We start from the raw sequence: 57,671 nt of genomic DNA on the forward strand, positions 1-57,671 counted from the left end.
TTTGAAAAGCTGACAAAAAAAGCTGCACAGAATTTCTGTGCGTATCTCAACAAACACCGAGAACGAATCGTTAATTACCACTATTACCAGTCACAGAATATCTGTTCGATTGGTTCTGGGGCAGTGGAATCAGCCATCAAACAAATTGGTCGTCGCATAAAAATTTCTGGCGCACAGTGGAATCCGCGAAATGTCCCGCAAGTTTTGGCACATCGAGTAGCTTACTTAAATGGAATGATTGGTGTCAATCCCCATGCAGCAACTTAAATAATCGCAAGTATAAATACTGATTACATAACTGTTATGCTCCCGTTAGTTCTTGCAGAACTGCCTCCTTACGATCCTGAAAATGTTGAGCAGCGAGTTCAATCCGCAATTCTAAAATTTAGACGTTCTCGCTCATCTCTAGATGGAAAGCGTGATGCAGTTCGAGACTTAGCTGATGTTCTTGAGTTTCTGGAGCCTCAAATTAAGGGAGTAGTATTAAAGAAAGACGAGAGCAACTTATTTCAGATAGCTAATCAATTTGGAATACGACACCACAAGGACGCTCAACAGCAGGATTATGACAAAGCCATTTTTTATAGTTGGATTTTCTATTACTATCTGGCATCGATACACGCTTGGGTAAAGCTAATTAAAAAGGCTAAAAGCCAGTCACCATAAGCGATAGGGGTAACAGTTTATGGCAGCGGACGAGCAAAAACCACTGGTGATGAATTCGAGGTTATTTGTCGCCGCTTCATTTTACGGCTGATTGTCTCAATCCGTTATGACATCGGCATTATTTTTATCCGCTTTATAGGCACTCATGCCGAGTATGACAAGGTAGATGCAGAAACAATCTAAACACAAATTGATATATGGAAATACGTCCAATTAGAACCCAAACTGACTATCAGGATGCCCTTCGAGAGATTGAGTTGCTGTTTAATGCAGCTTCTAATACACCTGAGTCCGATCGCCTAGATGTGCTCAGTACCCTAGTAGAAGCTTACGAGAAGGCACACTTTCCGATCGCAATACCCGATCCCATTGCAGCCATTCAATACTACATGGAGGCTCGCGGATGGTCTGGTAGCGATTTGGAACAATGTATTGGCAGTCGAGTTAAAGTTTCTGAGATATTATCTCGCAAACGCTCCTTGACTCTGGAAATGATTCGGAAGCTGAATCAAGAGTTAGGAATTCCCGCTGAGATTCTCATCCAGCCCTATGAGTCGCTACAAACCTCCGCCTAACAATAGAACACCATATTTTGGTTGGTTGGTAATTTTCCATTGCACAGAAAATGCACCCCAACTGTCACAAAGCCGGATTTTGGATAAAAGATTAACTATCTTGAATTGTCGGAGACATTGCCATATTTTGTGCTTGTTGCTGCATAAATTCAATGTCCGATCGCGACCAAGTGCGGGGCCCGCTGCACTGATGAGCAATTAACAGCCCCCACAGTCCTTTGTTCGTTAAAATTGGCACGACTAAATTGGCGCGAACTTTCAGGCTACGCAGAAAATCTCGGTGGCATGGGTTAATTGCTTCTACTTCAATATCTGCAATTGCTTTAACTCTGCCGGCTTCGTACAAAGCAGCGTATTCGCCATTAAAACAATCATCTGGCCCCGTTGAACCCAAGATTGAGAGTTCGATCGCACTCAACATCTCGTAAGTCACTCGACCTTGCCACTGTCTGTAAAAATAGTACAGTAAGGCGCGATCGCTCTGCAAAATTTCTCGAATGTCGTAGAGGGATTTTTCAACTAATACATCGCGCCTTAGACGATCTGTTAAGCGGTTAACAATGTTTTGCAGGCGATCGCCCGACATAGTATTAACTCCTTTAATTCCTAGTACACTCGCCCGATCTTAATTATTGAACTGGCGCTATCAACAAAACTCAATTTCTTGCGCTTCTAGATTTTCGCGCGGTCGAAAATGAGTAATTTTTGGCTTAACAGTTGTCTGGATGCCAGCAACATTATACTATTATTTTGACAGAGATAGCAATCTTTTTGGGAAACGGGCGATCGCGTCGGCCCCAGCAAGCTACAGCTTTTTTTGCCCGAAGAACCACCGGCGGGACGCCTGTTCCACAAATGAAGAGAAAAGGAAGAGTTTACAAGTGCTGGGAGAATTGCTAGATATGCCTAAAGTTGGTTCCTCTTAAAGAGAGGAACTGCTAGGAGATCTCGATAGCTAGAGGAAGCATCAAATATGTCTGTGCTACAAGCTGCTTGGAAACACGAATTTATCGCTACGAACGGCATTAAACTGCACTATGTCACTCAAGGTTCTGGGCCGCTGATGCTGATGCTGCATGGATTTCCTGAATTTTGGTATTCTTGGCGACATCAAATCCCGGAATTTGCATCAGATTATAAAGTCGTCGCTGTAGATCTCAGGGGTTACAACGACAGCGACAAACCTCACGATCGATCTGCTTACGTGATGACCGAATTTGTGCAAGATGTCAAGGGCATTATTCAGGGTTTGGGATACGAAAGTTGCGTATTAGTTGGTCACGACTGGGGAGGTGCGATCTGCTCACCTGAGTTTAGGGTGTAAAATAGATCAATCAATACAATTAATGTGATGAGCTTTCATTTAGATTATTTATTAGACTTGCCGGGAGTCCAGGTTGAAACTTGTACTCAAATTGAGGGACAAATTTACTTTCAACGCTCGTTTTGTAGCGTCAGGAATCATTTGTCCTCACTGTAATAATTATACAGAAGAACTCCATCAGAATCGATCTATGTTAGCCAGAGATTTGTCAGTTTTCGGTCGTTCTGTGTATTTACAAGTGCCTCGTCTGCAGTTTTACTGCCATACTTGTCAACGTTACAGTACAGAAAAATTAGAATTTTTGGAAAAAAAAAGACGACATACTCAACGATACGAACAAAATATTTATGCACGTGTTCAAAAGTCGAGCATATCACAAATTGGGCGAGAAGAAGGATTGAGTTATGACGAAATTAAAAGTATTTTTACTCATGTCCATTCCTCTCAACAAAAAACTGTTGGGATTCAGCACTCGCGAGTGAGTATAGATGAGATAAGTATGAGAAAAGTCAAAGGAAGTTTAGTAACTGTTGTTAGTGACATAGATGGGGGTAATTTGATTGACTCTCACCGTCAACCAGACATATTTGAAGCCCGTATAAAACAACCGTTTTAGGTTCGAGAACAAGTTGAGCAAGTGAGTATTGATATGTGGGGAGGAGTTCCAAAACTTATAGAACAACTATTCCCAAATGCCAAAATTGTCATCGACTGTTTTCACGTGATGAAAGCAGTTAATAAAGACTTGAATAAGTTGCGTCGAGCAGTAGGAATTTCAGATATAGGCAGCAAATACTTATTTTTTAGTAATCGAAGCAACCTTAATGTCGAGCAAATTCAAAGGTTGGCTGTTACCTTAAAAAAATCAGAATGGTTAAGAATTGCCTATGAGATGAAAGAAGAGTTTCGGGAAATATACGAAACCCATATGACCGTCAATCGATTTTAGATTTTAGATTTTAGATTTTAGAGGCGACCCCACGGATAAATGCTCTTTCTTGAGGATTTTCGATTTGAGATTTGGGATTGATTCCACGGATAAATCACGTGGCGGGTACCACCTTTGAAATTCGTGGTCAAAATAGCCCCGGTAAAGTTTAAGGATTGGCTGAATCATGCACAGATATTCTTTAAATAATCTACCGGGACAATTGTTAATCATTTGGAGGGAATTTGTAACTACTTTGTTAATCGTACAACAAGTGGAGTCATGTCAGGGATAAACAATCGAGTCAAGTTGATTATGGGACGGTAGTCCTGCATAGCAATGAAAACCCCTGGTTTTAATTGATAGATAAACTGGCGTTATACTCATGAATAAAATACCAAATATCCCCACTCTGATTAGATATTTTTTTGGAGAATGAAAGAATTTTTTCACCAATAGAGAGATTGTTTGTCTCATCGTATTATTAAATTTTTCTATAGAGTTTGTCAGACCAGTCTCCTTTCCTACGGCCTTGTGTCTTTTTTGAGGAAAAACTGTGACCTAGGCGCTCCAAAAGTCTGTATAACTTACGGCACATTGACTCTGGAACAGGTCGCACGTGAATCTCATAATCCTTGAGCGCCAGCTTGATCTCTTTTGCCAATATACACTCCTACAATTTATGAAAGTTGATACATCAATTGCCAGCTCTTTCCACTGCTTGTTATCCTTATTGCCTACAAATGACCACATTTCATCACATTGAATTGTGAGCTTCCCTTTCTTTTTTGACTTCACTTCTACTTCTCTTTTAACAGCTCCTAATTTTTGATTAACATAGTATTGCAACCACCGTTGCGAAACCCCAGTCGCCATCACAATCCCAGCCAGAGATATCTTTTATAATAAAAGTCTATATATCAACTCTTTTGTTGCTGATGAAATCGGTTGATGTCTGGGAGTCATGACGAATTTTTTTCCACAATATCGACATTTAAAATTTTGCTTCTGAGAGCGAGTGCAACCATTTTTCAATATGTATTCAGAGTTACACTTGGGACAGTTCATAAGCTAAAATTTAAGGTAGGTTAAAAAAAGAATAAAATTATAACACATTTTCCTTGCTATGCAGGACTAGCTATGCGACAAGGATATGGCTTTTTTAACGCAAGAAAATTTTCGAGAGCGCGTATTAGCTTGTTTTTCTGATTAGGTAAAAATATCACCGTAAGTCCTAGAGATCCGCGCGATCGCCTGGAATTTTGCTTATGCTTATCCCCAAATGGTGGATAAATTAATTGTGATGAATGTACCGCATCCGGCCAAGTTTGCTGAAGGGCTATACATAGGTTTACATAGGTCTTATGGAGCGGGTAGGATAAAAGTATGGCAACAATCGACATCCTAGGGGTTCGGCACGCTTACGATTTGACGGCTCCGACTGCAACTTCCCCGGTTCTGGTATTTGTCCACGGCTGGCTCTTAAGCCGCCACTACTGGCAACCTTTGACCGATCGCTTGGCATCAAACTATCAGTGCCTTACCTACGATTTGCGGGGGTTTGGCGATTCTCAATCGGACTCCGGCGACGATCGCCTATGTTCCGAACCGCTAAATTCCTGCTACACTCCCGTAGCTTACGCTCGCGATTTGGAAATTTTACTCGAAAAACTCGATATATCTTCTGCTTGGCTGGTGGGACACTCTCTGGGCGGTACGATCGCTCTCTGGGGAGCCAGCAAATTCTCCGATCGCATTAAAGGCGTGGTCTGCATCAATGCAGGGGGCGGCATCTATCTTAAGGAAGAATTCGAGCGGTTTCGAGCGGTCGGCAAGCAGCTAGTGACCATGCGCCCCGGCTGGCTGCCTCGCTTGCCCTTAGCAGATTACGTGTTTGCCCGCGATTCTGTAGCCCGCTCGATCGGCAGAGCTTGGGGACGGCAGCGCTTAATAGATTTCGTGGGAGCTCATCCAGAGGCAGCTTTGGGGGCTTTATTGGACTCCACCACAGAAGCCGAGATTCACCTATTGCCACAAATTGTGTCCCAACTCAAGCAGCCTGTTTATTTTATTGCCGGTAGTAAAGACAAAATTATGGAACCAAAATACGTGCTGCATTTGGCTAGCTTTCACTGGATGTTCCAAGGTTGTGGCGAGAATGTCCTTCAGCTTCCCGATTGTGGCCATTTGGCAATGGTGGAACAGCCGGATGCAGTGGCTAGTTATCTGCAAAATATTCTGAAAGAACATGATTAGAGGGCATGGGGCATGGGGCATGGGGCATGGGGCATGGGGCATGGGGCATGGGGCATGGGGCATGGGGCGTTAGAACTTACAAATAACCAATAACCAATAACCAATAACCAATAACAACTGACTTCTTCCTTAACCTAAAATCTGTTATGTTTAAAGAGGTAAGTCTGCCCGATCGCCCTTTTGGTACAGACGTTTCGATTAATATAGCGACTTTCAACTCTAAATTCTAATTCTGCTTAAATATCTGTGCGCGTTAACCTCACCGATCGGCAACAACACATCCTTTGGGCAACGGTTCGCCACTACATAGCAACAGCGGAACCCGTTGGCTCAAAAGCTTTGGCTGACGAATTCAACCTCAGCGTCAGCCCAGCTACAATTCGCAATGCGATGGGGACTCTTGAAAAAGCTGGACTGCTTTATCAGCCCCACACTTCGGCAGGACGAGTCCCCTCTGACTCCGGCTACCGAATTTATGTAGACCAGTTGATTCAGCCATCTGATACGCTCGCCCGCAAGGTGGAACAGGTACTAGACCAACTCAATTGGTCGGATGGTCGCATGGACGCGGCACTCCGCGGCGCTGCTCAAATCCTGGCAACTATCAGCGGTTACATAGCAATGATCACCATTCCGCAAACCAATATGGCTTGCTTGCGCCACTTGCAACTGGTGCAGCTAGAGCCGGGAAAGGTGATGCTGATCGTGGTGACGGATGCTTACGAAACTCAGTCGGTTTTGGTGCAGTTGCCGAGGGACGCAAATGGTAACACGCCTGATGTCGAAATCGTCGATCGCCAGTTGCAGATTTTGTCGAATTTTTTGAACAGCAAGTTGCGGGGACGATCGCTTTCGGAACTCTCGGCTGTAGACTGGAGCGAGTTAGACCGGGACTTTGAGCTGTACGCTGAGTGGATGGGAACCATGTTGACTGCTTTGAGCAGCCGCCAAAGCAATCCAACCTACACGCGGATTCTGATCGGCGGTTTGGCAGAAGCGCTGCGCTTGCCTGAGTTTTCGCAGTTGCAGCAAGTTCAAACCCTGGTGCAATTGCTCGAACAAGAGCAGGAACTGCTTTGGCCTTTGATTTTTGAATCGCCTGAGTTAGACACCCCCGGCAAGCGGGTAACGGTGCGTATTGGTTCGGAAAATTCTTTAGAACCAATTCGTGGCTGTACTCTGATTTCTTCGACTTACCGCCGGGGATCGGTGCCGGTGGGTAGTGTTGGGGTTTTGGGGCCGACGCGGATGGTTTACGAAAATGCGATCGCGGTTGTGGAAGCTGCGGCCGATTATTTGTCAGAAGCTATTGGCGGAAATCGAGTTAGTTTTCCTGATGCCGATCGAGGGCGATCGGATAATCCGTTGTTAGATGCACCCTAATTTGATAGCCCCAAGCTTAACTGGCTTGGGGTTTTATTGTCTGTGGATGTACTCGCAACCTTTAAAAACCGGGTTTGGTGACAAAAAAACTAGGCTTTTATACTCTTTTTGGGGCAACAAACTAAAGCTTGGCGGTTGACAAGAGAGTTTCGTAAACAACCCGGTTTCTGCGTCCATGAGCGGCTCGGAAAGTGGCAGGAGTGGCGGGCGATCGACTTTCCAGCGATCGCGAGAAAGAGATGGCGATGGTGAGCGATCGCGCATTTACAGAAGGTGGCGGCGGAGCGTTAGTCGAACGGCGGGTTTAGCAGCCCAAATGACGAGTTTTGTTGCCAACCGGGTGAGCTGCTAAACCCGCTCTAGGGATAGCGGCTACGACCAATGAATAGATGAGGCGCTTACCCCAGGAGCGTCGATTCCCAAGGCAGCGGAATGTCAAAATATTAAGACATTTTAGAGAGTTCGTCAAAAACAACTAAAAAAGATTAGTGTTGATATGAAAGCAATATTTCTTTTGGGAATAGCCCGGGTTAGACAATTGCAAATAACTTGCAGTGCATTTGGCTTGATTGCCACTCCAAAAAAAATTTAACCGCTGAGTTAAGATCGAAACGAAATTTAGGGAATTTTCTTTTAGCATTCAATGAAATCGACTGATAAAACTAAGAATACCTTTGCGATAACAACGCCTCTGTATTATGTAAACGATTTACCTCACGTTGGCAGCGCTTATACGACTATGGCTGCGGATGCCCTAGCCCGATTTGAGCGGCTGCGGGGCAAATCTGTTTTGCTGGTGACGGGGACGGACGAACACGGGCAGAAAATTCAGCGGACAGCCGAGAGTTTGGGACGATCGCCCCAAGCTCACTGCGATTCAGTGGTTCCGGCGTTTGAGGCGCTGTGGGAGCAACTCTCTATCCAGTACGATCGCTTCATCCGCACAACTTCGCGGCGCCACGAGTACATTGTCAAAGAATTTTTCCAGCGCGTCTGGAACTCCGGCGACATCTACTTGAACCAGCAACAAGGCTGGTACTGCGTCTCCTGTGAAGAATTTAAGGATGAACGGGAATTGTTGCCGGGAAATCGGTGTTCTGTCCACACCAGCAAGGAAGTTGAGTGGCGCGACGAAGAAAATTACTTTTTCCGTCTGTCGCGGTATCAAGACCAACTGCTAGCCTTGTACGCAGAACGTCCAGACTTCATCGCGCCGGAAAGCCGCCGCAACGAAGTGCTCAGTTTCGTCAACTCTGGACTGCAAGACTTTTCCATTTCTAGAGTGAATCTCGCATGGGGTCTGCCAATGCCAATTGACCCCAGTCACAGCATCTACGTCTGGTTTGACGCTTTGCTGGGATACGTCACCGCCTTGCTAGATCCGGACAGCGACCCGATTTTGGAGAATGCTTTATCTAAATGGTGGCCGGTTGACTTGCACTTGATCGGCAAAGATATTCTTCGCTTCCACGCAGTTTACTGGCCGGCAATGCTGATGTCAGCGAATCTACTGGTGCCGGGTCGCGTTTTCGCACACGGGTTTTTGACCAAAGACGGCAAAAAAATGGGGAAAACGGAGGGTAATACTTTAAACCCTGTCGAATTGGTCAACAAATACGGTGCTGATGCAGTACGTTACTATTTCCTCAAAGAAATTGAGTTCGGAGAGGACGGCGATTTTAACGAAACTCGGTTTATCAATATATTGAATGCTGAGCTAGCAAATGATTTGGGAAATTTGCTTAACCGCACGTTAAACATGGCTCGCAAATATTGCGGTGCCTGCGTACCAAATGTGTTGGGAGAAAACATTGAGGGCGACAACCTTCTCAAGGCTATGAGCCTGGATTTGGGCGATCGAGTAGCGGGTTTTTACGAAGAGTTGGCTTTTAGCAAGGCTTGCGAAGCCGTGCTTGCATTAGTGCGAGCCGGGAACAAGTTTATTGACGTGCAAGCACCTTGGAGTTTGTACAAGCAGGGACAGATCGAAAGTGTCGAACAGGTGCTATATTCTGTTCTGGAATCTGTTAGACTAGCATCTTACCTTTTGTCGCCGATTATTCCCAATATCAGCAACGCTATCTATCAACAGCTAGGTTTTTCAATTGACTTTAACGATCGAGTTACAGTTAACAGTTTAGCGAATTTTGCAGCTCATGCTGCCTGGGGCGCTTTGCCGGCAAACCAAACTCTGGGGGAACCCCAACCTGTTTTTAAGCGGATCGAGCTGCTGTAAACAGTACCTTCATAGTTGGCAGCCACCGCTCTGGGTGTTATGACAGACTACGAATTAGCAGTTATTTCCTTACCAATCTTTCATAAAAATTGAGGCATAACAATCATGTTGAATAGAATAGAAAGCAACGACCTTTTTACGCCGGAACAGGTTCTAGAAAATCGGGGTAGAGTGGCAATTTTTATTGACGGTTCTAACCTTTTTTACGCGGCTTTGCAGTTAGGAATTGAGATTGATTACACTAAGCTGCTGTGCCGTTTAACTGCGGGATCGCGGCTGCTGCGCTCTTTCTTCTACACGGGTGTCGATCGCACTAACGAGAAACAGCAGGGGTTTTTGCTGTGGATGCGCCGCAACGGCTACCGGGTGATTTCTAAGGATTTGGTACAGTTGCCAGATGGTTCTAAGAAGGCGAATTTAGATGTAGAAATCGCTGTGGATATGATGGCTTTAGTGGGGTCTTACGACACGGCGGTTCTGGTCAGCGGTGACGGCGATTTGGCTTATGCTGTAGACGCTGTGAGCTATCGCGGTGTGCGGGTTGAGGTGGTGAGTTTGCGATCGATGACGAGCGACAGTTTGATTAATGTAGCCGATCGCTATATCGATTTGGAAATGATTAAGGACGACATCCAAAAAACATCGCGCCCTAATTATGCTTACCGCCCTTTGTCGGGTCTGAGCTTGATGGAGGAACACGACGACAGATAGGGATTTGGTAATGGGTAATGGGTAACGGGTAATGGGTGATGGTTAATGGGTTGAATCCTTGAGAATTAAAAGTTAAAAATTTAGACCAAACATGACACATTTTTAATTTTTGATTAAGTGTTTTTCAAGAGCCAATTATTAATTACCAATTACCAATTACCAATTCCCAATAACCAATGATTCATCTAAAATCCCAAATTCCCAATATGAAATCCTCAAAAATAGTGCTACTATTTTTACCAGCACTGATTTTGGGGATTGATGCTTGTGCGGTTCCGCAAGAAACTCAAAAGAACAAATTAGCGGAGGATCTCAAAACCGCTCAACAGTCAAACAGCACTTTAACTTTGAACAAAGTAACCCTAGAACAAGCAAACGAAAAGGGCGAGACGTTCTGGAAAGTAAACTCCACAAATGCCGTTTACAGCAAAGACAAAAAGATAGTTAACGTTCAGAAACCAGTGGGCAAATTGTTTCAGGACGGCAAAGAAATTTACGACATTCAGGGAGAAACCGGGCAGGTATTTCAGGAAGGAAATCAGGTTTTTCTCAAAGGTAACATCGTTGCTAAAGACCTGAAAAATGGAGTGGTATTGCGGGGAAATGAATTGGAGTGGCGGCCGAAGGAAGATGTTTTAGTTGTCCGCAATAATTTGACCGGAGAGAACAAACAGGTGACGGCTTCAGCGAAGGAAGCGCGGGTTTTCAGTAGGGCTAAGAGGATGGAGTTATTCGGTTCTGTGGTGGCGAATGTTAAAGATCCGGTTTTGCAATTGCGAACCGAGCACTTAGTGTGGTTTGTGGATCAACAAAAGGTAAACAGCGCCAAACCGACTCAAATTGACAGATACAAAGATAAAATAGTCACAGACAGCGGTTTTGCCGACCAAGTAGATGTAGACTTAAAAACCAAGATTGCGACGCTGACAAAAAACGCTCAGTTGATGCCATCAGACCCGCCGCTGCAAATAGAAAGCAGTTTGATGAGTTGGAATTTTCCGGCGCAATCTGTGATATCGCCCGGGCCTGTGAAGGTTTTTCACCGCGTGGAAAAGGTGACGATGACTGGGGATACGGGGCGGGGAGATTTAGAGAAAAAAGTTTTTTATTTGACGGGAAATGTGGTAGGAATTGGGGAAAAACGTCAAGCTCAATTAAATACCGATCGCGTAACGTGGTATTTAACTAATCAGACTTTTGATGCAGAAGGAAATGTGGTATATCGGCAGTTAAATCCGGTGTTTAATTTGACTGGGCCGAGGGCGGCGGGAGAGCTTAAAAATCAAACTGTGATTGTCAAAGGCGACGGTGGCGGTGGCCAAGTAGTTACGGAATTTGTACCGGATGAGTACAAGGGAACTTTGGGACAGTAGATGGTATTGCGATCGCAGATGTTGGCAGATGAGCGCAGAGGAACGCAGATATAATTAAGATTGAATTGAGTAAGGAGGGGTTGGGATGACGACAACTTTAGAAACAACTTTAGAAAGGCTTGATGAACCTATCTTAATTGACAGATTAAGTTGGAGAGAGTTTAAGGGTGTTGAACTGCTTCTCTCGTGTCCGGGCGTGCGGCTTTCGTTTTGAGATGGGGTGTGGGAGATTAGACCTATGCCTGGAAGAAAAAACGAAACTGCCAAACAGCGGATTTCAACGCTATCTAGCTCAGCGCCCTACGTTTCCGTAGATCGCCCATGCAGTCAAATCTTTTTCTGTTTCGCATCTGATTCTACCTGAACTCATGGCACTGTTGAGTTTAGGGTTTATTTAGCTACTATGCACGATCGACTATTAAGTTATTGTGCATCTAGGTTGCCATTTCCTCTATTTGAGAATCCTTGTGGGACGGGCCAGAGAGCCCCTTGAAAAAAAAGCGCAATTTAGCTGGCGTAAGCTTAAGAGTTACGCATAGAACCCCCAAACCCTTTTTCCAAGAGGGCTTTCAAGTTCCCCCTTTTTTAGGGCAGCACGGGGAAGCTAGGTTTCAGACCCTATAGTTCGTAAGTCCTGACTATAATTGTATGCTTAGATCAATTAGTATTGAGGTCAAGAGCTACAAGTCAATGAAGGTGTACTCAATATCCATGAAATCTGGAGGTAGGCTTACACTGCAACCCCAAGCAAAATATAGCATTTGACATTTATGGAGATTTCGTCTCAAATGGGGGATCGGTTTTTTTTCATAAATTTGCCAACTGTATCAGTATTAGCCGCTCATTTGGACCCGGTTATTCAACAATAAGATATCATTAAACGAATTGGCGTTCAAGAGAGACGGAATCAATAATTTCCCTAGAGCTGACTTTAAATGACCAAGGGTGAGCGACTGTTGTTATTGAAATAATCCAAATACTAAAATGACCACGAATTTCAAAGGTGGTACCCGCCACGTGATTTATCCGTGGAATCAATCCAAAATCTAAAATCGAAAATCCTCAAGCCCCCGCATTTATCCGTGGGGTCGCCTCTAAAATCTAAAATCTAAAATCTAAAATCGATTGACTCCGCCATGACACTAATCGCAAGTGAGAATGAACTTGCAAAAAGCCCTCAAAAAATCCCGCTGCGCCTCGTCTTAGTCGTACCATTCGTCCTGCAAATCTTTGCTGCTGTGGGGCTGACAGGTTGGCTCTCGCTACGCAACGGCAAAACTGCCGTCAACAATGTTACTAGCCAATTACGAACGGAGGTAGTCGCCCGCATCAATCAACAATTAAACACTTACTTGGAAACGCCCCATTTGATCAATGCCATCAGCGTCGATGCCATTGGCCGCTTTGGGTTGTGGAATCCAGACAATATGGGTTCTATGAGAAGCTACTTCTACTGGCAGCTCAAGCAATTTTCCACTGTTAGTTACATCAGTTTTGGAGGGGAAAAAAAAGAATACGCGGGTGCTGGATATAAGGATGATGGCAGTGTGGTTATTGAAATAACCGATCGATCTACTAATTTTCTCAATACGATCGTCAAGGTAGATAGAGAGGGCAACCCGACTCAGTTTAAGGAGACCCACCCAGACTACGATCCCCGCATTCGACCCTGGTATAAAGCCGCAAAAGTTGCCGGCAAACCCCAGTGGAATAAAATTTATCAATATTTTATTCAACCTAGCCTAGGAATCTCCGCTAGTCAGCCTGTTTACGATAAAAATGGCATTTTTAGAGGAGTTGTAAGTACCGATCTGTTTCTCTCAAAAATCGGCGACTTTCTCCAAACTTTAAAAATTGGTAAATCGGGCAAGACTTTCATCATCGAACGATCGGGCTTGCTAGTGGCTTCTTCCACCGCCGAGAAGCCATTTATCAAGAGCAAAAATCGCAAAAAAACGCAAAGATTAAAAGCGATTGAAAGCAGCGTGCCTTTGATACAGGGAACAGCGCAACATTTAATAGAACGCTTTGGTAACTTTACCGAAATTGACAGCAACCAGCAACTAGACTTCATGCTAGATGGTCAGCGGGAATTCGTGCAAGTATCCCCATTCCAAGATGGTCGAGGCCTTAATTGGCTGATTGTTGTAGTCGTTCCAGAAGCCGACTTTATGGAACAGATTAATGCCAATACCCGCAGCACTATCCTACTTTGCGTTTTAGCGTTAGTGCTAGCGACGTTGTTAGGAATCCTCGCCTCCCGCTGGATTACCCATCCTATTTTTCTTTTGAGTAAAGCGAGTAGAGCGATCGCTAGTGGTCAATTAAACCAAAAAGTAGACGTAAATGGGATAAATGAACTGGGAGTTCTCGCTCAATCTTTTAACCAAATGGCACAGCAATTGCGCGAGTCTTTTGCTGCTTTAGAAAAGACCAACTCAGAGCTAGAAAATCGAGTAGAAGAACGAACAAGTGAGCTAAAAGAGGCAAAAATTGCCGCTGATACTGCTAACCATGCCAAGAGCGAATTCCTCGCCAACATGAGCCATGAACTCCGCACACCCTTGAACGGAATTCTAGGATACTCTCAAATTATGGAACGCGATAAAACTACCACTCCTAAACAAAAAGATGCTATCCACATTATTCACCAGTGTGGTTCGCACTTACTCACTCTTATTAACGATATTTTAGATATTTCTAAAATTGAAGCCAGTAAAATGGATCTTGACTGTTCAGCTTTTAATTTTCCTTCTTTTCTGATGGGCGTTGTGGAAATGTGTCGCATTCGAGCTGAACAAAAAGAAATTACATTTAGTTATCAAGTATTAAATCAACTTCCTAATGCTGTAAATGCTGATGAAAAACGACTGCGCCAAGTTTTAATTAACCTTTTGGGCAATGCTATTAAATTTACAGAAAAAGGAGGTGTTATTTTTAAGGTAGGCGTAATAGGTACGGGGGAAGACTCTGACCAATCACAACTTACTAAAATTCGTTTCCATATCCAAGATACGGGGATTGGAATGGCACCAGAACAGTTAGAAAAAATATTTTTACCGTTTGAACAAGTCGGAAATAGCCAGCAGAAGGCAGAAGGCACTGGGTTGGGATTAGCGATCGCACAGAAAATTGTTCAACTGATGGGAGGCGAAATAAAAGTCGAAAGTATACTCGGTCAAGGTAGCATTTTTTCCTTTGATTTAGAGTTGACTCAATTATCGGAATTTATTACTCAACCTTCGCTAAATACTTCAATAATTAATTTAACTGGTTTTAAAGGAAATAAAAATAAAATTTTGTTAGTAGACGATAGATTTGAAAATCGAGGTTTTCTTAGAAGTTTTTTAGAACCACTCGGTTTTAAAATCATGGAAGCTTGTAATGGACAAGAGGGTTTAAATAAAGCCATTGATTTTCAACCAGATCTGATTATTACAGACTTAGTGATGCCAGTAATGGATGGATTTGAAATGTCGCGGCGCTTCCGAAAGTCATCAGACTTTAAGGATGTAATATTGATAGCATCCAGCGCCAGCGTGTTTGAATTTGATCGGCAAAATAGCCAAGAAGCAGGTTGTAACGAGTTCCTGTCAAAGCCTATCCAAGTAGAAGAATTGCTAGAAGTATTAAAAAAATACTTACAAATAGAATGGATTTACGACCAATCTGCGGATTTGGCGATCGCACAGCCGGAAGGTTTCACTGATTTATTAAACGTTCAGAGTGGTGAGCTTGTGATACCGCCATCAACAGAGCTGGTAGCGCTGTTTAATGCAGCTCGGATCGGCGATATTGAAGTGGTTGAGCAGGAAGCCGATAGACTCAAGCAGATAGACGGCAACTATCTACCCTTTGCTAATAAAATCTTGCAATTTGCCAAAAATTTTGAAGAAAAAGAACTACTAGCTTTTGTAAAAAAACATTTGGGGGAATAAAATGCTCAACCAAAAAGACAATGTAATTTTAATTGTTGACGATAACCCGAATAACCTAAAACTTTTGTTCGATTTTTTGAAGGAGTCAGGCTTTAAGGTTTTAGTAGCTAAGGATGGGGAAAGTGCTATTGAGAAGTTACAAGAAGTTTCGCCAAATATCATATTGTTAGATGTGATGATGCCGGGGATAGATGGCTTTGAAACCTGCTACCGCTTAAAAGCATCGGTGGCAACGAAAGATATCCCTGTGATTTTTATGACAGCTCTTACCGATCGCGTGGATAAGGTTAAAGGTTTGTCAATGGGGGCAGTAGATTATATCACCAAACCCTTTCAGCAAGAGGAAGTCCTAGCCCGCGTGCAACTACACCTGAGACTGCGAAATTTGACCAAGACGCTGGAAGAGCAAAATGTGCTTCTCAAACAGGAAATTGAAGCGCGAAAAGAGGCGGAAGCGGCCTTGCAGAAACTCACTTCTGAGTTAGAGGAACGGGTGGCTTCTCAAACGGCTGAACTTAGACAAGCCTGCAACGAGCTTCAACAGGCTCAAGTTCAGTTGTTGGAAAGAGAAGAAAAATTAGGACATGATGCTTTTCACGACGCGCTAACGGAGTTGCCTAACCGCGCTTGGTTTATGAATCGGCTGCAACAGGCGATCGACTTGTCGTACAGACGTGAAGATTATCTATATGGGGTGCTATTTATTGATCTAGATCGCTTTAAAGTAGTCAATGATAGCCTCGGACATTTGGTTGGGGATCAATTACTAAAAACCATTGCTCGTCAACTGCAAGTTTGTTTACGCCATACAGATGCAGTTGCGCGGTTTGGAGGAGATGAATTTGTGATATTGCTGGAAGATATTAAAGATATTGATGAACCAAGCAGGGTTGCTGAACGCATCCAAAATCAATTAAGGAAGCCGTTTAATTTGAATGATTATGAAGTATTTACTGATATCAGCATTGGAATTATCGTTAGCACAATGGGTTACGATCGCCCAGAAGACGTACTCAGAGATGCGGATATCGCAATGTATTATGCTAAAGCTCAAGGCAGAGGGCGTTACGAAGTTTTCGATCCAGCGATGCAAACTGTGGCGATGACGCGCTTGCAGTTGGAAAACGACTTGAGAAGGGCGATGGCGCTACAAGAATTTTGCGTTCACTACCAGCCAATTGTCTCCCTTTCTACGGGGCAACTGAGTGGCTTTGAAGCTTTGGTGCGCTGGCATCACCCATCTGGCATCATCTACCCGCCTGCTGAGTTTATCCCTGTGGCTGAAGAAACTGGTTTGATCAATGAATTGGGGTGGTTTGTTTTGCAGGAAGCTTGTCACCAGATTAGTATTTGGCAGCAACAGTTTCCCCAAACACCTCCCTTGGCGATTAATGTCAATCTTTCCCCCGTACAGCTCAAGCAAGCAAACCTACTCAATCGAATTGAGGAGATTTTGCAGCAGACTGGCTTTCCAAGCTACCGTCTCAAACTAGAGATTACTGAAAGTTGCATTTTGGAAACAGTATCCAGGGAAGAAAAGATGTTGAAGCAGCTAAAAGCTCTAGGCATTCTGTTGTGTATCGATGACTTTGGCACGGGCTACTCTTCTTTAAGCCGCTTACACGAGTTTCCCATTGATACCTTAAAGATTGACCGCTCTTTTGTGAGCCGCATTGGGTTAGACAACAGCGGCGTAGAAATTATCCAGACAATTGTGACGCTGGCTCGCAGCCGAGGTATGGATATTGTGGCAGAAGGGATAGAAACGCCAACACAGCTACAGAAACTGCGAGAGTTGGGGTGTGAGTTGGGACAAGGATATTTATTTTCTAAGCCTGTAGACAGCTTCAAGGCAACCGAACTATTAGGCATAAAAGTAGGGCTAGCAAGCTGGCCTCCCATCTAGTTTGGCTCAATAAATTTTATGAATCTCTTGTGGGACAGGCCCAAAAGCTTACTCTCCTTATACATTTCTCTCTAATCTCAAGTCGGAATTTGCCAATGCTAGGGCCTTGAATTATTCTGGGATGCCCAAGAGGCCGCTCGAATTCGGCACTTCTAGAAATATGGTTTCTGGTTGAGTAAATGTTTGTACCATAGCAATGTCTCCGTAAATTTAACCCCAAACTCGCCTTAAATTCAACACAAATCCTGGCAATACATCCTCTCCGGACAACTCGGTTGGATTAATTAATATTTCTACTTCTGGTTGTTGTCGGTAAATCTCTACGCGCCGATTTTGGGGGTCAATTAACCAGCCCAATCTCGCACCATTGTCAATATATTCTCGCATCTTTGTTTGGAGGGTGGAGAGACTGTCAGATGCCGATCGCAATTCTACTACAAAGTCTGGACACAGGGGAACAAAGCCTTTGCGTTCTTGTGCCGTTAGTGCTTCCCAGCGAGCTCGATTTATCCAAGAAGCGTCCGGTGAACGGCGAGCACCGTTAGGAAGAATGAATCCGGTAGAAGAATCAAATCCTTTTCCTAAATCCTCATTTGCTTCGCACCAGATGCCAAGTTGCGTGCTGATGCTGAGATTGCGATTGCCTGATTCTCCTCCGGTGGGTGGATTCACTATTAATTCTCCTCCTGCAGTTCTTTCTAATCTCAAGTCGGGATTTGCCAATGCTAGGGCCTCGAATTGTTCTGGGGTGACAAAGAGCCCGATCGCGTTTGGCAATTCTATAGAGATGGTTTCTGGTTCAGTAAATATTTGTACCATATTCAATTCCAGTTTTTTTTAGATTGAACTCGGCAACAAGAAAAAGTTAAAGGACTCTCGCACGGGGTGGGGCGGGTTTACGAGATTGTGTGTTTTAGGCAATTATTTTCCGTGAAACCCGCCCCTACAATTTTTTGACAATGGTGCAATATTGTTGATATTTTCTACAGTTGTCCGAAACCTTTTTTTGGCTTATCTTTTTTCTTTTTCTTCTTCTGCTGGGCTCCCATATAGCCACGCGAACCGGGCTGCATTCCGGGGCCACCCATTCCCGGCATTCCCGGCATTCCCGGCAATCCTCCCATTCCTGTAAAGTTGCCTTGACTCATTTGCTGCATCATTGTACGCATTTTCTGGAAATCGCTCACCAGCTTAGTTACGTCGTTTTCAGCGTAGCCTGCGCCTTTGCCGATGCGGCGGCGGCGGGAGGGAGAACTTGCTAAAAGTTCGGGATTGCGGCGTTCTTCCACTGTCATCGAATTAATCATGGCTTCGGTGCGTTTTAGCTGCACTTCTCCCTGCCGCATTTGTTCGTCTGAGAGTTTGTTCATCCCCGGAATCATTTTCATGATGCCGCCGAGGGAACCCATATTTTTGAGCAGTCTCGTTTGCTTGAGAAAGTCGGTAAAGTCAAACTTTGCCGTGAGCATTTTCTCTTGCATTTTTTCGGCATCGGCGATGTCGAATTCTTCTTGCGCTTTTTCTACTAGCGTCAAGACATCGCCCATGCCGAGTATTCTCGATGCCATGCGATCGGGATAAAATGGTTGCAAGGCTTCCACTTTTTCGCCGACGCCGACAAATTTAATCGGCGCGCCGGATATTTGCCGCACGGATAAGGCTGCACCCCCGCGGCTGTCGCCGTCTAATTTGGTTAAGATTGCGCCGGTAATGCCGATTTGTTCGTGAAAGGTGCGGGTTAAATTTGCTGCTTCTTGGCCCGTCATGGCATCAACAACTAACAGCGTTTCGTGGGGTTGTACTGTTTGTTTGATGCGGCCCAATTCTGCCATCATGTCTTGGTCGATTTGCAGGCGGCCTGCTGTATCGACGATGATGGTATCTATGCCGATTTGTTTGCCGTGTTCGATGCCTTGGCGGGCAATTTCTACGGGGTCAATGTCTTTGCCTAATTCAAATACGGGTACGTCGATTTGTTTGCCGAGGGTTAGCAATTGGTCGATCGCGGCTGGTCGATAAATGTCGGTTGCGACTAGCAGTGCGGTACGATTTTGCTTGCGGAGGTGCAGCGCTAGTTTGGCGGTAGCTGTGGTTTTCCCCGTTCCTTGCAAACCGGCCATCAGGATCACTGTGGGCCCGGAGTCGGCGGTGGCGAGGGGTACGTTGGTTTCCCCCATGACGCGCACGAGTTCGTCGTGGACGATTTTAATGAATTGTTGATCGGGACGGACGCCTGAAACGACTTCTGCGCCTTGTGCTTTTGCCGCTACCTCTCCGATAAAGTTTTTGACGACTTGGAGGTTGACATCGGCTTCCAGGAGGGCGCGGCGGACTTCTTTGAGCGCGTCTTGGATGTTGGACTCGGAGATTTTATTTTGTCCGCGCAGTTTTTTCCAGGTGGATTCGAGTCGATCGGCAAGGGCTTCAAACATAGGGCATTGTTGGCTAGTCAGTCTTTTTAATTTTAAGGCTAAATGCGGGTGTTTGGATTAATGTTTTGCTAATTTTTGAATAATCCTTTCAGGGCGGGCTCGCGTGCCCACCCCACAAGAAAATTCATATATTGTGGAACAGGCATCTTGCCTGTTCTTAAAACTGCTGCCACAAAATTCATCTATTGTGGAACAGGCATCTTGCCTGTTCCTAAAACTGCTGCCCTAAAATTCATCTATTGTGGAACAGGCATCTTGCCTGTTCCTAAAACTGCTATAAGATGTGAGTTTTTACGTATTCTGCGATCGCCCGTTGGAGTGTGAAGAGGGTTCGATCGCCCTTTTGGACTTTTTCGATTAATAACCTCCGTCTCAAGGATTCGACGGCTTTGAGGAATTCTGAAGGGGATAATTCCAGAAGGGCTGGTTTTTTGGAGATTTCGACTGCTTTGATTTGATTTGCCAACCAGGACATTACTTGTTTTTCGGAGTCTGACAAGCGCTGAAAATGTTGGTGCAATAAATATTCTAAGTCTCCTAAAACTAGGCTATCATAGGATAAAAAATCGGAAATATTGCCGCTAAATAAGTCTTGAATTGCAGCGGCTACTGTATTCAACCACAAGGGATTTCCTCGGTAAATGTCTATCAATTCTGACCATTTTTCAGATTCGGCTAGACCTTTTTCTGTGAATATTTCTCGCGCAGGTTCGCCTAAACCATTGAGTGGCAATGTTTGACAATTTTTCGGGTGGCTTTCTAATGCTGCAATTTCTCTGGGTTTTTCCCAAGTGAGCAAAATTAAGCAACTGTTGTGACATGATTCTGCTATTTGTTTGAAGAAAGTGCCGTAATTTTCATATCCTGGTTGATAGTTTCCTGCTAGTTGTTGGCTGCTGAAAATCGTTTGCACGTCATCGAGTACGATCAGACAGCGATGGGAACGCAAATAGTTGATTAAATATGGTAAATCGGTTTCTTGCTGCTGCGATAGGAATTTAATTAAGTCGGTTTGGAGTGTTTGGAGGGGTGGCGCGTTGCGGAGGCTTCGCCAGATTATACAGTCGAATTCATATTGAAGGTGTTGGATTAGTTGGAGGGCGATCGCACTTTTGCCACTTCCGCTTAATCCTAAGATGCTGATGAGACGGGTGCGATCGCCCAAAATCCATTGTTTGAGGGTGGAAAGTTCGGATGTGCGATCGAAAAATGTCGAGATTTCTGGTGCGTCGCCTAAGTCGATGCGGGGCTGTTTTGCTGTTGGTTCGGGGTTTTGAGGTGTTTTGGGCGATCGGGCTTTTTCAGGACAAATGTTAAGCTTATTATTAACTGTTATACTCTCGCCTGTTATATTTTCAACAATTGCTGATTGATAATTATAAACTATACCCTTTTCTAATACTGCCCTAAAATTGTTTTTAGTAATATTTTTTTTCAATGCCTTAGAAAGTGTTTTCCAAAGTTGTGAACCGACATTTCTGACATGACTTGGACTTGAGTAAACTTCTTGAGCAATTTGCGTGTAAGTTGTGTCTTGTAAAGTTCCCCGCAGAATAGCTTCTTGCACATAATCTAAATGCTTTCCCGTCTTAGCAAAAATTAGCTCATCTGCCAGTGTCAAAACTTCGGCAATATCCATAGATTCGGGAGAAGCTGGAGTTTACGCCATTCATTATACCTGACATTTCGTACAATCGTGACATTTTTGATTTTGTCATCTATCTAAAGTCAGGACTTTTCCTACACAGCTCATCCTTTATATTAATTGATTAAGGTATTAGCAGGATATTTTTATGAAGCGAGTGCGGTGGCTCAGCGGTTTGTTCTCGGCTGGGGTGTTGTCTTTTAGTTTAGCGACTGTTGGTGCACAAGTGGCCCAGGCCCAGCGGCCTATTCCTTTGATTGACCTGCAATGTGTTCAGCGATCGGGTAGCTGGAAGGCTAGCCAAAGAGATATTTCTGTCGGAAGACAAATTTACACCACTGTTTTATATATTCAAAATCGTACCGCTATAACTTGTAGGCTTCCAGGTGGCCCCGCTTCTCTCCGATTGGAGTTTGCGATTCCTGATACCGAAAACTCCCCACCAGCACGAATAGATGTTTATGTTGACGGAAATCAAGTAGCTTCTCGCACTGGCGATCGAGGTCAAGTAAATACAATGATAGTAGATATTAGCAATGGCAAAAGTCTAGCAGTAGAAGTATTTTGTGCTAGAGCCACAAATTGTCAGAGTTTTACTCCCTACTACTTTATGAAAGCTCAAATTGAGCCGGGAGCACGATCTCCAGGGAGTCGATAAATTATGAGTATTAGCCGCCGTCAATTTAATCGGATCGTCATCTGGGGTGGCGCTTCTTTTGCTGCTTCCGCCACATCCGGCATCTTTTTCCCCAAACCTGCCGAAGCTTATTCCCTAGAATTTCCGATTAGTGCCTTATCAGCCGATCGCGTTTTTAACGGTATTCAAAAATATTGTGGAGCACAGCCCATCCCCGGCGTTCTCTCACCAATCGTACAAGGCAATACTAATGTTAGCAGTAAAATAGAACCAGCGGCCGCTAACGCCATTCGCACCGCAGACAAAGAATTTGTTAACCGCAATTTTACTAGCAAAAGAACCGAATTAGCGGTAACTGGCAGCGGTTCTAATTTTGCATCAGATACCAGTCGGCTATGGGGGCGGCAAAGACAGGATCAAGTCGGCCCGAATGTTGGTTTTGGCTTCGTACAAAAGTGGGAAGATCAATATAGCGATGCCAAAATTTCCGGGCCGACAATGTGCGCTATTCATAACGCTCAACAAGTCTTAGCAGATCAAAGATTAACACCTCCAGAAATCGCCGCTTCTGTATTGCCAACGCGATCGCGATTGGATGATTGGGGTTCTTGGGGAGGAGATGCCGATGCGTCTGCTGGGAGAAATCCTGGTGCTGTTTTTGCTCAATACGATACAGCCGCCGGTACGGTGACATCTCGCTATGATTTAGTTGAACCGGGGCCGAGAGGTTTTGGGCGTGTTGAGTATACTATTGAAGCGGAAGATCAGCCTCGGCGGGTGATTTTGGTGACGGTGAGGTTTTAGGGGAATAGTAATATTAATTATCGCGTTTGTTGTCGAGTCCGACGGGGGTTTAAACCCCCGTCTCATAGCGAAAGTCCTTTGAAAAGGACTGAAATGCCGATCTACAGATCGTAATACAGATATTCGGTAGGGACACAGCAGTGCTGTGTCCTCTTTCTGTATTTATTTCGATAGTTTCCCTACGGCGGATACGGACACGGCAGTGCCGTTTCCCTACAAATATTCTGTGCAATTAATCGGATTTGATATTAGTCCTCTTTAGAGGACTTCAGCTTTGAGGCAGGGGTTTAAACCCCTGCCGGACTGTGGGACTATTGCGAATGCCGGACTGGCAAAATATTTCTAATTTTGGAGTAGCGGAATATTGCGACAGGTAGACAATATCAAATCAATTTGACTTTTGCAATTGACCAATCAAATCTAATGCTTTTTGAGCATCTGCATTCATTCCTTGAGCCCTAAATAAACGAGCCGCTTGCTGCAAATCTGCGATCGCCCCTTGTCTATCTCCCATTCTCACCAACGTAATTCCTCGGTTAGCAAAAGCCTTTGCATAATTGGGATTGAGTTGAATTGCTTGAGTGTAATCAGCTAATGCAGAGCGATCGTTATTGATGCGAAACAGCGCTAATCCTCTGTTAAAATAAGTGTTGGCGCGACCGGGATTGATTTGCAGCGCTTGATTGAAATCGTCGATCGCCCCTTTTTGATCGCCTAAGTCCGAAAGTGCTAATCCTCGGTTGTTGTAAGCCGCTGCAAAGTTTCTATCCAAGCGGATGACTTGAGTATAATCGGCGATCGCCCCCGGTTTGTCTCCCATTGCTGACAAAACCAGCCCCCGATTGTAGTAAGCGTCAACATAACCGGCATTTAGGGCGATCGCCTTGCTATAATCAGCGATACTCTTGGGCATTTGTCTCAAATCGGAATAAGCGAGGGCTCGATAGAAATAAGCTTCCGCGTAATCAGATTGAGTTTGAATTGCTTGGTTAAAATCGGCAACAGCCCCTGACAAATCTCCCTTGTCAAACCGACTTAAACCGCGAACGTAATAAGTTTTAGCATCTTGCGGATTGTTCAGTTTCAGAGGTGCATTAGCGGCGGTTGAAGTATTCACCAAAATAGCAGAACGATTTAAACCTGCCTCCGACAATTTAGCTAGAAAAGTGTTGATAGGAATCGCTGCATTAAATCCTGTTTTAGTAGTCAATTTATCTACAAGATTTCCTTGGTTATCCGTTATAAAATCGAGATCGCCTTCTCCGTGAATCCCAACAACACGCCCTTCTGTATCAAATACAGGCCCTCCACTCATGCCCCCTTTCGTAATAGCATTGTAGCGCAAAGTATAACCGCGTGGATGAGTCGGGAGACGACTCGTAACATAACCCGGTACAAACTCAAAATTACGCTTAGTTCCGTATTTTCCCTCGGCTGCATTAGCTGGATAGCCAAACACAAAAATTTCTGTTGCAACTGTCGCTTGTGCGGAATCGCCTAAAGTTACAACTGGATAAGATTCTGTGCTGTTAAAAGTTACGACTGCTAAATCTGGCTCATTCTGGCTTTTTTGTAATCGTGCAAAACGGGTTACTGGATAGTTTTTTCCCGTAGAAATGCGAATCGTATATGTAAGTTTAGTATCTGCAACAACGTGGTTAGCTGTCAGGACAGTGTAGGTTGTACCTTGTTTTGCAATAATAAATCCTGTCGCACCACGATTATCTGTTCTGTTAATTTGAACCGTGACAGATTCAGCTAATTGAGCAATTTCTTGAGGAGTTTTTGCGAGAACGGGTGCTTGTGCAAAAAAAACTATTCCTGCTACCGCTACTGTTCCTGCTAGGATGCTGGTGAGGGAATCAAAGCGCGAATAATCCCTATTCATAGGTTATTGCTGAAGAGTAAGATTTTTTATACCCTGAATAGTATAGGTGAAAATGAAGTGTCCGCAAACCACAAACGCTGGATGTTTGCAGATGATTGCAATTTTTATGACATTTCGTACATTTCGTATATTTCCGCCATTGCCGGCATTACTAGGCCATATTTTATTTGTATATCTTCTAGGTTAACCAGCTCGAACTGCATCCCGAAACACTTTCAAAGCTTCTTTTTCTTCGGACATTTGCAGGCATCTCCCCAGCAATTCTAGATCCAAATCCGGCAACAGCATACTCCGAGAAACGCGATCGTAACCCTCTGAGTTAAGTTGGTAAATCGAAAATACTCCGTCTTCCCAAAACCAAACTTCTGCTACGTTAAATCTGCGGTAGTATTCCAGCTTGTTGATAGTTCCGCTAGTAAAAACAACTTCGATCGCCAAATCGGGTGTTTCTCGCTGCCGTCTGTCTTCGCCAAAGTAGTAAGATAAATCTGGTTCCTTGCTGCTGCCTTTTGCTTCCCCTTGGAGTGTAGCGCTACCCGTCGGTCTAAAACTAATATCTTTTTCTACGAAAAAGGTCATTAACATTCCTGCCAGCAGGCATTTAATGATTTCATTCTTCGACGAACGTGTCATAATTTCTACATATCCGTCCAGGTAAGACAAGCGAACACTGCGACTGTACTCTAGCAATGAATCCAGAGCTTTGAACTGTTCCCAAGTCATTGATAGCGGCAAAATCAACCGCTGTTCCTGGAGTGCAGTTAATTTGGGGTGAGGGGCAATGGTCATATATACTTTACCCGAATTTTAATTTCTACTTTTAGATTAGCCTAAAAATATATAAAGGGAGAAATTGGAGACTTAGAGCGCTCTTGTCCCCCCCTTGTTAAGGGGGGTTAGGGGGGATCTGGCCCGTCTAATTCCCTACAAATAACTAAGCCAAAAACTGAAATTGAGAACCGTTAACTGCCAAAGCAAAAGGACTTGCCTGTTCAAATGCACCGACAAGTTCAAAGTTGTCCGTGTTTAAAACTATCCCCACAATCTGTCCGGTAATTATGTTTTCAATCACCATGTCATTGATAATGCCGTCGTTATCGTAAGCAATCAAATTGTCGTCTTCAAAGAAAAGGTCTAGTTCTGTTAAACCGTCCGTCAAACCGATGCGATCGCCCTCGTCAAAGTTAAAATCGGTAATGACATCGGCTCCATTTATACCAAATGCTTCATCGTTGCTTCTGAGCACGAATATGTCACCACCGAGGCCTCCCGTGAGCACGTCAACTCCCCGATCGCCCGCTAAGAAATCGTTGCCCTCATTGCCCTCTAAATCGTCGTCTCCTTGCCCTCCCCGCAGGATATCGTTCGCGAACCCTCCGAAGATAAGGTCATTTCCGGCGTCGCCCCTAACTACGTCGTTGCCATCATTTCCATCCAGGCGATCGTCCTCTTTCCCGCCGTAAATTATGTCATTTCCGCCACCACCACCGATAATATCATTGCCGTTATTTCCTAACAGACGTTCGTTGGAATCCGACGAACCTCCTATAGTATCGTTGCCATCGAGTCCCCAAACTCCCCAGGGAAAAGACGACAAATTTCCATTCCCTACGTTAATCTCATCGGGTGTAGCGAATGCCAAAAGACGTGGCCCGCCGCCAGCAAATACAGGAAATCCCGTCACATCGCCGATGAGATTGTTAACCGTTAAAGCCATAACTATGTCCTTTCAAAAATCATGTTATCTGTATTATATATGTTAATTCTTGTCTTGCCAAATAGCAAGTTATATGGTAATTTATATCGCAAGTTTATTGGCTAAATTAGTGGCCAGCAACCTGTTTGCAAATTATTAATTATTAATTACCAATTACCAATTACCAGGGCTGTGCCTCATTCAACCCAAAGCTGCTATATATCTCGCCTCAGAGTCAAATAGCATTAGTTGCTGACACTATCCGCTACTGTCTACCGCTTATAATGGGTGTTACCCGCCAGGTGGTAAACACGTTAATATCACCTATAACGTCGAGACTGAGAGGTTGTTTGTAAATAAAAGTAAAAGTCCCTGGGCCCATCCTCCGAGAAAACACCCAGTTTCCGATACCCACACAAAAACTTTACAAACAGGATCTAAGCTCTTTACAAAGCCATAATCGCCGATCGCTAATATTCTTTGGCAAAATCCACTGCTTTCAGGTGTTTTACTCATGTCTACTCCTAAATCGTCTGCCCATCAAAACAACAACAACTCCGTAAAATCACTGCCAGCGACAGATATCGTCCCAACAAAGCCAGATAGTAACAATCTGCCCAGCGAACCAAGTATAGAACAGCTACTGGAAGCTTTGGCGGGCCAAGTACCCAGTCAATCTTCAGAAATTGAACCCTTGAAAACGTGGAAACAAGATTTACAGCGACTGTTTCAATTTCTCGGCGATCGCCGCGTTTTAATCGCAGTAATGCAACCGGGAACTTTTGCCCTGCGTTACGCTAACGCGGCATTTTGTCGCTTGGCAGGTTGGGAGGAAACGTCCTTGGCAACTCAATCTACCAACGGTTGGTTTGCAGAAACCGACATCACTCTGCTGGAACTGTTCGAGGATTGGGGCGGCAAAACAGCAGAACAATTGTACCGCCGCCACCTTTTGCACTGGGTATTTAAGCAATATTATCAAATTGACATTGACGGTTTGCGGGTGCTAGACGAACCTGTCACGGCGAGTGTAAAAAACCCCAAACACCGAGAAGCCAGATTCATAGAATTTTGGCTGGGTTCGGAACAGTTAAAAATTACTCGAATTGACTCAAACATAGATGAATTTGCGGATGTTTCTTTAAGATTAATGCCTGTTGCAGAACGGGAAGCTTGGCTGATGCAGCCGAATCAACTGGAAAATTTAGCCGATCGATTGCAGTTGGATAATTACCGCGTAGAAGGTTTGCTGCTGCTAGAAGGTTTTGATGTCACCATGCAGGAGCAAATTCGGCGGCTGACTCAGTTATTGATCGATCAAGATTCGATGCTGCGGCCAGACAAATTTGAGAAAATCGATCGGTGTTTGCGCTCGCTTTTCAATGCTGATGGCACTTTGCTGCTGCGCCCCGACGGCGAACAGGTACAGCTATTAGTTGCAAAAGACGGCCAACATTTGCAGCCAATTCTTTATTCAATGCACTCCCTAGAAGCTTCTCACTTTTTGAATGCCACAGCAGCAAATCAAGTTTGGAACGTGCCAGACTTGCGTAGGGAGTGCGAAACCGAGTGCGATAGAACTTTGCGGAGAATGGGAACTCGATCGATGCTGCTGGTGCCCCTGGTAGTCAAATCCGTCACCCGCGAGGGGTGCGGGCAGCGGATTTTGGGCGTTGTGGGGCTGTTGTGCGATCGGCCCAACCACTTCAACGGCATTGACGCTAAACACGCCCAAGAACTCATTCCCGCCTTCATTGCAGCCCTGCGGCAAGCCATCCAGGAGCGGTTTACCCACATTCACAACATCCACCCCGCAGTCGAGTGGCGGTTCGCCCAAGAAGCAGAAAGGCGAAGTTGGGGACTACCTCCAGAAACAATCGTATTTGCTGACGTTCATCCGCTGTACGGAATTTCGGACATTCGCGGTTCTAGCGACGAAAGAAACCGAGCCATTCAAACTGATTTGCTCGAACAATTCCGCTTAGGTTTAGTCATAGCTGATGCCGTTTGCGAAACACAAACTACCCACCTCGGCGAGCAACTGCGGCTCGACTTGCTCGACTACATTCAGCATTTAAAACAAAAAGTAACAGTCGATATGGAGGTGCGAGCCGCCGAGTATTTAAACGAGCATTTAGAAGTATATTTTGACTATTTTGTGCAGTGCGGGCCCAAGGTTCAGGCAGCCGTTGAAGCTTACCAAGCAGCCTGTGAAAATGAACACAACTGCGTTTACAGCGATCGCAACCGCTACGACCAAATGCTGAACCTAATCAGCACCAAACTCCAAGAAACCTGGGCCCGCTGGCAAGAAAAAATGCAGCAAATTCTTCCCCACTACTGCGACATCGAATGCACCGACGGCATGGATCACATGATTTATGTAGGAAAATCGATCGATCCCAAATTCAGCCAGTTTCACCTACACAGTTTGCGGTACGAACAACTGCGAGCAATTTGCGATTGTGGCCGCACAGTTTTTCGCCTGCAAGCCCAGTCTCAAATCAACATGGAACTCGCACATTTAGTCTTAGTGCAGAATACCACTATCGACATTTTTCACAACGAAAACACCGAAAAAATGTTTGATGTCAAAGGCACTCGCGACATCCGCTACGAACTTGTCAAAAAGCGGATCGAAAAAGCCGTTGACAAAGACGCACAAGAACGGATTACCCAGTCGGGGATGTTGACTGTTGTTTATTCCACCGAGGAGGAGTGGGAAGAATATCAGCAATACTTGCGCTACTTGTCTCGCGAAGGTTGGGTAGAGCCAAAAGTTCAGACTGGTATGGTAGAATCACAACAAGGAGTTAGCGGTTTAAAATTCGCCCGCGTGCGTATTTTGCCTGAACCGGAATCTATTTCTACTATCTGTGAAGTTACGGTAGTCAGCGATTGATAACCCGTTCAAGGGCCTGTTTTAGGCCGAGTGCGATCGCTCTCATCTCCTCCTGTTTGAGGCCCAGTGCGATCGCTCCTATCCCCTGAAAAACGGTGCAGCGAAAGCATTCGGGACTCACACACAAGACCAATATTACATTTAAAATGTTGGTTGACACCAAAGACCCAGCGCACATTTTCACTTAGTGTATATTCCGTGTGATTGGAAATCGCCCAATACACGATCGGAATCACACAAAATCTAGATTAAGTAGTGTTAATCTAATCCTAATTAGCTCTTGTAATTTTTAACTTAAGTGATGTTAACTTTATCAGAATACCAAATAACTTCTACTCTGCACGAAGGCGTGGAAACAATAATCTATCGCGGACAAACACCGACAGACGCGCCCCCAGTAATTCTGAAAGTCCTCAAAGCTGAATATCCCACCCTCGAAGCCATTACCAGGCTCAAACACGAATATCAAATTCGCCAAAACTTAGACAGCCAACAAATCGTCAAAGCAATCAGTCTCGAAACATTTGACCACCGATTAGGAATCGTTTTAGAAGACTTTGGCGGCGAATCCCTAGCCAAACTGCTGGAAAGAGAAACCTTGAGCCTGCAAGCAAATTTAAACATCGCCATCCAAATCGTCAAAGCCTTACAATACCTGCATTTTCAGCACATTATTCACAAAGACATTAAACCCAGCAACATTATAATTAACTCGCAAACAAAACAAGTAAAACTCACAGACTTCGGCATTGCTACAAAACTCAACAAAGAAAACCCACAATTTAAGAATCCCAACTCAGTCGAAGGCACATTAGCCTATATGTCACCCGAACAAACCGGGAGAATGAACCGCACCCTCGACTACCGCACCGACTTTTATTCCCTTGGTATCACATTATATGAAATGCTGACAGGCAAATTGGCTTTCTGCAGCAACGACCCCTTAGAAGTAGTTTATAGCCACATCGCAGTTCAACCAATATATCCCCATCACATCAATTCAGAAATACCTGTCGCCATCTCCGAGATAGTGATGAAATTGATGGAAAAAAATGCCGAAGATAGATATCAAAGTGCGGCCGGATTGTTAGCCGACTTAGAAATTTGTTTGCATCAGTTAGAAGCCACCGGACAAATTGCCGACTTCATCCCCGGACGCTTAGATATTCTCAGCCAATTGTTAATCCCCCAAAAATTGTACGGTCGGGAAAATCAGGTTAATGAATTGCTAGCAGCATTTGAACGTGTAGGGGCTGGTTCACCCAAATCTTTGTCACCCAACCTAAATACAGAAAAACCCGCCCGCCCCAATGCAGAAACCCTTTCAGCCGCATTTTTTCCACCAAACCAAAATACAGAAAAATTCGCCCCTTGCCAAAGCGAATTAATGCTAGTCTCAGGCTACTCAGGCATCGGTAAATCAGCCGTAGTCAACGAAGTTAGCAAACCCATTACCAAGTCAAAAGGTTACTTCATCAGCGGCAAATTTGACCAATTAAAACGCAACATTCCTTATGCCTCATTAATCCAAGCATTTAACTCATTGCTGCGGCAATTGCTAACAGAAAGTGCAATTTCATTAGAAATATGGCGCACTAAAATTTTAACAGCAGTGGGAACAGACGGCCAAGTAATTGCCGACGTAATTCCCAAAGTTGAATTAATCATCGGCAAACAGCCAGAAGTCCCAGAACTCGCCCCCGTAGAATCCCAAAATCGATTCAATCGGGTATTCAAAGAATTTATTCGCGTTTTCGCCCAAAAAGAACACCCCCTAGTTATCTTTTTAGACGATTTGCAGTGGGCAGATTCAGCAACATTAAAGTTGATGCAAATACTGATAACTGACCCTGACCAAGAATATTTGTTGCTAATCGGTGCCTATCGAGACAATGAAGTTAGTCCCACCCACCCCTTAATTCAGACTGTAGAAGAAATTGAAAAAACTGGTACAAGAGTCAACAATATCGTGCTGCAACCGCTGGATTTAGCAAATGTGACGGAATTAGTCACTGAAACACTTAACACGGGTACAGAAAAAGTAACAAATCTAGCCGAGTTAATCTGGAATAAAACGGGCGGAAATCCTTTTTTCTTGACTCAATTACTCCAAGCACTTTATCAAGACTCTCTCTTAAAATTTGAATTTAATCACATTACAAATGAGGTAAGTCAAACGGGCTGGTATTGGAGTATTGATGAAATCCAAGCCATCGGAATTACCGATAAAAGTGTGGTGGAACTGGTAGCTTCTCGCATAGAAAAGCTGCCCGCACCAACGCAAGAAGCGTTGAAGCTAGCAGCTTGCGTGGGAGATAAATTTGCTTTAGATGTGCTGTCACTTGTTAGCGAAAAGTCAGCTAATACTACAGCCACTGAACTTTATTCAGCTTTGCAAGCAGGGTTAATTCTGCCCTTGAGCGATGCTTATCGCATTCCTTTAGTTTTCGATCGAGCCGAATCAATTAATCTCAAGTTAGACACTTCGCGGGTTAGTTACAAATTTTTGCACGATCGCGTTCAGCAAGCCGCATATTCGCTAATTCCCGAAGGTCAAAAGCAATCCACCCATTTAAAAATCGGTCAATTGTTGTTACAAAATACTCCCCCCGACAAGCTAGAAGAAAACATTTTTGATATCGTCAATCAATTAAATGTCGGAATTGACACGATTAGCCACCAGTCAGAAAAAACTCAGTTGGCACAATTAAATTTAACTGCTGGACGCAAAGCCAAAGCGGCGGCTGCGTATGAAGCTGCTGTTAGGTATTTGCGGGTTGCTATGGAATTATTGCCTGCGGATTCTTGGCAAAGCCACTATGACTTAACGTTAGCAATTTACGAGTCAACGGCAGAAGCTGAATACTTAAACATCAACTATGAAGATTCAAAAAAGATGGTTGATATTGTCCTGCAAAAAGCTAAAACGTTACTGGAAAAAGTGAATGTTTATGAACTTCAAATTCAGTCTTATAACGCTCAAAATAGAGTTGTAGAAGCACTCAATACAGGACTGGAAGTGCTGAAACTGTTAGGCATTTCTTTTCCTCAAAATCCCAACGCGCTAAATATTATGGCGGGACTGAGTAATACCAAACTGAGCTTGGGATTGAAACGAATTGAGGATTTAGCTAACTTGCCAGAAATGATCGATCCCGAAAAACAAGCAGCCATGCGGATTTTATCAGGGATTCTCAGCAGTGCTATTCAGGCAAAACCCCCACTGATACCGCTGCTGGCATTTAGGATGGTCAAGCTGTGTATTAAATACGGTAATTCGCCTTATGCAAGTATTGCCTACGTTTATTATGGCGTAGTTATGTGCAAGCTAGGAGACATTAGTTTGGCATACCAATTCGGTCAACTGGCAATTAGGATGTTAGACAAATTTCCCTCCCGTTCAATCAAAAGTAGAGTTTATGCAACATTTGGTTCTTTTATTCACCACTGGAAAGCCGATCTCAAGTCAGGATTAGACGATCTCAAAGAAGGTTTTAAAACTGGGATGGAAACTGGAGAGTTGGAATTTGCTGGTTATTCTATAGGTGCATATTGCTTAAACAAACTGTCGATAGGAGAGCCTCTTGATTTGGTGGATCAGGAGACTGGTAAATATATGAAACTAATGCAGCAATCTCAACTTGAAATGGCTGTACAGTATATAAGTATAGCTAGGCAGACAGGCCTCAATTTGCGCGGTCAAGCTGTCGAACCCTGTCATTTAGTCGGTGAGAGATTTAATGAAGTTAAAACGCTCCCCATTTTAATAGAATGTAAAAACTTTTTTTTAGTTGGGTTGGTTTATAATGCCAAAACTCAGCTTAATTTTCTCTTCAGAAACTACGCGCAAGCATTAGAAAATTCAAGGTTATTTGAGAAACATGAGGAGTCGGTAGCCGGATTTGATGTGGTTGCTCTGAATAATTTTTACTCCTCTCTCAGTATCCTCGCTTTGTATCCCCAAGCTGGCAAAGGGGAACAAAAGCAATATTTGGAAAAAGTGCTGCAAAACCAAAAGAGGATGAAAAAATGGGCAGTTCATGCTCCGATGAACTATCAACACAAATACGACTTAGTAGCAGCGGAAATAGCGCGAGTTTGGGGGCAAAATACCGAGGCAATGGAATTGTACGATCGCGCAATTGAGGGATCTGCAAAAAACGGTTACATTCAAGAGGAAGCATTAGCCTGTGAATTAGCAGGAGAATTTTATCAAGCTTTGGGTAAAGAGATAGTTTCTCAAGCATATCTGACTAAAGCCTATTATGGATATATCCATTGGGGAGCCATCGCTAAAGTTAAACACTTAGAATCAACACATCCTTTTTTAGCAGCACAGACGCGCACAATTCCAACCCCAACCCTCGATGTCACCCGCACTGCCACGGGAAATACTACCAGTAGTAGTTTAGGCGATTTATTAGACTTAGCTACTTTTATTAAGTCGGCGGAAGCCATTAACGGTGAAATTGTTCTAGAAAAATTGTTGACCAAATTAATCAAAATTATTTTAGAAAATGCGGCAGCTCAAAAAGTAGTGCTGCTGCTGCTGAAAAACGATATCCTCTGCATAGAAGCTACTGGCACTCATGGGGAGGATACAGTGACACTTTTACCCTCTATTCCCGTAGAAAATCGTCAAGATGTACCCCTGTCTGTGATTAATTACGTACACCGCAGTCAAAAGCATCTGGTTTTAGACAATGCGACTGTCGCCGAACCTTTTAATGTAGATACCTACATTCAGAAATATCAACCCAAATCAATTCTCTGTTTGCCGATTATTTATCAATCTCAGGGGCGCGGAATAATTTATCTAGAAAATGCTTTGACAGTAGGAGCTTTTACAGCAGAGAGAGTGGAAGTATTCAAAGTGTTAATTTCTCAAGTTGCTATTGCTGTAGAAAATGCTGGTTTGTACGCGCGCGAGAAAGAAAAATCTCAACAGTTAGAAAAATCTTTCAATGAACTGCAACAGGCGCAACTGCAACTCATTCAAAGCGAAAAAATGTCTGCTCTCGGCAATTTGATTGCAGGGGTTGCTCACGAAATTAACAATCCACTTGGTTTTATTGCGGGCAATCTTGATGCTGCTGCTGAGGCGAGCTTAGATTTGATTGATTGCTTACAACTTTACCAAGAAAAATTTCCTAATCCTGGAGATGAATTACAGGATAAAGCATCGGAAATTGATTTAGAATATTTGATCGAAGATTTGCCAAAAATGCTTTTATCTATGAAATCAGGTACAGAGCGCATCCGCAATATTAGCAAGTCTTTGCGGACTTTTTCCCGCGCTGACAGTGCGAATAAAGTCTCAGCAAATATTCATGAGGGCATCGACAGCACTTTGATGATTTTACAGTATCGTCTGAAAGCTAAAGATACTCGCCCCGCGATTAAAATTATCAAAGAATACGGAGATATCCCGCCAGTTAAATGTTATTTTGGGCAACTGAATCAGGTGTTTATGAATGTGCTGGCAAATGCGATCGAGTGTTTTGACGAATTCAATCAGGGTCGTACTTATGCTGAAATTGAAGCTTTACCGAATACGATCGCCATTATCACTCAAGTCTCCGAGGATAGCAACAGCGTGGTGATTAAAATCAAAGATAACGGTCAAGGGATGCCATCGGAGCTCAAGTCGAAAATATTTGACCATTTATTTACTACTAAAGGAGTAGGGAAAGGTACGGGTTTGGGGTTGTCTATCAGCAAGCAAATTGTGGAAGAAACCCACGGCGGTAAACTAACTTGTGAATCGGTGCTGGGAGAAGGTTCGGAATTTGCGATCGCCCTTCCCCTGAATTAAGATTATGGAACTATGGCGTGTTTTAAAACCCGGAGAGCCCTCCTAACCACCTTAATAAGGGGAGTAGGGGGTGGGACAAGAGCATGCTCAAAGTCAACCCCTACTCCCCTTTTTAAGGGCGATTTAGGGGGATCGAGACTCGGATAAAAACAGCACAACACATATAGGAAAATTTGTCAATACCTAATTATTTCTGAAAAAGTCTGCTGTTGGCAGTCTACATTCGGCAGTATGCAGTTACATTATTAGCTAAATGTAATAACTATATTTGATAGGAGTTTTTCGAGTGAACGCTGCCGAACAAGCCAAAAATATAGAAGTTGCCAGCAAAATTGCTGCCGTTGTTAATTTATTCAAGTCCGAATTCCCGGATACAAAAGTCGATTTGAAACCTTGGATGAATGACCAGGATACCAGAGAACTTGTAGATCCAGATTCGATCGACATTGGCTTCCATTTTCCCGGTAGAAGTCGCTTGCTGCAAAGCCGCAGCATTTTGATTCAAATCCGATTTTACCAAGATCCGGTGGAAGGATATCGGCGGGCGATCGGCGTTGAGGCAGCCGGTTACGATCATACTGGTCAGCAGTGGCGCTTTTCCACGGTGGAAAATTGGAGTTTTTTCGGTCAAACTGAACCCGCTGCGGAGTCAGGCCAAAAACTCAAAGACTTTTGCCAGCAGATATTCGATTTGTTTAATCAATCTTTTTGAGGACTTCAGTTTTCACGGCTCTTCTGTTTGTAGTAAGGACTTTAGTCTTTGCTATTATCGCAATTGTCGATCGACTTACAGCCAACTGGATAAACAGATTTGTAAGTAGTCGATCGCTTGCCAAACAAAGTATAGCGGTTATCGCGGACTTGTTCGTACACGCGATCGCCCATCCACTTCATCCCCGGCATTGCCCGATAAGCAGCCACAAACACCTCGCCAGCAGGAAGTATCCGCCCGATTTCCTCCGCCGCATCGCTGCCCTGCCAGCGCCGTTCCGGGGTGTTACCATCTATCAAAATCATCCCCATTTCGCAGTCTTCAGACGTAATCCCAAAGCGATTTAATTGCTCTAAATCTTGCATGGAAATATACTCAAAATTCTGGCCTTTATCTAAATTTTCTAGTAACTGCACCAAGGTAACGCAGAGATTGCAATTGCCGTCGTAAATTACGCTATATTTCATTAGTTGACTGTTGACTGTTGACTGTTGACTGTTGACTGTTGACTGTTGACTGTTGACTGTTGACTGTTAACTGTTGACTGTTGACTGTTGACTGTTGACTGTTAACTGTTAACTGTTGACTGTTGACTGTTGACTGTTAACTTATGACAACTGCCTACTGACAACTGACAACTGACCAATGACTTCTTAAAATCCAAAAGTCCGCTTACCATCCGGCTTAACAGTAAGCCAATTGGTCTTTGCCATTGCCAGTTGTTCGTCAGAAACTGTAGCGTTGGTAAGATTCGCCCCGCACAAATTTGCTCCCCGCAAATTCGCCTTAGTCAAATAAGCCCCCGTCAAGTCAGCACCTCGGAAATCCGCGCCTTCAAAATTGGCAGTGCTGCAATAAGCCTCAGTCAAATTAGCATCTCGCAAATTCGCCTGAATTAACCGGGCGTGACCCAAATTCGCCCCCGACAAATCCGCTGCTTGCAAATTTGCCTTCACCAACCTAGCCTGATAAAAATTACTTCCCGCTAACTGCAATTTTTGCAGTTGCAGACCAGACAGTTCGCAGTCAGCAAAATCGCGCTTGCCTTTAAAATATGCCGCTCGCAAGCTGTTCGTGTCCCACTTAGGAGCAACTTTCGATACCTTTGACGCTGCTAAATTGCCGCTAGAATGTCCAACCGTTCCGAAAGTTCTGCCTGACTCAGCCAGAGTCCGGGAAACTCTGGGCTGCATCCCCGTGTTCCCAGATTGGCTGAAGGAAGTTCTACCAGCGCGGGTGTGGTTCGATCGTAAATCTTGATTAATTTTGCTCCTCGGCCGTGACCACGAAGAACCCTCGTCATTAAATATTGTCGGTTCTTCAACTGCACGAGAAGAGCCGTTGAATTGAGTTGCCAAGCCATCGACAAGACTTGGGTCTTCAAATTCGCCAGAGAGAGCTCTGAGGACATCTGCTGCTGATTGGAAGCGGTGGCCAACCATCGGCTTCAGCATTTTTTCGAGAATCCGCGCAAAATTTGGGCTTACCTGAACGTGGGGTTGCCAAACAATTTCGCCGGTTACTCCATCAAAATCTAAATCCTTGGGCGACTTTCCTGTCAGCAAGTACAAGCAAGTCATGCCCAAGGCGTAGATGTCGCTGGCAAATATCGGCCGCAGCGCCATTTGTTCCGGTGGAGCAAAACTAAATGTGCCGACTGAAAATTTCGTGTTGGCGCTTTGGTCGGCGGGGTCTAATAATATTGTTTGGCTAACTTGGTCTTTTACCGCTCCGAAATCAATCAGAACTAAGTGGCCGTCTTGAACTCGGCGAATAATATTTGCCGGTTTGATGTCTCGGTGAATTACTCCTTGGCTGTGGATATATTGCACTACTGGCAGAATTTCTAATAGAAAATTTTTAACATCCGATTCGTTGAAACGGCCTGAGTGCTTGACTTCTTGTTTCAATGTCGAGCCTTTAACATACTCTTGAACTAAGTAAAATTGCTGTTCCGTTTCAAAATAGTCTAGCAGCCTCGGTACTTGCGGGTGGTCGCCCAGTTGGCCGAGGGTTTTCGCCTCTCGCTTGAATAATTCCCGCGCCATTTCTAAAACTCGCGGCGACGAACTACTGGGTCGCAGTTGCTTGACTACACAACTCGGTTGACCGGGCAATGAGATGTCTTTTGCCAGAAATGTAGCTCCAAAACCTCCTTGTCCTAACGGTTCAATAACTCGGTAGCGAGCGCGCAGCAATAACCGCGCACCGCACGTCTGACATTGGAGAATAGAGTCAGCAGGGTTTTGAGGATGGGGACAGCCCGGATTTACGCAGTAGCTCATATTGATTGAGTTTGCCTATGTTGTTCTGATCTTGTCAGCGTCGCTCGACTGCACAAATTGCCTGTTCCTGCTTCTGGTAGACATACTAATCTATCAGTTTTCGGCGGGCCGTGCCTTCGATTGCGAATTGGAATTGCACCTAAGTCTTTTAGGTCGATATCTTTTCCCTATTTTGATTATCTCGCTGCTGTGAGTTTTTTCCGTTGATTATCCTTGAAGATAGTTTAAAGACTTGCTAAAGTTGTGCTTTTTTGTGTAAAGTCTTTCTAAACTTAAGTGCTTTTTGCGTTGTTAGATGTTTCTAGCATACCTCATTCTCTGAATGAGAATGCTACTCATCCCCCAGTAGCCATCGACCTTTGGGCAGATCCCTAGTTTTTGCTGATGTGTACCATAAAACTATTGACAAAATTGAATGAGTATGCTATTAAAAGCTTTCCCGAATAAATTCTGGGACTCAAAAGTCGTAGCCCGTCGGCGCCGACTAATGACTAATAACTACAAAGCAGTGACAACTAACTACTGACTAAATTATGCGTATATCTCTAAAGTGGCTCCGGGAATTGGTGGATGTGGCGATATCGCCGGAAGAATTAGCCGAAACCCTAACAATGGCAGGCTTTGAAGTTGAAGAAATCGAAGACCGCCGCCCGTGGGCAAGCGGTGTAGTTTTGGGCAAAATCATCGCCTGCGAACAGCATCCGAATGCAGACAAATTGAGAGTTTGTCAAGTGGATGTCGGCTCTGGTGAAGCTTTGAATATTGTTTGTGGCGCACCCAACGCTAGGGCCGATATCTATGTGCCTGTCGCTGTTGTCGGCACTTATTTATCGACTATTGATTTAAAGATTAAACCTGCTAAATTGCGGGGCGTTCCTTCTGAAGGAATGATTTGCTCTCTGGCAGAATTGGGACTATCTAAAGAGTCAGCAGGCATTCACATTTTTGAGTTAGAAAATCCCGAATTGGGCAGCGATATTCGCCCAATTTTGGGTTTAGATGACGTGATTTTAGACTTGACAGCAACTGCCAACCGGGCTGACGCTTTGAGCATGGTGGGCGTGGCGCGGGAAGTGGCGGCGCTGACTGGGGCGAGTTTGAGAATTCCCGAAGCAAATGGTGTGGCGATTGAGGGTAAAGAAAGTCCTGCTTTGGCAGTAGAAATATCGGAATCGCAAGGATGCCCGATTTACATCGGCACGGCAATTGAAGGTGTGAAAATAGCTGCTTCTCCAGCTTGGTTGCAGCAGCGGTTGCAGGCGGCGGGAGTGCGGCCGATTAATAATGTAGTTGACGTGACTAATTACATTTTGCTGGAATGGGGACAACCGCTGCACGCTTTCGATCGCGATCGCCTACAATCTTTCACGGGTACTCAAGATATCAGCATCGGCGTCCGCTTTGCCAAAACAGGCGAATCCTTCAAAACATTGGACGGACAAAACCGCAATTTGCAAGCACAAAATTTGTTAATTACTGCTAGCGACAAACCCGTTGCCTTAGCTGGAGTAATGGGCGGCGAAGATACGGAAGTTCACGAAGGAACGCAAAATTTAGTTTTGGAAGCAGCGATTTTTGACCAGGCAACGATTCGCCGTTCTGCGCGCGCTCAAGGCCTGCGGAGCGAGGCATCTATCCGCTACGAACGGGGGGTGAATCAGGCGGCTTTGACGACTGCTTGCAACCGCGCTGTGGCCCTAATTTTGGAGTTGGCTGGAGGCACTGCGACGGTGCAGAAAACGGCTAGTTCCGGCGAGGATTTGAGTTTTTCGCGATCGCTCGAATTGCGTTTAGACCGAGTAAATCTGGTTTTGGGGCAGTTGAAAAGAGGACAAACCGGCGGTTCTAAATATCTGGAACCGGAAGAGGTGAAAAATATTTTGACAGCCTTGGGATGCGAAGTTGTTCCAACGGAAAAAGAACGGGTGTTTGGGATAACTGTTCCTCCTTACCGTTACCGGGATTTAGAAAGGGAAATTGACTTAATTGAAGAAGTTGCCAGACTCCACGGTTATGACAATTTCTGCGATACTTTGCCTAGCAAAACGGAACCCGGTTATCTGTCGGCGGAATACGCGGCAATTCGGAATGTGCGATCGGCTTTTCGGGCGGCCGGTTTGACGGAGTTGATGCACTATTCTTTGGTGAAAACTGAGGGAGACAATCAGGTTGTGCTGGCGAATCCGCTGTTTGTGGAGTATTCGGCTTTGCGGACAGAAATGCTGTCGGGTTTGATTGATGCTTTCCAGTACAATTTGGAACAGGGAAATGGCGCACTAAACGGTTTTGAAGTCGGCCGCATTTTCTGGAAAGATGGGGATGCAATGAAGGAAGCCGATGCAGTTGCGGGGATTATCGGCGGCGATCCGACTGTGTGGAAATGGCAGCAGTCCGGGCGCGATCGACCTTTGACTTGGTTTGAGGCAAAAGGTATTTTGGAAAGCGCATTTCAAGAGTTGGGTTTGTCGGTGGAATATCGACAAGATGATGGTAAACAGGATGTTTATCCTATTAGTGGCGGGCAAGATGCCCGCCCCACAAGGCTGCATCCTGGCCGCACCGCTGCGTTATCGTTAAACGGGAAACATTTAGGGGTTTTTGGACAGTTGCACCCGCAATTGCAGCAACAAAAGGATTTGCCTGAGCAGGTTTACGTGTTTCAATTAGATTTGGCGGTGCTGTTGGGTGAATTAGGGCTAACGAACAACTTAACTCGCAAGTTCGCGGGTTATTCGAGTTTCCCCGCTTCTGACAGAGACATTGCATTTTTTGCACCGATTGAAGTTCCGGTTGCTGAGATGCAGAGTGCGATGAAAAAGGCGGCCGGTAGTTTGCTGGATTCCGTGGAATTGTTCGACGAATATCGGGGCGACAACGTGCCGGCGGGACAGCGGAGTTTGGCTTTTCGGTTAGTTTACCGCGCGGGCGATCGAACTTTGAGCGAAACCGATGTCGAACCAGCCCAACAAAAAGTTCGCGATGTTTTAGTAGAGAAATTCGGCGTTAGTTTGAGAAGCTAAAGAGGCCGCTACTCAGCAATGGAAACCGCCAGGGAATTCATTCCCTGGCTCAAAGCTAAAGTCCTCTCAAGAGGACTAACAAGACTTAAGGATTACAAGGTAAATTTGCCATTTTGAGCAAAGCGAAGAATCTCAAATTCTTGCAATAAAACCGTCTCAAGTGCATAATTGGTAACTAATGAACTCTTCAGTCTTCATAGCGAGGACTTCAGCTTTGATGCGGGGGTTTCAACCCCTGCCGGACTCAATTTTTAACGTTAATTAAATTGACACCAACGGCCGCAACATATCCCCAACCATAAAATAAAAATCAGGAAATTGTAAAGGAGAAATACTCGCATCATCCTCAAGAACTACTATACTCTGATAGCCATCCTGACTCGGTTCTCTAAATACGTGAAGCTGCCGATTATTAACATCCAAAACCCAATAATCAGCAATTCCAGATTGAGCATAAATTGTCGCTTTTAGCCCCAAATCAGTTCTCAGGGTTCTATCAGCAACTTCAATAATCAGATAAATTTCAGACGGAGTTGGATGGTGGTCTTCATAGTAAAGCGGATCGGGTACGACCACAGCAATATCGGGTTCAGGTTCCGAGAAATCATTTAACCGAACAGGATCTTGCAGCCGCACCAAAACTCGCTCTCCCAAACGGTTTTCCAGTAACTTCTCTGTGCGTGTCACCGCTGCACTGTGTGCTGTTCCTTTTGCTGCCATCTTTACTATCTGTCCTGCCAATAATTCTACTCGTTCGTCTTCCTCAAAAATACCAATTTCTGCCATGCGGTGATACTCTTGAACCGTCAACAAACGAATGTCTAATAAATTCATAGCAATCTACTCCTCTCTAACAATCATCTCTCTTTCCCCTCTTCCTCTGCGCCCTCTGCGCCCTCTGCGGTTCATTAATCTTCTTGTTAAAATTTTAGTTAAATCCTCTTACTCTTATTGTACAATAACTTTTAAACAAATTCATCTAAGGCTCAAAACCGTGACCAAATATGTGATGTGGGGAAGTTACTGCGAAGATGTTCTCGAAAAACGCGCTCCGTTTCGAGACGATCATTTAGCCGGATTGGCTAAGCAGAAGGAATCGGGTGTGTTAAGTACGATCGGGCCAACGAAAGATTTAACAAAAGTTTTTGCAATTTACGAAGCTGAAGATGAGGCCGCTGTGCGACAATTGGTGGAAGCCGATCCTTATTGGGTAAATGGGGTTTGGACTGAGTACGATGTGAAAGAGTGGATTCAAGCTTTTTGAAGGGGTTAACAGGGTGAACAGCTTAAGATTGGGTGACAGCGATTTAGTTCCAGTGGACTATGGCGATTTGCTGGACAAGATTTTAGAAATTTTGCAGGGAAATAATCCCTTTAGCGTTTCGGGCGATTCCCGTCGTTTGTTAATAGATATTGATGCGGTAGCAGCTCAAATAGCCACTTCGCAAGTGTTGCCGCCTTTGAGTTCTTTTGAACGTCAAGCACATTCTGCTACAGTCAATTTTCCGGCGGAAGTTGAAACTCGATTTGGCAGTCAAATCAGAAAAATTAGAGAACATTTGCGACAACATTTAGCATCTGTTGTGGGAGGGAATGATGCTATTGAAAATTTTGTAGCTAGCTTAATTGAGCCTTTAGAATCACCAGCTTTTCAGGGAAGTGGCACCGATTTAGGTTTTAAATACGATTTTGCCAAATCCTCTCCTACCTTAGCAAAAAAGAAGCTAACTTTGCAGCGCCCAAATACTGTTGGAACAACTGCAATTTTAAAGCTGCATAAATTGACGATTGCTGTGCGAGATTCAGACATCTTTCAGCAACAACTGAAGGAGGGTTTAGAGCATTATATTGATGAAAATACTGACACTGAAAGCGATAAGCAAGAACTGCATCATCGGCTGGATGAACAGGTTAAAGATGAAAATTCTGATTTCCATAAATTGCTCAAACTTGTAGACAAAGAAACTCTCGGTAAGCTGAATAAAGAAGCTAAGATTACCTACTTGGAGTATCTGCTAGAACACATCCGCACCAGCAGCACAGATAGTGTTGGTATCATTTATTTAGAAGACTTGATCCGGCGGATTAGGTTGCTCGAAGCATACATTAGCGATCGCACTAAAGAAGATGGCTATTATAATGTCAATTATGCCGGGGTCTCAGTTAATTACCGAGATATGTTTTCCAGAGCAGAAGTTTTAGATGCACTTCCCATCATTCCGATTGTAGCAGGTTATTTAGGAGAAACCACAGACACCCATCTGAGCGAACGTAAATATATTTTCGGTTTAAAACTAAAATTTGGCAACGAAGTTCAAGCCCGCGGCGGTGAACCTGTTTTTGATTATAACCTGAATTTGCTAAATCCTGAGAGTGATGAACACAAAGCAGAATTAGCCGATAGTTACAGTAGCGAAACATTCATTCGCAAGGTATTAAAGATAGCAGTATTGTACTATTTTGTATTTGCTTCTCTAAGCAATCCTTTAGCACCGGATTACAACCCTGACTCCGAACTAACTTACGATCCGAGACAAAGCTTTGAATCCGGAGTAATACCTGTATTGCAAGGTTCTGATGAACTGGCGAAAAAGCGGATATTTAGAGGTATAAAAAAAGGTTTAAATGCTTATCATATTGAAGTTAAAATAGACCGTCTCAAGCAACTATTAAAAAACTTTCTAGATAGGCAGACAATTTTGCCAACTCGCACAGAACCGCGGCATATAAGCGTCAAAAGAGGCATCCTAGAAGACCTGGATCGTGATTCAACCCAAGGTAGATTTTTCAATGATGTTCTGCAACGAAATCCTAAAGAATCACTTCAGTATATTGCCGTCGAACAATCTAGTATCAACGAAACAGCTATCTGTCAACTACCAGTCACTATCACTATCGAAGATGTCCGCTATTTTCCTACAGATCAATTCCAAAATTTCAGTCTAGAATATAATATTAAGGGCATCGATGCTTTGCCTGTAATGTGGGTTCCACAAACTATGATGAGTGTATATAGCAGCAGTTTTTGCGAACAGTATAAATTGCTGTTGTTTCGTTATAACAATAAACGTTTAGACAGCAAGGATGGTTTGAAATCGGATGCAGCGTTTGTTTACAAATTTGCTGTTTCGCTACTGTCTTATGTTTGCCTAGAAATATTGTTAAATAAAGCAAAAAAGAATTTGTTTATTCCGATGGTGAGACTTCACGAAGGCGACCACAATAACCCTTCGCCGTCGGAAAAGTTTATGGCTAACATTTCCAAAACATTGTCTCATCTTTTTAGTGAAAAATACCGATCGACTTCTCAAGGGTTTCGCATCAAGGGAAAAGTAAATGGCTACAGTATCCGCAATGGTTTGAGTTCCCTGTATTCAATTTTGCCTAAAAAGTTTAAATTTCGGAATGTTCCACTATCTCCAGAGTTGGACAATTTAGCAATTATTGTCGTCTCCAGTTGCGAAAGCGATGCAAGAAAAGGTAATAGCGATCGCTTTCAGAGAAAAACTTGTTTGTTAGGCGAAGTTGCGGGAATTAAACGCCTATCAGAAGATACAATTCAAGTTGGAATGCTGAAAACCTTGTCTGAAAACTACAGCGTTCAACACCTTTACAGTCAGCCGTCAATTCTTGAAGATACTGTCAGCCAGCTTTACAAGCATGGCTATCGCAATTTTCTGTATATTGCACAAGCACCTTATACAAGCACGCTACACATTACCCAGACTGATGAAGACGATCAATTGTTTTTTATGTCTAAAAAACTTATCCAAACTTTGAAAGGAGATCGGCAAGATATCAAGATTTATCCGGTATTTTTTGATAAATATTACGTCCGAAGTCCTTTAGGACACAAGGGAGAATCTTTCTACATTCAGGATACAACGGAACTGGAAAGTTTATCAAAAGATCCCAGTCAACAAGCTGTGATGTTCTTTAATCTGTTTAATGGTATCAAAGTAGAGCAAGGAGAAAAGAATTTTTACAACGGTGTGATTTCTTACTCGACACTTTTGAATATATATGAAGGCATTCTGGATGACCAAGATATTCGCCAAGGTTTGATGTACGATGGTGAAATTAAAGATACTTTACTGCACTATTTAACCATCTTTCACTTTTCTAGGTATGAAGCCCGTCAACACATTAGTTTGAAACTTGACCCCTACGCTCATATTATCGGCGATGAATCCGTTGGTGCTTTATCTGTGTTTAGTCATCCGGGCGGGAGTGCAGATTTTAACTCATTGGCTTTTTTGAATAAGGTAAGAGAAGTCTTAAATGTCACTAAGGGAAGTACACAATTATGATCGGTGAAGATTTTGGACGGCTGTTTGAAGTAGGATTCAATATCGGGATTCTGGCATATATTCAGCGGGAAAATTTAGCTCACAATTTTGGTAATTCCTACCGTCGGGATTTGCAGAGGCTCAAATTGCCAAAGATGACGGCGGAAATCGTCAGAGAAGCCAATCTGCTGGCTAGTTTAGATGCTGAAATCGTTGAAAAATGGAGTTTGTTTTTTGTCCAAAAAGGTTTTTTGGGTGGGTTGAATTTTTTCCGGGAGTACGTCAACTCTACTGGCTGGAATTTGCAGCGGTTGGAAATTGTGTATTGTCAGTGCAGTTTTAGTGATGCTAATAGTATCAGAACCTATAACAAGGGTGATAAAGAAGCGTTTAAAGAGCTATTGTCTCAGTTTACAACTGCCAAACTTAGTTTATCAGATGATGAGATTAACTCGTACATCCGCCGCTACTCGAAAAAGGGTGAGTTTTTGCAGGCTGATACGCTGATGCTGTTACAGTATGGAAATGAGTTTAGAATTCTCTGCGTTGATTTGTCTGTGTTTTCTCCGACGCTAGCTCCCAAACCGGAGGATATCAATGAAATAGAGGTGATACGAAAATATTTGATGAGAGAAATTAGCTATTTGCGATCGAAAAGTGTGTTTTCTAATCTGCGGATGGATACCAGCACTTTGGGTGTGGATTTCTCGGAGGATTTAAAACGCTATTTTACAGCTTTTAAGTATAAGGATAAGGAAAGCGCTAAGCTGATTCAGGCGGGTAGCTACGCTCACAGCTTCTATGGATTTTTGCAACAAACAGGTATAATTTCCAGTGATGCTGAGGTTTTGTTTAATGTGGTTGGTTATGGCGATCGCAATATTAGCGCTATTTCCCTACGCACGGACAAAATTAAATTATTAGCAACTTGTGCCCAAATTTACCAGAATGAAGCGAAAGGTAAAGAGATTAGTGATGCTCGCACCGAAGTTTTAAATGTTATTCAACTCAACGCGGCTCGCAGTTTTAAAGAAGGCAGAAAGTTTGTTGATTCTCTGTTAGAAATTGGGAAAAATGTCACTGAACCTGTACCTCATACAGAACGGATCGATAACTTTGTTAATTCCATAGATATTATATCAGATAAACTGGCAGATGACTTGCAAATTTCTCGCGGATTAGACCTGCGAAATGCTCACGCTGAATTGATTGTGAAAGCGCTTCTATCTGATGAAAATTATATCTTTTTGACGGGGAATCCGGGAATTGGGAAAACAACTGCGATCGCCAATTTCCTCAAAAGCCATATCGAGGACGGTTTCTTATTCCTGTACGTCAGTCCCCGCAAACAAGTAAACTTGGATATTATCGAAAAATTCCAAGATAAAAATACGGGTTTGCTGTGCAACGATCGATTATTTTGTATTAACACTAACGCCGATATCATCAAAAGTAATTCAGGACACTGTACCGTCAAGTACGCATCGAATAAATATCGCGAAGATTTGACAAAAAAAGCTGTTCGCTTCCTCAAGGATGATTCAGAAATTAAGAGGACGGAATATCATCAATCAGAACTTGAAAAAAAGGGAGAAACAGTAATTAAACCCATTAATCCCAAAGGAAATGGAGTGCTTAAGAGCATTTGCGAAGGTATATACGCGCTGATAAATTGCCAGGTATCTAATAATATCGTAGCTACCGTTTCTATTCAATCGGTGAAGATGAAAGAAAACCGACAAAATACCCTAGAGCATTTAGATAAAATTTTTCAAGATACTTACAATAAACGGGACAAACGGGTCATTCCCGCTAAGATGCAAGAAATATCCCGTCGCATCAAACATATTTTTATTATGATAGATGAAATTACGGGAGATGATGGTGGCGTTGAGTTTTTAGCCGGAATTGCCAAGATTGTCAAAAAACATGAGTTGCACAAGCGAGAACACGGCTTTAATACTAAAATTATTGTCGCAGATGCTTCGATTGTGGACTGCGATGTCATCAAACAACACCTTGATAACACGTCACCGGAACCGGACAAAATCTATTTTAAAAAGTTAGCGAAAGATTCGGAAGAACTTCAACCTTTACAAGTCATTCCTTTTAACTTTAACAATCTAGCTGCAAAGGTGATTAATGCGAATTCCTACCCTGCGCGCAGTTTAGAAATAACTTATAAGGTATTTGTCGAAACTGTTAAATACAGTGAAAATGCGCCTTTAAAACAGAATAGTAATTTAGTCAAGCGGGTACAATCTGAAATAATTGAGGATATCAATCAGCGATTAGCAATCCCCGGTGTGGAACAAATTATAGTATATATTCAAAACAAGCAAAGATTGGCAGAATTAATTGAAAAAATTAAAGCTAGTCGCGAAAAGTTTGAGGCTTTTACTGGTTATCTGGAAATTCACGCGAATATCTCGGAAGAGGAGAAAGAAAAAATACAGAAATACAAAAATACAGCTACAGTAATCTTTATGACTGCATCGGGAAGTCGTGGACTTTCTTTCCCAAAAACTAAGCATATTTTAGTGGATATTCCCCGCTTCCAAATTGAGAAAAATCTGATGGAAATCATACAGGTGATTTATCGGGGACGCGGGGAAGATGACAACGGTAAAACCCTTGATGGTGAAGACAAAGAATTGGTTTTTTACCTATCTGATACCGCAGTTTATTACGCTGATGATGCGGAACTTTCTCTGCAAGAAAGCAAGTTGAGTTTGTTGAATTTATTGCTAATTCTGAAGACGGCGGTGATGACGCGAATTTCGGGATACGGTTATTTAGGTAGGGAAAAGTTTTTGATCATTCCCATCGGTGGTAAGTCGGTTTCCGCAGTAGGGGATACTTTTAGCAGCAAAATGGCGGCTCTAATTAAGACATTAAAGAGCGAGAGCCAGCGAGGAAATATGTTGTTTAAGGAGGTTTATACGAGTCTGGAACAGCTTTTGGGTCGCGGGGAGTTTCTTTTGAAAAATTCTGATAAGTCTCGTCAAAAGGGCGATTCCTATCTGGAAATGCGGGAGGATTTTAATCGTAAATTTTTGGAAAAGTGCAATCCTCTTGATGGTTTGTTGAGCTATGATAATTTAGAACTCGGTCATGTTTGCGGTAGTTTGTTGCTCGTACCTCTAGCTAAGCAAAATTTGGTAGAAACATACCAGATGCGGCTTCATCGAGAAATTAAGGAATGTCTAGAGAAGAAGTTGCTGCCCAAAATGTGTCTAATTAGGGATAGCGATTCGTCCCCGGAGAATGTAATATCGGCAATTAGAGGAGGTGCGATCGAGCTTTTGCAATTTCTCAACAGCGATGTGGAGAAAACTCAGTATTTTGAAGAGCAGAGTCAGCAGTTCGATCGCTATTATGCCATACCGCTGTTTGCTTTTGTCAGCGGGGAGGAGATGCAGGAGTATTTTGCTGACAGCAAGCTAGAAGAACCGGAAGACAGGCGGTTTCGGGATATTTTGTCGGCTTATGTGCGATCGATCTACCCTGTAGATAGTGTAATGCCGATCGGGCACAAGTATCAAGACTTTCCATTTATCGTGTTTAGAAGCTACAGTTTAGAACAAAGCCGAGAAAAGATTTTTACAGATAAATATCTTTTAAGTTCCAACGAATTGAACGTGCTCAATTTAATTTTGTCGAAGCAGGTAAACTAGACCTCTTGCATTCCCAAGCTTTCAATTCCTTCAATAATCTGCGTTTATCTGCGTTTATCTGCCTTGCATCTGCGGTTTCTGTATCAATCAAAGACTTATGCAATGCCAGCCTACTGAAACTTGTAGGCTGCGTCAGCTAGCTGTCACCCCGCAGAGAAAATAAAACTCTTCCGGGGCACCATACTTGCTACTTGCTAACTTCAAACGGCGTGTATTTCCCCCCCAAAGCTTCGACGATGGCGCGAGTATTAGCCGACATCATTTTCACATAAGAATCGCCCTCGCTTCCGACGGCACCAATCGAATCCGAATAAAGTGGCTGCGCCGCCAATTTCACCCCCGCTTCCTCCGCCACTGTTCTAATCAGTTGCGGGTTAATTGTAGTCTCGGCAAAAATAGCAGGAACTCCCGCAGCTTTCACCGATTCTACTAACTTTTGCACCGTTTGAGCGCTGGGCTGTTCCTCCGTACTAATCCCGATCAAACTGCCCGCACTTCCCAATCCGTAGGCGCGGCTGTAATATTGAAAAGCATCGTGAGTTGTTACTAATTCGCGCTTATTTTCGGGGATGGTTTTAATCTCTTGTTCGATCCAAATATCCAAACGTTTTAACTCTTCAGTAAGTTTCACAGCATTCTGCGTAAACTTCTCCCTATCTTCCGGCGACAGTTCGATTAGCGCATCCCGAATTGCTTCCACCATTTGAACTACATTTTCCACATTTCCCCAAACGTGCGGATCGGGTACGGTATTGCCTTGTTTATTCATTAGCAAAGGCTTGACTACTTCCCCCACTGCTAATTTCCGCGCCTTAATTCCGGCGGCATTCATCATCCTAATTAATCCCGGTTCCAAATTGTAACCGTTATACAAAATTAAGTTAGCTTGTTCTAAGGCTTGAGAATCTTTTGGCACCGGTTCGTAAACGTGCGGATCGGTTCCCGGCTGCAAAATTCCTGTTAACTGAATTTCGTCGCCCGCTACTCGATCGGTCAAATCCTCAATAATTGTGCTCGTAGCAACTACCTTCGGTTTAGCATCTGCCTCTGGAGAGAGGCGATCGCCCTGAGTTTGAGCGCAACTAAATAAACCCAAAGTCAAAATGCCGCAGGCAATACTTCTAATCCAAAATACCTTGGACTTGTCCAATCCAGGGCGGGCTGTTTCAATCCCCGACTCACCGCTAAACTCCCCTTTATAAAGTTGCTTCACTATTGCCGTCGGTTTTAATTCACATCTGACACCATTCTCAATTACTTGCTTAGGAACAGGCAAGATGCCTGTTCCACAAGAAAACTCACTCTTTGTGGAACCGGCATCTTGCCCCTTCTTGAGAAGGGTGGAAGATATCAGTTTTAAGTCACATCTGACACCATTCTCAATAACTTGCTTAGGAACAGGCAAGATGCCTGTTCCACAAGAAAACTCACTCGTGGAACGGGCATCTTGCCCGTTCTTGACGGGCAGGATGCCCACCCCACAAGAAAACTGATTCTTTGTGGAACGGGCATCTTGCCCGTTCTTGACAATGGTGCAACATCTGAGTTTTAACCGACTTGAGATTTTCGCCGCCAAACCTATGGTTTGAGGGGTTTCGAGCTTGCACTGTCCCATTATCTACCTCTCCTGCGTTCCAGATTATTCCTATTTACCGATGATTTCATATTGTTTTCATTTTTACAGTAAACTTAATAAAAAGGAGATAGAGTCACCGCCATGAATACCGCCGCCTTGCCCAACGAGAATCCTTGGTCTAAAATGGTTTGCCACCTCAAAGACAGCGCTACCGACACTGAAATTATCGCTGTTAAGCACTTAGCAGTAAACTACCGCACGGTAGAGGCACTCAGAGATATCAATCTTTCCGTCAAACCGGGAAGGCTGACGGGTATTATTGGGCCCAACGGTGCCGGCAAAAGCACGCTAATCAAAGCAATGTTGGGCTTAATTCCCGCCGATCGCGGCACTGTTACCTGGGGCGAAGAAGCGATCGCCGATCGACTCGAAACAGTAGCCTACGTGCCCCAGCGATCGCAAATTGACTGGAACTATCCCGCCACAGTTTGGGATGTCGTGATGATGGGAAGAGTCAGAAAAGCCGGATGGTTCCGCCGCTTCTCAGCAGCTAGCCGCCGCACTGCCGCCGATGCCTTAGAAAGAGTAGGCATGAGTGCTTACAAAGACAGACCGATCGGACAACTTTCCGGCGGACAGCAACAGCGAGTATTTCTAGCTAGAGCATTAGCCCAAGAAGCTGCTATTTTCTGCTTTGACGAGCCGTTTGTCGGCGTTGACCAAAAAACTCAAAATATCATTTTCGACATCTTCCACCAGCTAGCCAATGCTGGGAAAATCGTCTTAGTAGTCAACCACGACTTAGGCGAATCAATTACCAATTTTGATGATTTAATTTTGCTCAATACAGAATTGATTGCCGCTGGTTCCCGCCAAGAAGTCCTAACAAAAGAAAACCTTTACCGCGCCTACGGCGGACAAGTAATGTTCTTTGCCGGACAAGCAGCTTAATTAGCCAGCCCTCATTAATCTAGGATTTACACTCTTGAACCAGGTTTTTTTGATAATCTTGAATTGGGCAACGATAAATCTCGGATCAAACTCACATCTTGCATCATTCTCAAGAACAGGCTTTTCGGCCTGTTCCACAAAGAGTGAATTTTCTTTCTTGTGGAACAAGCCTCAAGAACAGGCTTTTCGGCCTGTTCCACAAAGAGTGAATTTTATTTCTTGTGGAACAGGCCGAAAAGCCTGTTCATAAAAGGCTTATTGAGAATGGTGCAATATCTCAGATCAAACCGGTTTAGTTTGGTTGTTAGTCATTAGTTAGCTGTGATTTTATAATTTTATGATACAAACCTTAATTGAGCCGTTACAGTACGGATTCATGCAGCGATCGCTCATAATTGCCATTCTCGTCGGCATCGTCTGCGCGATCGTCGGCAGCTACCTAATGGTACAGCGGCTGGCCTTGCTCGGAGACGCCATTAGCCACTCGGTTTTGCCGGGATTGGCGATCGCATTTATCCTCGGAGCAAATATTTTTATCGGCGCTTTCATTGCCGGAGTTTTGAGTACAGTAATCATAGCTTGGATCAAAGCTCGATCAACAATCAAAGAAGACGCGGCAATGGGCATCGTATTTTCGGCATTCTTCGCCCTCGGCATCACCCTAATTACGATCGTCCAAAAAGACAACAAAATCGACCTCAACCACTTTCTTTTCGGCAACATCCTCGGCGTTACAGTCGAAGATGCGATCGACACAGCCGTCATAGTCGCCGTAGTCTTATTAGTTGTAGTATTCTTTTACAAAGAACTGCTATTTTACACATTCGATCCATTAGGAGCCCAAGCAACAGGTTTGCCAGTAAACCTGCTCAACTTCGGACTGATGGTACTCATCGCCCTCACAATAGTTGCCAGCCTCAAAGCCGTGGGCGTAGTGCTAGTTTTGTCCCTATTAATTACACCCGCAAGTACCGCCTATCTCCTAGTCACTCGCCTGCACCAAGTAATGATTTTAGGCGCAATAATCGGAGTTATTTCCAGCATTAGCGGAATGTATCTCAGCTACTTTTATAACTTGCCATCCGGGCCGGCAATAGTTTTAGTTGCATCTGGATTATTTGTGCTATCATTGCTGTTCAGTCCCACTCAAGGAATCCTCACCCAGCCCCGCACACACTCCGGCCAAGTTCCTCCAATATGGCGGGAATTAAAAAATTTAACTAAAGGGCGATAACAAGTAAGTTTGTAGTAACTCACATCTTGCACCATTCTCGCTTAACAGGCTTTTCGGCCTGTTCCACACAGAGTGAATTTTCTTGTGGAACAGGCCGAAAAGCCTGTTCCTAAAAAGCTTATTGAGAATGGTGCAACATCTCAGTAGTAACGCTTCAGCGCCGCCCATCCCATTGTTAATCAGAATCTGCGTTAATCTCGGTGGATGTGCGGTTCAAAAAAGCCTCTCGAATTAATCCGCGTAACTGCGAATCGTCGGCTGCATCTAGATTTGGTAAAAACGGTTTTTTTTAGAAGTGCGAGAAAGCAAAAATGGGATGATACCGAATTGGGCGATCGCAACTGCGAACTATTGGTCACAAAAAACAGTACAATAACAAAAGTTAAATTTTCACGCCAACAGATCTACTAAGTAAAAAAAACATGACCGTCAAAGTAGGAGACACCGCACCCGATTTTACCTTACCATCTCAAACTGGCACATCAGTCAGCCTCAAAGATTTTAAAGGGAAAAAAAACGTCATAGTCTACTTTTATCCCAAAGACGACACACCCGGATGCACCACCCAAGCTTGCGCTTTTCGAGATAGCTACGAAGTCTTCAAAGACGCAGGTGCAGAAGTCATAGGAATTAGCGAAGATTCGCAACAATCGCACCAGCAATTTTCTGCCAAATATCAGCTACCCTTTACACTGCTGAGCGATACTGGCAACAAAGTTCGGCAATTATATGGAGTTCCAGCTACACTGTGGATTATGCCCGGTAGAGTAACTTATGTCATTGACAAAGAAGGCGTTGTCAAGCATATTTTTGACTCCATGTTAGACTTCAAAGCACACGTTGCAGAATCACTCAAAACTTTAGAAACCATCAAAAGTTAGATGGCGCGCGGGTGGCCAGAAACCGGGTTTTTTTACGAAAATGATTTGCTGTATCTAGCAGATTAGCTAAAAAACCCGGTTTCTGCGATATTGGCGCGAAAATCGCAGTGCAGGCGGCGCGTTTCCATTCAATTAGTTTCGCCAGCGAGTGGGGAGTTGGGCCAACAAATTTGGTGCGACCCTTGCGCCGATGCAGGTCAGTTTCCATTCAATTAGTTTCCCCAGCCAGTGGGGAGCACCAACACAGATTATCAAACTTGACCCCAGAGTTAACAAACTTCCCATTCAATTAGTTTCCCCAGCCAGTGGGGAGTGTCGTGTTGTTCAATGGATTGGGCTAATCTTAAGCCGGAGTTTACCATTCGCATCAATTTCTATATCTACATGATGCCTTCCGCTTGATGTCACAACAGCAAGAGTTCCAACTATGGCTCCGATACCACCGCCAACTGCTGCTCCAACAGGGCCACCAACTATAAATCCAAGAATAGCACCTGCACCTGCACCAGCAAAAATATAGAGGGCAGAGTAGTTAATTGTAGTAACCCCAGCAGAAGAAGGGATGAATGCGCCTGTAGCTATATTTACCCACTCTCCCGATTTGTTCTTGTGTAACTCAAAAATGGTTTTTAACTTCTCTGGAAGGTCTGAATATCGCTCGTAGTCTGTAATAACTTCAACTTGCTCACTTTGCTCCAAGGCTGTCTTTAGCTCACGATAAAACATTTCTGTATCTGAGAAAACTAACTTCCGCATACATTCCATTCAATTAGTTTCACCTCCATTCTACACCCCAGACAGCGCAAGGAGTCTAGAGGGAGATCGGCGACACCCGCGACAAAAAATTAAGGAAGGGCCGAGGGACAGTTTTGGCAAGCTGCTGTATGTTAATTATCAGATAAATTTGCCCCATCCCTCCCTGAACGAATTCAGTGTGTGGGTGCAAAGATATATGGATAGCCCCCAAGTGCTTTCCCCGCCGAGTTTGGTAGAAAAACACCGACAAGCAGCGAAAGATTTAGTCGCGAGATACAGCTAGCTGGTAAAGACAGATTTTACCACTTGTTCGTAGTGAACACCTCAGTCCTGATTCTCTAAAAAAACAAGAAAGGACTAAAGTCCTTACTAAAAACTCGTAGTTCGTAGTAAGGACTTTAGTCCTTTTTTGCTAACGGCTTGCACCCATTAACAATTAGCACTCAGCAATTATCTAGCTTTTCGCAACACTCGATTTTTCAGATGTAGCGCTTTCGGCAGTTTTGCCATTTTTGCTATTACCGTTACCGTTGCTGTGGCGGGGTTGGATAACTCCATAGCCGCCGTGACTCTTGCGTTCGTAGAGTACGTTAATTTCGTCTGTTTCCGCATTACGGAACATATAGAAATCGTGATCGATAATCTGCAATTGTTCCAAAGCTTGTTGCACAGTCATTGGAGGCATTGCAAAATACTTAGTCCGTACCACCTCAGCAGGAAGTTCGGGAGTTCGATCGCCAATTAGATCCGCTACTACAGGATGTTCTTCAACTGCCGTAACCGTTTTAACACTACTGTGGGTCTTGTTGTCGTGGCGTTTTTCCTTAAATTTCCGCAGTTGACGAGCTATCTTGTCGGCAACTAAATCGATGCTGGCATACAGGCTTTCCGTGCTTTCTTCAGCCCGAATCACGCTGCCGTTAGCATAAATTGTCACCTCAGCAGTCTGCTTAGGATTGATCCTGGGGTTACGAGCCACCGATAGATGTATGTCCACTTCTGTAGTCAAATTTTGAAAATGGCTAACTGCCTTTTCAACCTTTTGATTGACGTACTCGCGAATCGCATCGGTGATTTCTATATTTTTACCCTGGATAACAAGCTTCATAGAGCTCCCTCCCTTCTGTAACTTGGGTATATTTTATACAGTAGCACTATGTATTCGGGAAAACACTTATCTTCCAAATCTTTTATTATATGTTGACAATTCTTGATTTAAACTGCGCCAATATTCCGTAATAACACTCTTGATTTTTTGCATGATTTCTCCTCTCATCCCTCAACCGCTAAATGCACAACCCTGCTTGCTCCTCGATTGGGGACAAGTTCCCTACTCCCAAGCTTGGGAAATCCAGCAAAAACTCGTGCAAGAACGCCGCGACAAACCAGATTTGCCAGATGTCCTGATTTTGCTGGAACATCCGCCGGTTTACACTTTGGGAATGGGAGCAAAGCTGGAATTTCTGAAATTTGACCCAAGCCAAACTCAGTCGGAACTGCACCGAGTTGAGCGGGGCGGCGAGGTGACTTACCACTGTCCGGGCCAATTGGTGGGCTATCCGATTTTAAATTTGCGCCGTCACCAGCCTGATTTGCACTGGTATTTGCGGCAGTTGGAGGAAGTGCTGCTGGGGGTGCTGGAAGTTTGCGGGTTGAAGGGTTCGCGGGTTCCCGGTATGACTGGGGTTTGGGTGGATGGGTGCAAGGTAGGTGCGATCGGCATTAAAGTCAGCCGCTGGATTACGATGCACGGTTTTGCTTTAAATGTTTGTCCCGATCTCGCAGGCTTTGGGCAAATTGTACCTTGCGGGATTCCCGATCAACCTGTTGGCAGTTTAGAGCAGTTTATCCCCGGAATTGAGGTCGATCGAGTGCGATCGATCCTTGTCGCTGAGTTTGCTCGCGTTTTTGCAGTCGAAATTGTGCGATTCCCTACGGGATAGCTTCGCTTCACGAATGTGTAGGGTGCGTCGCTGTCAACACTACTAACGATCGCAGTCGGTTTTTAAGTGCGATCGGAATTTTCCTCCTCATACACCATTAAATCTCCCGGTTGGCAGTTTAGTGCTTTGCACAAAGCATCAAGAGTTGTTTCATCAATTCTTGTCAGCCGGCGGCGGGTTTTGATTTTAGAAACAGATGTTGGGTGCATCCCAACTCTAGCTGCCAATTCTTTATTGCTGATATTGCGATCGGCCATTACAACTGCCAATTTCCAACGGATCACTGCGGGTGCTCAACTACTAGCCAGGACTTTGCAAGGTGATGTTAGCATCCTGCAACCTTCACTAACACTTGTTTTGCCGTATAGGCAATATTTTTTGTCGTATCGCTTGACTTGCAGCAGCGAATGAACTATGCTGAGGATGTACCCACGGAAAAGCGATCGCCCCTGGGCCTGGAAAACTTAAGGGCGATCGGATCAAATCTAATCGCTGATTCAGTGGACAAAAGTGGATTATGTGGCATAACTGTATCCATCGACTCGATGAACCCCAAGGCAATATTTAGCCCTAACGGGGCTAACCTTGCCGACCTGTGTAACCATTTCAAACACCCCCGTTGCGCGAACTGTTAAGCGCCCAACATGAGTTCCGGCAAATTTCCCAGTAGGCAAAATAGCACGAATTATATCGCCCGTTTGAAAGCCAAAAAAAGCTTTCTGTCTAGTACGATGTCTGATGGGGTTGAACTCAGGAATGAAAATTTAATAACTTTAGCGTCTGCTAAATAGTCGGAACTGCACGATAATTCCATTTTGGTAAATATTCATCAAAAATAATTTTCATTGTTTCTTTAAATCCCTTAGCTACTTTTCGACCAGTTTCATAAATTTTATCAATCACATTTACTACCACAGAAAGCCCGGTTTTAGTATGAGTTTTTGCCATGAGTTTTTTCACTAACTCAAGAGGAGTAAAAATTACTCCTTGACAGGCTCTGGTTACGTGAGGAAATAAACGATGTTCAATCGGATTATACTTCGATGTATAGGGAGGATAGTGTGCGAGCCTAATTTCTATCCCTAGCTCGTCAACTAATTTTTGTAAATCCGATTTAAAGATATGATGATTGGAATTATTACTGCCACCGCCATCGCATTTTATCAAAATTGAATCGGCTTGAGGGTAGATAAATTTTCCGTAATTAACCCACCATAATTTAATCGATTCAC

Annotated in this window: 44 protein-coding genes and 2 pseudogenes (1 of these 46 running past the window's edge); 30 read left to right on the forward strand and 16 right to left on the reverse strand. The window is 44.0% G+C overall.

What is annotated here, in order from left to right; translation table 11 throughout:
* The 4 genes and pseudogenes from QUB24_RS23020 to QUB24_RS23035 form a co-directional block, all read left to right on the forward strand.
* Positions 1 to 267: pseudogene (locus tag QUB24_RS23020) on the forward strand (ISKra4 family transposase); the annotation flags it as partial.
* Positions 268 to 303: 36 nt separating this feature from the next.
* On the forward strand, positions 304 to 666 hold the full coding sequence (locus QUB24_RS23025; RefSeq protein WP_333155773.1) for a hypothetical protein: 363 nt from the start codon (positions 304 to 306) through the stop codon (positions 664 to 666).
* A gap of 90 nt (positions 667 to 756) precedes the next feature.
* Positions 757 to 849: a type II toxin-antitoxin system HigB family toxin gene (locus QUB24_RS23030; protein ID WP_333155818.1), complete on the forward strand. Its 93-nt coding sequence runs from the start codon at positions 757 to 759 to the stop codon at positions 847 to 849.
* Between the two features lie 14 nt (positions 850 to 863).
* The gene (locus QUB24_RS23035) at positions 864 to 1,241 is read left to right on the forward strand and encodes a transcriptional regulator (RefSeq protein WP_333155775.1); all 378 of its coding nucleotides are present in this window, start codon (positions 864 to 866) and stop codon (positions 1,239 to 1,241) included.
* A 91-nt stretch (positions 1,242 to 1,332) separates the two neighbouring features.
* Here QUB24_RS23035 and QUB24_RS23040 read toward each other — a convergent pair whose 3' ends face one another.
* The gene (locus QUB24_RS23040) at positions 1,333 to 1,827 is read right to left on the reverse strand and encodes a GAF domain-containing protein (protein WP_333155776.1); all 495 of its coding nucleotides are present in this window, start codon (positions 1,825 to 1,827) and stop codon (positions 1,333 to 1,335) included.
* Positions 1,828 to 1,966: 139 nt separating this feature from the next.
* Between QUB24_RS23040 and QUB24_RS23045 the strand changes: the two genes are divergently transcribed.
* The 5 genes from QUB24_RS23045 to QUB24_RS23065 all read left to right on the forward strand — a co-directional run bounded on the left by QUB24_RS23045 (position 1,967) and on the right by QUB24_RS23065 (position 3,820).
* Positions 1,967 to 2,167, forward strand: coding sequence for a hypothetical protein (locus tag QUB24_RS23045; RefSeq protein ID WP_333155777.1), 201 nt, complete (start codon positions 1,967 to 1,969; stop codon positions 2,165 to 2,167).
* Positions 2,168 to 2,214: 47 nt separating this feature from the next.
* Positions 2,215 to 2,565, forward strand: coding sequence for an alpha/beta fold hydrolase (locus tag QUB24_RS23050; RefSeq protein WP_333155778.1), 351 nt, complete (start codon positions 2,215 to 2,217; stop codon positions 2,563 to 2,565).
* Between the two features lie 190 nt (positions 2,566 to 2,755).
* The gene (locus tag QUB24_RS23055; RefSeq protein ID WP_333155779.1) at positions 2,756 to 3,181 is read left to right on the forward strand and encodes a helix-turn-helix domain-containing protein; all 426 of its coding nucleotides are present in this window, start codon (positions 2,756 to 2,758) and stop codon (positions 3,179 to 3,181) included.
* 21 nt (positions 3,182 to 3,202) lie between these two features.
* A complete protein-coding gene (locus QUB24_RS23060) occupies positions 3,203 to 3,514 on the forward strand; it encodes a transposase (protein ID WP_333155781.1) in 312 nt (103 codons plus the stop codon).
* Positions 3,515 to 3,715: 201 nt separating this feature from the next.
* Entirely contained in the window at positions 3,716 to 3,820 is a 105-nt protein-coding gene (locus QUB24_RS23065) for a transposase (RefSeq protein WP_333155820.1), read from the forward strand.
* Between the two features lie 28 nt (positions 3,821 to 3,848).
* Here QUB24_RS23065 and QUB24_RS23070 read toward each other — a convergent pair.
* Positions 3,849 to 4,561 (reverse strand): annotated as a pseudogene (locus QUB24_RS23070) (IS1 family transposase).
* Between the two features lie 318 nt (positions 4,562 to 4,879).
* On the opposite strand from QUB24_RS23070, the gene QUB24_RS23075 reads away from it, so the two are divergent.
* From QUB24_RS23075 to QUB24_RS23110, 8 genes are all read left to right on the forward strand, one after another.
* Positions 4,880 to 5,749, forward strand: coding sequence for an alpha/beta hydrolase (locus QUB24_RS23075; protein ID WP_333155782.1), 870 nt, complete (start codon positions 4,880 to 4,882; stop codon positions 5,747 to 5,749).
* A gap of 240 nt (positions 5,750 to 5,989) precedes the next feature.
* Positions 5,990 to 7,132: a heat-inducible transcriptional repressor HrcA gene (gene hrcA, locus QUB24_RS23080; protein ID WP_445300431.1), complete on the forward strand. Its 1,143-nt coding sequence runs from the start codon at positions 5,990 to 5,992 to the stop codon at positions 7,130 to 7,132.
* Positions 7,133 to 7,775: 643 nt separating this feature from the next.
* Positions 7,776 to 9,368, forward strand: coding sequence for a methionine--tRNA ligase (metG, locus tag QUB24_RS23085; protein ID WP_333155784.1), 1,593 nt, complete (start codon positions 7,776 to 7,778; stop codon positions 9,366 to 9,368).
* A gap of 105 nt (positions 9,369 to 9,473) precedes the next feature.
* Positions 9,474 to 10,079: a LabA-like NYN domain-containing protein gene (locus tag QUB24_RS23090; RefSeq protein ID WP_006631885.1), complete on the forward strand. Its 606-nt coding sequence runs from the start codon at positions 9,474 to 9,476 to the stop codon at positions 10,077 to 10,079.
* A gap of 176 nt (positions 10,080 to 10,255) precedes the next feature.
* Positions 10,256 to 11,452 (forward strand): LPS export ABC transporter periplasmic protein LptC, encoded by a 1,197-nt coding sequence (lptC, locus tag QUB24_RS23095; protein WP_333155785.1) that lies wholly within the window; start codon positions 10,256 to 10,258, stop codon positions 11,450 to 11,452.
* Between the two features lie 85 nt (positions 11,453 to 11,537).
* Positions 11,538 to 11,666, forward strand: coding sequence for a hypothetical protein (locus tag QUB24_RS23100; RefSeq protein WP_333155786.1), 129 nt, complete (start codon positions 11,538 to 11,540; stop codon positions 11,664 to 11,666).
* Between the two features lie 922 nt (positions 11,667 to 12,588).
* Positions 12,589 to 15,390: an ATP-binding protein gene (locus QUB24_RS23105; RefSeq protein ID WP_333155787.1), complete on the forward strand. Its 2,802-nt coding sequence runs from the start codon at positions 12,589 to 12,591 to the stop codon at positions 15,388 to 15,390.
* A gap of 1 nt (position 15,391) precedes the next feature.
* Positions 15,392 to 17,296, forward strand: coding sequence for an EAL domain-containing protein (locus QUB24_RS23110; RefSeq protein ID WP_333155789.1), 1,905 nt, complete (start codon positions 15,392 to 15,394; stop codon positions 17,294 to 17,296).
* A gap of 210 nt (positions 17,297 to 17,506) precedes the next feature.
* On the opposite strand, the gene QUB24_RS23115 is transcribed toward QUB24_RS23110, so the two are convergent.
* From QUB24_RS23115 to QUB24_RS23125, 3 genes are all read right to left on the reverse strand, one after another.
* Entirely contained in the window at positions 17,507 to 18,115 is a 609-nt protein-coding gene (locus tag QUB24_RS23115; RefSeq protein WP_333155790.1) for a Uma2 family endonuclease, read from the reverse strand.
* A 164-nt stretch (positions 18,116 to 18,279) separates the two neighbouring features.
* Positions 18,280 to 19,728 (reverse strand): signal recognition particle protein, encoded by a 1,449-nt coding sequence (gene ffh / locus QUB24_RS23120; protein ID WP_333155791.1) that lies wholly within the window; start codon positions 19,726 to 19,728, stop codon positions 18,280 to 18,282.
* Positions 19,729 to 20,002: 274 nt separating this feature from the next.
* Positions 20,003 to 21,367 (reverse strand): NB-ARC domain-containing protein, encoded by a 1,365-nt coding sequence (locus QUB24_RS23125; RefSeq protein ID WP_333155792.1) that lies wholly within the window; start codon positions 21,365 to 21,367, stop codon positions 20,003 to 20,005.
* A 154-nt stretch (positions 21,368 to 21,521) separates the two neighbouring features.
* On the opposite strand from QUB24_RS23125, the gene QUB24_RS23130 reads away from it, so the two are divergent.
* Both QUB24_RS23130 and QUB24_RS23135 read left to right on the forward strand, forming a co-directional pair.
* On the forward strand, positions 21,522 to 22,031 hold the full coding sequence (locus tag QUB24_RS23130; protein WP_333155793.1) for a hypothetical protein: 510 nt from the start codon (positions 21,522 to 21,524) through the stop codon (positions 22,029 to 22,031).
* Positions 22,032 to 22,034: 3 nt separating this feature from the next.
* Entirely contained in the window at positions 22,035 to 22,814 is a 780-nt protein-coding gene (locus tag QUB24_RS23135) for a Tat pathway signal protein (protein ID WP_333155794.1), read from the forward strand.
* Between the two features lie 388 nt (positions 22,815 to 23,202).
* Here QUB24_RS23135 and QUB24_RS23140 read toward each other — a convergent pair whose 3' ends face one another.
* The 3 genes from QUB24_RS23140 to QUB24_RS23150 form a co-directional block, all read right to left on the reverse strand.
* Positions 23,203 to 24,702, reverse strand: a complete 1,500-nt coding sequence (locus QUB24_RS23140) for a tetratricopeptide repeat-containing serine protease family protein (protein WP_333155795.1) — start codon at positions 24,700 to 24,702, stop codon at positions 23,203 to 23,205.
* A 183-nt stretch (positions 24,703 to 24,885) separates the two neighbouring features.
* Positions 24,886 to 25,491 (reverse strand): Uma2 family endonuclease, encoded by a 606-nt coding sequence (locus QUB24_RS23145; protein ID WP_333155796.1) that lies wholly within the window; start codon positions 25,489 to 25,491, stop codon positions 24,886 to 24,888.
* Between the two features lie 145 nt (positions 25,492 to 25,636).
* Positions 25,637 to 26,419 (reverse strand): calcium-binding protein, encoded by a 783-nt coding sequence (locus QUB24_RS23150; RefSeq protein ID WP_333155798.1) that lies wholly within the window; start codon positions 26,417 to 26,419, stop codon positions 25,637 to 25,639.
* A gap of 493 nt (positions 26,420 to 26,912) precedes the next feature.
* Between QUB24_RS23150 and QUB24_RS23155 the strand changes: the two genes are divergently transcribed.
* The 3 genes from QUB24_RS23155 (at position 26,913) to QUB24_RS23165 (ending at position 35,827) form a co-directional block, all read left to right on the forward strand.
* Positions 26,913 to 29,300, forward strand: a complete 2,388-nt coding sequence (locus QUB24_RS23155; RefSeq protein ID WP_333155799.1) for a GAF domain-containing protein — start codon at positions 26,913 to 26,915, stop codon at positions 29,298 to 29,300.
* A 301-nt stretch (positions 29,301 to 29,601) separates the two neighbouring features.
* Positions 29,602 to 35,115, forward strand: a complete 5,514-nt coding sequence (locus QUB24_RS23160) for an AAA family ATPase (RefSeq protein ID WP_333155800.1) — start codon at positions 29,602 to 29,604, stop codon at positions 35,113 to 35,115.
* A 286-nt stretch (positions 35,116 to 35,401) separates the two neighbouring features.
* Positions 35,402 to 35,827, forward strand: coding sequence for a hypothetical protein (locus tag QUB24_RS23165; RefSeq protein WP_333155801.1), 426 nt, complete (start codon positions 35,402 to 35,404; stop codon positions 35,825 to 35,827).
* 41 nt (positions 35,828 to 35,868) lie between these two features.
* Here the strand turns inward: QUB24_RS23165 and QUB24_RS23170 are convergent, their stop codons facing one another.
* Both QUB24_RS23170 and QUB24_RS23175 read right to left on the reverse strand, forming a co-directional pair.
* Entirely contained in the window at positions 35,869 to 36,294 is a 426-nt protein-coding gene (locus QUB24_RS23170) for a DCC1-like thiol-disulfide oxidoreductase family protein (protein ID WP_333155803.1), read from the reverse strand.
* 186 nt (positions 36,295 to 36,480) lie between these two features.
* Positions 36,481 to 38,112 (reverse strand): serine/threonine-protein kinase, encoded by a 1,632-nt coding sequence (locus tag QUB24_RS23175; protein WP_333155805.1) that lies wholly within the window; start codon positions 38,110 to 38,112, stop codon positions 36,481 to 36,483.
* 533 nt (positions 38,113 to 38,645) lie between these two features.
* Here QUB24_RS23175 and pheT point away from each other — a divergent pair.
* Entirely contained in the window at positions 38,646 to 41,132 is a 2,487-nt protein-coding gene (gene pheT, locus QUB24_RS23180; RefSeq protein ID WP_333155806.1) for a phenylalanine--tRNA ligase subunit beta, read from the forward strand.
* A 261-nt stretch (positions 41,133 to 41,393) separates the two neighbouring features.
* Here the strand turns inward: pheT and QUB24_RS23185 are convergent, their stop codons facing one another.
* Positions 41,394 to 41,966: a Uma2 family endonuclease gene (locus QUB24_RS23185; RefSeq protein ID WP_333155807.1), complete on the reverse strand. Its 573-nt coding sequence runs from the start codon at positions 41,964 to 41,966 to the stop codon at positions 41,394 to 41,396.
* 160 nt (positions 41,967 to 42,126) lie between these two features.
* Here QUB24_RS23185 and QUB24_RS23190 point away from each other — a divergent pair, with 160 nt between their 5' ends.
* From QUB24_RS23190 to QUB24_RS23200, 3 genes are read left to right on the forward strand one after another with little or no spacing between them, the layout of a single operon-like run.
* On the forward strand, positions 42,127 to 42,396 hold the full coding sequence (locus QUB24_RS23190; protein ID WP_333155808.1) for a YciI family protein: 270 nt from the start codon (positions 42,127 to 42,129) through the stop codon (positions 42,394 to 42,396).
* A 13-nt stretch (positions 42,397 to 42,409) separates the two neighbouring features.
* Complete coding sequence (locus QUB24_RS23195; protein ID WP_333155809.1) at positions 42,410 to 45,442, forward strand: hypothetical protein; 3,033 nt, start codon at positions 42,410 to 42,412, stop codon at positions 45,440 to 45,442.
* Entirely contained in the window at positions 45,439 to 49,098 is a 3,660-nt protein-coding gene (locus QUB24_RS23200) for a helicase-related protein (protein WP_333155810.1), read from the forward strand. The genes QUB24_RS23195 and QUB24_RS23200 overlap by 4 nt, the downstream gene beginning before the upstream one ends.
* A 187-nt stretch (positions 49,099 to 49,285) precedes the next feature.
* Here QUB24_RS23200 and QUB24_RS33685 read toward each other — a convergent pair whose 3' ends face one another.
* Entirely contained in the window at positions 49,286 to 50,713 is a 1,428-nt protein-coding gene (locus QUB24_RS33685) for a metal ABC transporter substrate-binding protein (RefSeq protein WP_445300430.1), read from the reverse strand.
* A 102-nt stretch (positions 50,714 to 50,815) separates the two neighbouring features.
* Here QUB24_RS33685 and QUB24_RS23210 point away from each other — a divergent pair, with 102 nt between their 5' ends.
* The 3 genes from QUB24_RS23210 to QUB24_RS23220 all read left to right on the forward strand — a co-directional run bounded on the left by QUB24_RS23210 (position 50,816) and on the right by QUB24_RS23220 (position 53,740).
* The gene (locus QUB24_RS23210; protein ID WP_333053907.1) at positions 50,816 to 51,625 is read left to right on the forward strand and encodes a metal ABC transporter ATP-binding protein; all 810 of its coding nucleotides are present in this window, start codon (positions 50,816 to 50,818) and stop codon (positions 51,623 to 51,625) included.
* 337 nt (positions 51,626 to 51,962) lie between these two features.
* Positions 51,963 to 52,859, forward strand: a complete 897-nt coding sequence (locus QUB24_RS23215; RefSeq protein ID WP_333155811.1) for a metal ABC transporter permease — start codon at positions 51,963 to 51,965, stop codon at positions 52,857 to 52,859.
* Positions 52,860 to 53,281: 422 nt separating this feature from the next.
* Positions 53,282 to 53,740 carry a peroxiredoxin gene (locus QUB24_RS23220; RefSeq protein ID WP_333155813.1) on the forward strand — a complete coding sequence of 153 codons (459 nt, stop codon included), beginning with the start codon at positions 53,282 to 53,284 and terminating at the stop codon, positions 53,738 to 53,740.
* A gap of 324 nt (positions 53,741 to 54,064) precedes the next feature.
* Here the strand turns inward: QUB24_RS23220 and QUB24_RS23225 are convergent, their stop codons facing one another.
* Positions 54,065 to 54,496, reverse strand: a complete 432-nt coding sequence (locus QUB24_RS23225; protein WP_041622595.1) for a hypothetical protein — start codon at positions 54,494 to 54,496, stop codon at positions 54,065 to 54,067.
* Positions 54,497 to 54,950: 454 nt separating this feature from the next.
* On the reverse strand, positions 54,951 to 55,604 hold the full coding sequence (gene hpf, locus QUB24_RS23230) for a ribosome hibernation-promoting factor, HPF/YfiA family (protein ID WP_015177169.1): 654 nt from the start codon (positions 55,602 to 55,604) through the stop codon (positions 54,951 to 54,953).
* 151 nt (positions 55,605 to 55,755) lie between these two features.
* Between hpf and lipB the strand changes: the two genes are divergently transcribed.
* The gene (gene lipB, locus QUB24_RS23235; protein ID WP_333155816.1) at positions 55,756 to 56,439 is read left to right on the forward strand and encodes a lipoyl(octanoyl) transferase LipB; all 684 of its coding nucleotides are present in this window, start codon (positions 55,756 to 55,758) and stop codon (positions 56,437 to 56,439) included.
* Between the two features lie 62 nt (positions 56,440 to 56,501).
* Here lipB and QUB24_RS23240 read toward each other — a convergent pair whose 3' ends face one another.
* Positions 56,502 to 56,723, reverse strand: a complete 222-nt coding sequence (locus QUB24_RS23240; RefSeq protein WP_332984474.1) for a helix-turn-helix domain-containing protein — start codon at positions 56,721 to 56,723, stop codon at positions 56,502 to 56,504.
* Between the two features lie 499 nt (positions 56,724 to 57,222).
* Positions 57,223 to 57,671 carry the 3' portion of an ISAzo13 family transposase gene (locus QUB24_RS23245; RefSeq protein ID WP_333155825.1) on the reverse strand. The gene runs 154 nt beyond the window's last position, so only the last 449 of its 603 coding nucleotides appear in the window; its start codon lies beyond the right edge, outside the window; its stop codon occupies positions 57,223 to 57,225.

The organism is Microcoleus sp. B9-D4, assembly GCF_036705105.1.
In the GTDB taxonomy this organism is placed as follows: Bacteria; Cyanobacteriota; Cyanobacteriia; order Cyanobacteriales; family Microcoleaceae; genus Microcoleus.

What these genes read in the sequence shown, in the direction of transcription:
- metG (WP_333155784.1), top strand. Translation starts at nt 7,776, where the DNA reads ATGAAATCGACTGATAAAACTAAGAATACCTTTGCGATAACAACGCCT.
- QUB24_RS23200 (WP_333155810.1), top strand. Translation starts at nt 45,439, where the DNA reads ATGATCGGTGAAGATTTTGGACGGCTGTTTGAAGTAGGATTCAATATC.
- lipB (WP_333155816.1), top strand. Translation starts at nt 55,756, where the DNA reads ATGATTTCTCCTCTCATCCCTCAACCGCTAAATGCACAACCCTGCTTG.
- QUB24_RS23115 (WP_333155790.1), bottom strand. Translation starts at nt 18,115, where the DNA reads ATGGTACAAATATTTACTGAACCAGAAACCATCTCTATAGAATTGCCA.
- QUB24_RS23225 (WP_041622595.1), bottom strand. Translation starts at nt 54,496, where the DNA reads ATGCGGAAGTTAGTTTTCTCAGATACAGAAATGTTTTATCGTGAGCTA.
- QUB24_RS23170 (WP_333155803.1), bottom strand. Translation starts at nt 36,294, where the DNA reads ATGAAATATAGCGTAATTTACGACGGCAATTGCAATCTCTGCGTTACC.
- QUB24_RS23125 (WP_333155792.1), bottom strand. Translation starts at nt 21,367, where the DNA reads ATGGATATTGCCGAAGTTTTGACACTGGCAGATGAGCTAATTTTTGCT.
- QUB24_RS23025 (WP_333155773.1), top strand. Translation starts at nt 304, where the DNA reads ATGCTCCCGTTAGTTCTTGCAGAACTGCCTCCTTACGATCCTGAAAAT.
- QUB24_RS23105 (WP_333155787.1), top strand. Translation starts at nt 12,589, where the DNA reads ATGACACTAATCGCAAGTGAGAATGAACTTGCAAAAAGCCCTCAAAAA.
- QUB24_RS23155 (WP_333155799.1), top strand. Translation starts at nt 26,913, where the DNA reads ATGTCTACTCCTAAATCGTCTGCCCATCAAAACAACAACAACTCCGTA.
- QUB24_RS23160 (WP_333155800.1), top strand. Translation starts at nt 29,602, where the DNA reads ATGTTAACTTTATCAGAATACCAAATAACTTCTACTCTGCACGAAGGC.
- QUB24_RS23220 (WP_333155813.1), top strand. Translation starts at nt 53,282, where the DNA reads ATGACCGTCAAAGTAGGAGACACCGCACCCGATTTTACCTTACCATCT.
- QUB24_RS23100 (WP_333155786.1), top strand. Translation starts at nt 11,538, where the DNA reads ATGACGACAACTTTAGAAACAACTTTAGAAAGGCTTGATGAACCTATC.
- QUB24_RS23210 (WP_333053907.1), top strand. Translation starts at nt 50,816, where the DNA reads ATGAATACCGCCGCCTTGCCCAACGAGAATCCTTGGTCTAAAATGGTT.
- QUB24_RS23185 (WP_333155807.1), bottom strand. Translation starts at nt 41,966, where the DNA reads ATGAATTTATTAGACATTCGTTTGTTGACGGTTCAAGAGTATCACCGC.
- QUB24_RS33685 (WP_445300430.1), bottom strand. Translation starts at nt 50,713, where the DNA reads ATGGGACAGTGCAAGCTCGAAACCCCTCAAACCATAGGTTTGGCGGCG.
- pheT (WP_333155806.1), top strand. Translation starts at nt 38,646, where the DNA reads ATGCGTATATCTCTAAAGTGGCTCCGGGAATTGGTGGATGTGGCGATA.
- hpf (WP_015177169.1), bottom strand. Translation starts at nt 55,604, where the DNA reads ATGAAGCTTGTTATCCAGGGTAAAAATATAGAAATCACCGATGCGATT.
- QUB24_RS23035 (WP_333155775.1), top strand. Translation starts at nt 864, where the DNA reads ATGGAAATACGTCCAATTAGAACCCAAACTGACTATCAGGATGCCCTT.
- QUB24_RS23140 (WP_333155795.1), bottom strand. Translation starts at nt 24,702, where the DNA reads ATGAATAGGGATTATTCGCGCTTTGATTCCCTCACCAGCATCCTAGCA.
- QUB24_RS23045 (WP_333155777.1), top strand. Translation starts at nt 1,967, where the DNA reads ATGCCAGCAACATTATACTATTATTTTGACAGAGATAGCAATCTTTTT.
- ffh (WP_333155791.1), bottom strand. Translation starts at nt 19,728, where the DNA reads ATGTTTGAAGCCCTTGCCGATCGACTCGAATCCACCTGGAAAAAACTG.
- QUB24_RS23130 (WP_333155793.1), top strand. Translation starts at nt 21,522, where the DNA reads ATGAAGCGAGTGCGGTGGCTCAGCGGTTTGTTCTCGGCTGGGGTGTTG.
- QUB24_RS23040 (WP_333155776.1), bottom strand. Translation starts at nt 1,827, where the DNA reads ATGTCGGGCGATCGCCTGCAAAACATTGTTAACCGCTTAACAGATCGT.
- QUB24_RS23075 (WP_333155782.1), top strand. Translation starts at nt 4,880, where the DNA reads ATGGCAACAATCGACATCCTAGGGGTTCGGCACGCTTACGATTTGACG.
- QUB24_RS23050 (WP_333155778.1), top strand. Translation starts at nt 2,215, where the DNA reads ATGTCTGTGCTACAAGCTGCTTGGAAACACGAATTTATCGCTACGAAC.
- QUB24_RS23135 (WP_333155794.1), top strand. Translation starts at nt 22,035, where the DNA reads ATGAGTATTAGCCGCCGTCAATTTAATCGGATCGTCATCTGGGGTGGC.
- QUB24_RS23055 (WP_333155779.1), top strand. Translation starts at nt 2,756, where the DNA reads ATGTTAGCCAGAGATTTGTCAGTTTTCGGTCGTTCTGTGTATTTACAA.
- QUB24_RS23110 (WP_333155789.1), top strand. Translation starts at nt 15,392, where the DNA reads ATGCTCAACCAAAAAGACAATGTAATTTTAATTGTTGACGATAACCCG.
- QUB24_RS23150 (WP_333155798.1), bottom strand. Translation starts at nt 26,419, where the DNA reads ATGGCTTTAACGGTTAACAATCTCATCGGCGATGTGACGGGATTTCCT.
- QUB24_RS23090 (WP_006631885.1), top strand. Translation starts at nt 9,474, where the DNA reads ATGTTGAATAGAATAGAAAGCAACGACCTTTTTACGCCGGAACAGGTT.
- QUB24_RS23175 (WP_333155805.1), bottom strand. Translation starts at nt 38,112, where the DNA reads ATGAGCTACTGCGTAAATCCGGGCTGTCCCCATCCTCAAAACCCTGCT.
- lptC (WP_333155785.1), top strand. Translation starts at nt 10,256, where the DNA reads ATGATTCATCTAAAATCCCAAATTCCCAATATGAAATCCTCAAAAATA.
- QUB24_RS23145 (WP_333155796.1), bottom strand. Translation starts at nt 25,491, where the DNA reads ATGACCATTGCCCCTCACCCCAAATTAACTGCACTCCAGGAACAGCGG.
- QUB24_RS23215 (WP_333155811.1), top strand. Translation starts at nt 51,963, where the DNA reads ATGATACAAACCTTAATTGAGCCGTTACAGTACGGATTCATGCAGCGA.